Below are 56674 nucleotides of genomic sequence, written 5' to 3'. Positions count from 1 at the left end.
GATACGCTTCAGCGTTTCCTCATCGGCAAAGAAATTGCCGTCATGATGGGCGACGGGGCAGCGGATGATCTCACCTGGCGCATAGCCACGCGTGAATGCGGTGTTGGCGTTGCTCACTTCGAGCTTCACTTCACGGCAGACGAATTTCAGCGACGCATTGCGCATCAGCGCGCCGGGCAGGAGGCCGGCTTCGAGTAATATCTGAAAGCCGTTGCAGACGCCCATGATCATAACGCCTTTTTCCGCCTTCTCGCGAACCGCCTGCATGACCGGCATGCGGGCCGCAATGGCGCCGCAACGTAAGTAGTCGCCATAGGAGAAGCCGCCGGGAATGACGATGAGATCGACATCGGGAATTTCCGTGTCGGTCTGCCAGACGGTTTCAGGCGCGTTGCCGGAAATCTTGGTAAGTGCCGCGATCATGTCGCGGTCGCGGTTGAGGCCGGGGAGAAGGACGACAGCTGATTTCATGGGTGCGGTTCAAACCTTGCTTTGCTTTTGGCTGACAGGGATTTTTTCTGCTTCTCGATATGTTCGCGGCCTTCAGCCAACTGCCTGTTGGTTTCTTTCGCTGTAGCTACCAGATCATGCACGGAATGCACGAGAGAATCCATCCGACGATCGAGTTCGAGCAGTTCTTGCAAAAGCCATTCCCGATCGACCCCGGCCATGCATTTTCTCCAAGCTGCAACCTCTACGCGATCTCCACACTATAATCTTCAATCACGGTGTTGGCGAGAAGCTTGTCGCACATCGCCTTGATGCGGGCTTCGGCCTCGTTTTTGTCCTTCGTGTCGAGTTCGACATCGAAGACCTTGCCCTGGCGCACGGAATTGACGCCTTCGAAACCGAGGCTGTCGAGAGCGCCGACGATGGCCTTGCCCTGCGGGTCGAGAACGCCGTTCTTCAATGTAACGGTGACGCGTGCCTTGATCACTGTCTTATCCTGCTGGAATTCTGCTTCGATTTTGAAATTGCAGGCCCTGAATGCATTACGCATTCGGGGCCTGATGTCTTACTTGACGAGAACCGGTCCCACAGGGCGGGGCGTTTCGTTCTCGTTCATGATGCCGAGACGGCGCGCCACTTCCTGATAGGCCTCGACGAGGCCGCCCATGTCGCGGCGGAAGCGATCCTTGTCCAGCTTGTCATTGGTCTGGATGTCCCAGAGCCGGGCCGAGTCGGGCGAAATCTCGTCGGCGACGACGATGCGCATCGTGTCGGCTTCCCAGAGACGTCCGCACTCGATCTTGAAATCGACGAGCTGGATGCCGACGCCAAGGAACAGGCCGGAGAGGAAATCATTGACGCGGATGGCAAGCGCCATGATGTCGTCGATCTCCTGGGGGCTTGCCCAGCCGAAGGCGGTGATGTGCTCTTCGGAGACCATCGGATCGTCGAGCGCATCGGCCTTGTAGTAGAACTCGATGATCGAGCGCGGCAGGACCGTGCCTTCCTCGATACCGAGACGCTTGGCGAGCGAGCCGGCGGCGACATTGCGCACGACGACCTCGAGCGGAATGATCTCGACTTCCTTGATCAGCTGCTCACGCATGTTGAGGCGGCGGATGAAGTGAGTCGGGATGCCGATGCGGTTGAGCTGCGTGAAGATATGCTCGGAAATACGGTTGTTGAGCACGCCTTTCCCGTCGACTACCTCATGCTTCTTCTTGTTGAAGGCCGTGGCATCGTCCTTGAAGAACTGAATTAAAGTCCCAGGCTCAGGCCCCTCGTAAAGGATCTTGGCCTTGCCCTCGTAAATACGGCGGCGACGGTTCATGGATTTTCCCAGATGTCTGACCTATCGGAGCGGTCGTGCGACCGCGGTGTTTGCGCGCTACCTATAGCAAATGGCCGCTTTTCACAATCATGCTTTACGCCGCTCCTCTCGTTTTTCGTAGGAAACTCCTGAGCAGCCCCATGAGTCGTCTATGAGGCAATTCCGATTGATCTTGCGCGCCTCTTTTGATTTAGACAAGGCGACACCATATCGAACTCGGATTCGAAAACAGAAAACCAGCGCTTGGAGTTAAATGATGACCGGGATGGACGATCGCAAGGATGCCTTCGAAAAGAAATTCGCCCATGACGCAGAATTGAAGTTCAAGGCGGAGGCGCGTCGCAACAAGCTCCTGGGCCTTTGGGCTGCGGAAAAACTGGGCAAAACGGGTGATGAAGCCGACGCCTATGCCAAGGACGTCATCAGGGCCGACTTCGAGGAAGCGGGCGACGAGGACGTGTTTCGCAAGATCCGCGCGGATTTCGACGCAGCCGGCGTCGCGCAGTCCGATCATCAGATCCGCCGCACCATGGATGAACTTCTCCTGGAGGCGGTTCGCCAGATCCAGGAAGGCTGAGTTTCCGCCGGATGCCGTAGACTTTCAGGAAAGCCGCCCTTCACGGGCGGTTTTTTTGGGCTTGCACGATGGGGCGCATACTGCGCTATGGATTTCGAGCCGTTCTGCACCGCCGAAAAAATGGAGATGGCGAGGCATGGATTCCTGTGACAAGCACAGGAATGACGGGAGTTTGGCTGTTGTTGGCTAATTTGTCAGCCTTTTAGTCTCCTGAACGGTTTTCATGAGGGCGAAATCGTCACCACCTCCGTCATTCCTGTGCCCGGGCCTGTGCTTGTCACAGGAATCCATGTCTCGGCGATGCCGCGGTCGCTGCGGTGAAATGCCGTGCTGAAACCGGTTCCGGTTTTCGGGCCGATGCGCTAGGTTCTCCCGGCCTCACACATTTCTCCAGGATTCCGCGCTATGTCTCTTGCTTCCCGTCTTCGCTCAGGTGAAACGCTTTTGTCCGCCTGGTCGGCCCTGCCGGAGCCGTTGACCATCGAGGCGGTGGCGCGGACGGCATTCGATGCCGTCACGCTCGACATGCAGCATGGCGGCCATGACGAGCAAAGCGTGCTGCGCGGCCTCGGCCTCATCCTGGCGCTCGGCAAGCCGCCGGTGGTGCGCATACCGGTCGGGCGCTTCGATATGGCGAGCCGCGCGCTCGATTTCGGTGCCGAGGCCGTTATCGCGCCGATGATCAACAGCGTCGAGGATGCGCAGCGTTTCGCGGCTTCGATGAAATATCCGCCGGTCGGCGAACGATCCTGGGGGCCATTGCGGGCCAATATCGGCTATGGCGAGCGCGGATCGAACGATTATCTGACCAATGCCAACCGCGAGACGCTCGCCTTTGCGATGATCGAGACGCGGGCGGCATTCGAGGCCGTGGACGGCATATTGGCGGTACGCGGCATCGACGGGGTTTTCGTCGGGCCGAGCGACTTTTCGATCGCCTGGAGCAATGGCCGCGAATCCAACCCCGGTTCCGAGGCGCTGGTCGAGCCATTGACGGAAATCGCCCGCAAGGCAACCGCTGCAGGCAAGCTTGCCGGCATTTACGCGCTCGATCCCGCATTCGCGCGACGCTACGCCCCGCTCGGCTTCCGTTTCATCACGGTCTCGCACGACACGAGCTATATCCAGATGGGCGCGCGGGCGCTTGTCGACGCGATCAAGGCCTAAAGCTGCGACAGGAATTTGGCGAAGACCATCGAGCCTTCCGGCCACGGGCCGTGACCGGACTCGGCGTTGATATGACCGGATTCGCCCGCATCGACGAGCAATGATCCCCAGGCCGCGGCGATGTCGTCGGCCACTTCATAGCGGCAGAAGGGATCGTTGCGGCTGGCGATGGTGATCGACGGGAAAGGCAGGGGGTCGCGCGGATAAGGGCCGAACGTCATCAGATGACGGGGCCTCACGCTCGGATCGGCGACATCGGGCGGCGCGACGAAGAAGGCGCCCTTCACCTTGTCCTTGATCTCGGGCAGCGCATGGATCGCGGTCGCCACCCCCAGCGAATGGGCGACGAGGACGATGGGACGCGTCGCCTGGCTGGCCGTCTTGATGAGTTCTGCAACCCAGTCCTCGCGCACCGGTTTCGACCACTCCGCCTGCTCGACGCGCCTGGCGGTCGACAGATTCGATTGCCATCGGGTCTGCCAATGGTCGGGGCCGGAATTGGTATAACCCGGGATGATGAGGATATCGGCGTCTTTGACTTTCATCGCCCTGATTTAGATGGCCGGCTGCTGCTCTTCAAGACGCTTGTCGAAGCATTCGCCAAAGCACTCGCCAAAGCACTCGCTTGCAATCGGTGAACAGGTTGTTCGCAGAATCGCGCCTTGTGCGATGCGGCGAGTGTGGCGATCTTATGCTGCAACAGACGGAGACAGAGATGAGTGATGTACCTTTTGCGGTGACAACGCCGATCCGCGTTGCCAAGGTGGGATTGAAGGCGAAGGACGCGGAAGGCCTCGCCGCCTATTACCAGGATATCGTGGGCTTAAGGGAAATGGCGCGGCGCGGCAGCGCCATCATTCTTGGTGCGGGCGACCGGGAACTCATCGAGATCGAACAGTTTTCCGCAGCCAGGCCCGACGATCCGCGCAGCGCCGGCCTTTACCATACGGCTTTCCTTTTGCCGTCGCGCGGCGACCTGGCGCGCTGGTCGCGGCAGGCCATCGACCGGCATCTGCCGATCGCCGGTGCTTCCGACCATCGTGTCAGCGAGGCGATCTACCTGACCGACCCGGAAGGAAACGGCATCGAGATCTATGCCGACCGGCCGCGCGATAGCTGGCAGTGGGAAGGTTCGAAGGTCGCCATGACCACCGAGCAACTGGATGTCGGTGGCCTCTTGCGCGAACTGGAACAGGACAAACGCATGTGGGACGGCGCACCTGTCAATACCGTCATCGGCCATGTGCATCTGCGTGTCGGAGACGCCGCCGAGGCTGAAAGCTGGTGGCATCGGGAGGTCGGCTTCGACACGATGCAGACTTATGGTGACAAGGCGGTGTTTCTATCGTCCGGCGGCTATCACCATCACATTGCCGCCAATTCCTGGCAAAGCCCCCGCGCCGGCAAGCGCGACAGGGATCGCACCGGGCTTGCGTGGGTCGAGCTTGAGGATACGGGTGCCAAGAAAAGCCGTAGCCTTGAGGATCCGTGGGGGAATGTCGTCAATATCGTTGCGGCCTGAAACGGAAAAAGCCCCATGCGTTCAATGGCATGGGGCCTTTGGTTCCAAATTTGATTCTGGACGTCCCAGTCGTTTCTGGTCTGTCAGAATTGGCGGTATCCTCTCCGGCCGTCATTCTCGGGCTTGTCCCGAGAATCTACAACGGCATGATCTGTTAGAACCGGCAATTTCTGTTCTTTTCATTGTCGCAGATTCTCGGGACAAGCCCGAGAATGACGGCGGACGAGGAGCGTTATCCTGCCGGCGTTCAAGGCCTACTTCCCGAACACCCGCCGGAAAATCGTGTCGACATGCTTGGTGTGATAGCCGAGATCAAACTTCTCGCGGAGCTGTGCTTCCGGGAGCGCGGCGCGGACATCCTGGTCGGCGAGCAGTTCCTCGAGGAAATCCTTGCCCTGCTCCCACACCTTCATGGCATTGCGCTGGACGAGGCGATAGGCATCCTCGCGGCTCACGCCTGCCTGCGTCAGGGCGAGCAGGACGCGCTGCGAATGGATGAGGCCGCGGAACTTGTTCATGTTCTTCAGCATGTTGTCGGGATAGATCACCAGCTTCTCGATCACGCCGGCGAGACGGTTGAGCGCGAAGTCGAGGGTGATGGTCGTGTCCGGTCCGATGGCGCGTTCGACGCTCGAATGCGAGATGTCGCGCTCGTGCCAGAGAGCGACATTCTCCATTGCCGGGGTGACCGACATGCGCACCAGGCGGGCAAGGCCGGTCAGGTTTTCGGTCAGGACCGGGTTGCGCTTGTGCGGCATGGCCGACGAGCCCTTCTGGCCCGGCGAGAAGAATTCTTCCGCCTCCAGCACCTCGGTGCGCTGCATGTGGCGGATTTCGATGGCGACGTTTTCGATCGACGAGGCGATGACGCCGAGCGTGGCGAAGAACATGGCGTGACGGTCGCGCGGAATGATTTGCGTGGAAACCGGCTCCGGCTCCAGGCCGAGCTTGGCGCAGACATGTTCCTCGACGCGCGGATCGATATTGGCGAAGGTGCCGACCGCGCCGGATATGGCGCCGGTGGCGATCTCGGCGCGCGCGGCGATAAGGCGGGCGCGGTTGCGCTCCATCTCGGCATAGAAGCGCGCAAAGGTGAGACCCATCGTGGTTGGCTCGGCATGGATGCCGTGGCTGCGGCCGATGCGCACCGTGTCCTTGTGCTCGAAAGCGCGTGTCTTGAGCGCGGCAAGCACACGGTCGAGATCGGCGATGAGGATGTCGGCGGCGCGGACGAGTTGGACGTTGAACGTCGTGTCGAGCACGTCGGACGAGGTCATGCCTTGATGCACGAAGCGCGCATCCGGCCCGACGAATTCGGCCAGATGGGTCAGGAAGGCGATGACGTCATGCTTGGTCTCGCGCTCGATCTCGTCGATGCGGTCGATATTGAATATCGCGTTGCCGCCTTTTTCCCATATCGTCTTCGCCGCCTGCCGGGGAATGACGCCGAGCTCGGCAAGCGCATCGCAGGCATGGGCCTCGATCTCGAACCAGATGCGGAATTTCGTTTCGGGGGACCAGATGGCGACCATTTCCGGCCGCGAATAGCGCGGGATCATATGTTCATCCTGTTGACGCAGCCCGGGTGAGAGGCTGACGGGCGATGTTGGAAACTGATGCTGGCGGTCTACAGAGATGTTGTGGTTTTCGCAACAGTGTTGCGTTTATCGCGCTGCAACTTCCCCTCTCTTGCAAATTCTAAGGACTTGGGAAGGCCCAAGTCCAAGAATTTGCTTTCTCTCCCGCAAGGGGAGAGATAGCGGCACGAACGCTTTTGCCAATCGCCAACGTCTGCGATTGGCAGGAAAGATGGGGCAGCTTCTATCTCTCCCCTTGCGGGAGAGAAAGCGATTTCAACATCTTAGCCCGAACGGAGCGAAGCGAAGTGGAGGCTAAGTGTTAGAAATTGCAAGAGAGGGGGACGTTTCGCAACATCACCGTTCCTTCTTCCCCAGTGCCGCCTTGCGGATGGCGTTGATATTGGCGCGGTAGCTCTCGATGGCGCCGCCCTTGTAGATGGCGGAGCCGGCGACAACGGCGTTGGCGCCGGCCTTGACGACTTCGCCAGCCGTTTCAGCAGTGATGCCGCCATCCACTTCGATGTCGATGGGGCGATCACCGACCATCGCCTTGAGGCGGCGGATCTTTTCCAGCGTCGCGGGGATGAATTTCTGCCCGCCGAAGCCCGGATTGACGGTCATCACGAGGATCAGGTCGATATCGTCGAGCACATATTCGATGGCCGATTCAGGCGTTGCCGGGTTGAGGGCGACGCCGGCCTTCTTGCCGAGTGCGCGGATCGTCTGCAGCGAGCGGTGCAGATGCGGGCCCGCCTCGGCGTGGATGGTGATGATGTCGGAGCCCGCCTTGGCGAAGGCTTCGAGATAGGGATCGCAGGGCGCGATCATCAGATGCGTGTCGAAAACAGCCGTGGTGAGCGGCCTTATCGCCTTCACCACCTCCGGGCCGAAGGTGATGTTGGGCACGAAATGCCCGTCCATGACGTCGATATGGATCCAGTCCGCGCCTGCATCGAGGACATCGCGGACTTCCTGGCCGAGCTTCGAGAAATCGGAAGCCAGGATGGAAGGGGAAATGACGAGCGGACGGGGCATGGCGGTCTCCCAGATAATTCAAGCGCGGTTAGCACGGGGAGGCGACGGGTGGAAGCCTTATTCCCGGCTTTTCCAGACGGGGAACGGATCGTGCGCAGCGGGTTCTGCCGCATGGACGCCGCGCGCGATGGCGCGGGCCATGGTCGAGGCGGCGGCTGCACAGAGATCGACGAAATCACCCGGTTGCGGCACCGTGCCGCTTGTCCCCGTTGCCAGAGCGAAGACCAGATCGCCATCGAAGGGCGTGTGTGAGGGCCAGATGGCGCGGGCAAAGCCGTCATGGGCGGCAACGGCCAAGCGTTTTGCCTGCGCCTTGGTCAAAACGGCGTCGGTGGCGATGACGGCGATGGTGGTGTTTTCAACGGGAGCGGCATCGCGGAATTTGAGCGCGACGTCAACCGCATCCGCGGGCAGGGGATGCGGCAGGCCGAGACCGCCGAATTCGGCGTCGATCTCGAAGGGTGCGGCCCAGAAATGGCGGCTTTTGCCGAGCGTTACCGAGCCGATGGCGTTGACGGCGGCAAGCGCGCCGATGGTCATGCCGTTTTCGAGAATGATCGAGGCGGAGCCGAGCCCGCCTTTCAACCCGCTGACGAGCGCGCCGGTGCCGGCGCCCGCCGTGCCGATGGCAAAATCCTGCGCGGCGTTCTGGACGGCTTCATAGCCGAGTTCGCGATAGGGCGGATAGCGGCCCCAATCCTTGGCCCCGCCATTCCTCAGGTCGAAGAGAATGGCTGCGGGCACGATGGGAATATGATGCCCGCCGACTTCGAAGCCGATGCCGCGTTCACGCAATGCCGCCTGCACGCCGGACGCCGCATCGAGGCCGAAGGCCGAACCGCCCGACAGGACCAGCGCATTGACCGTCTCGACGGTATTCTGCGGCTCCAGGAGATCGGTCTCGCGGGTGCCGGGCGCGCCACCCAGAACCTGCACGGCGGCGGTGGCGGGCCTGTCGCAGAGGATGGCGGTAACGCCGCTCTTTATGCGCGCGTCCCCGGCATTGCCGACACGCAGGCCACCCACATCGGTCAGGAGATTGCGTGGTCCCTGCCTGAGCGCCATCACTTGGCCTCGGGTACGAAATGGCTGCCGTCATAGCGCAGCAGCCGGTAGGGATTATCGCTCCGCTCGCCCTTTTCATCGAAGCTTATGGCGCCGAGCGCGGTGTCGAATGTCCTGCTGCTGCGCAACACGGTGAGCACCGGCTGCTTTTCGGCCTCGGCCGCCGTTACGGCCTGCATGGCGATCTGCAGCATTGCATATCCCGGTACGGCATAGCCTTCGGCCGGTTTTCCGGTAGAGTGGATCGCCGCCACGGCGGGGGCTGCCGAGGGAAGCGTTTCGGCCTCGGGCGTGGCGATCATCAGCGTGCCTGGTGCGAGATCGGTGGCGCCAGGTGCGGCCATCAGCGCTTCGTCGCCGGCGATCTCAAGCGGATAATCGAGCTCGGCGGCAGCGCTGGCGACCGCCGCCGCGTCATCGCGCTCGCCGCCGATGAAAACCTGCGTGGCGCCGGCGCGGCGCAGCCGTGAGACCAGCGCGCTCTGGTTTTCAAGACCTGGCCGATAGGTATCGGTAAAGACCGGCTTCAGTCCTTTCTCCTCCAGGGCGATGCGCACGCCCAGCGCCAGTTCGCGGCCGCGGATCGTGCCATCGTCGATGATGGCGAACGGCTTGTCGCGCCACAACCGGCCAAGGATTTCACCAGCCGCGGCGGCTTCCCTGTGGCTCGGCGGAATGAGACGAAACACCGGCAGAGGTTCCTTCGCCCGCCTTTCGGTGAGGCCACGCTCGCGGATGCCCGGCGTGAGCACCGGTATGTTCTTTTCGGCAAGGAGCGGCAGGGCTGCCTCCAGTGCTTCGATGCAGAGAAAGCCGGTGGCGATCCGGACCCCTGCCTTGATGAATGTCTCTGCGGCGGCGGCCCCGCCCTCCGCCGAACATTTGTCATCAACGATGATGGGAGTGGCCGCTTTCCCGGCAGGCGCCATCGTCGTCGCGATATGCGCGCCATCGGTCAATTGGTGTCCCAAAAGCGCGAATGAGCCGGAGAGCGGTGCCGCGACGCCGATGCGCATATCGGCTGACGCAGCGGAACTCGCCGCCGGAAACGACAAAGCGAGGCTCATAAACATCGTTTGGAGAAGCGATAATAGCTTCATTCAGCTTTGTCGGTCCCTGAAAATGACTATGTAAGCGGGGTAGCGGTTTCCGTTCGACTGTGCAATGCCGCTCTAACCATTCAGTATCTATTCGGCGTCGGGATGCATGTACAAACGGCCGCAAACGCTTATGTTCGGGGCAGCAATGAACATATATGCCCAAACACTATGCCCAAACACCATGAAAGTGAAAACGTGCTTTACGTGAAGGACAATACGCAGAAGACGCCTGTTATCGATCCGCTTTCCTATCGCAACGCCATGAGTCATTTCGCCGGCGCCGTGCATGTGGCGACGACGGACGGGCCAGCCGGGCGGCGCGGCGTAACGATCTCGGCCACCTGCTCGGTTTCCGACGATCCGGCCACGGTGCTGATCTGTCTTCTGCGCGAGCATGAACAAAACAGGCTTTTCATCGAAAACGGCGTCTTTGCGCTCAACACGCTGGCCTCACGGCATCGGCCGCTCTCGGAAGCATTTTCGGGGCGGCTGGCGCTGTCGCAGGATGAACGCTTCGCGCTCGGCGAATGGGAAACACTGCAGACGGGGTCGCCGGTTCTTTCCGATGCGCTCGCTATCTTCGACTGCCGCATCGTAAGCTGGCAGGACCACGCAACGCATCATGTGCTGTTCGGTGAGGTTGCCGATCTCAGGATGGGCGAGCAGGATCAGGCGCTGGTTTATTTGAACCGGCGTTATCACGGGCTGGATTTGTGAGCGGTACCAGGGAAAAGTGGGCGCCGTTGAGATGCATCGCATCGGAGGCTTTCACTTTCAGACGGAAGCAGTGACTCCCGTCATATCAATACGGCATTTTCATTTTTACCCAAGCCGCGATGGCGGCGTTGAGGCAGGGTTCCTGTGCTTGTCACAGGAAACCATGCCTCGCCCTTTCCACCGCACCGGCGGTACAGGCTTGTCTTCGCCCGCTTTCGGGGAGAGGGTGAGGGGCACGGTTCCATTATATGCGATAGCACTGGACTGGGGAGACGGATGAGGATTGGATCGAAGGCTTCATTTCTGGCAGCGCTATGCCTCCTGATCCTGCCGGTCGCCGCCGCGCATGCGGAGCTCGCTCCCTATAAGGATGATTATTTCGCCTATCCCGGCATTCTGAAGACGGCCGATAATGGCGATTATCTCGTCATCGACTATTCCGAGATGCGCGACATAAACGGACGCGATGCGACGCCGGAGCGGCGTGTCAAAGACGCCTATGTCTCGCTCAAGCCCCGGCGCTCGCAAAAGGATCTGACCGTCACGACGCCAGCCGGACCGGTGAAGACGCTCGCCGTGGGCAACATTGCGGGCAATGCCTCCGTCATCGTCATCTATCTGCACGGGCAGGGCGGCAACCGGCTTCAGGGCATGAACGACTATACGTTCGGCGGTAATTTCAACCGGCTGAAAAATCTGATGGTGCGCAATGGCGGGCTCTATCTCTCGCCCGATTTCAGCGATTTCTCTGATAGAGGAGAGGCGGAGATCGCCGGATTGATCGCGGCGGCGAAAGCATCATCACCGCATGCGCCGCTCATCGTGGCCTGTGGCTCGGCGGGTGGGACGCTGTGCTGGCGTCTCGCCAGCGACCCCCGGACGGCGCAGACCCTTTCCGGCCTCGTCATTCTCGGTTCGCTATGGGACCAGGATTTCCTGTCTTCGCCTGCCTTCAAGCGGCGTATTCCCGTGTTCTTCGGCCATGGCAGCCGCGATCCGGTCTTCCCGGTCGAAAAGCAGGAGGCTTTCTACCGCGCCATTGCCAAGGCCGCGCCCGGTTATCCCGTCCGCTTCCACAGGTTCGAGACGGGAAACCACGGGACGCCGATCCGCATGACCGACTGGCGCGGCGCGATCAACTGGATGCTCGCTGCGAAGCCGAAATAGGGCCGAAACTGGCTGAAACAGGCCGAAATAGGTTGTGGAGTGATTCGAAATTCTGTTGCTGTGGCGTCCGTGCCACTCGACAATTGGGCAAAACCGAATAGTTTCCGGGCTATATCAGTTCCCATCGCTTATGAGGTTTACGCCATGCGCGCTTGCGTCCAGACCGGGACACGTATTCTCCTGTTAACAATGCTGGCACCGCTTGCAGCCTGTGCGATTACTTCGGGAGAGCCTTCTTCCCGGCCGTCGATCAATCCGTTGCCGCGGATTCTGCCGCAGTCGATGCGCTCGCAGGTGGATCCGGAGCTTGCCCGTCCCTGCATCTCGGCTGCGGCCGATAAATATTTCCTGCCGGAAAGCGTCATCTCGGCGGTCGATTCGCGCCCTGCCGGCGCTAATACGGCGGTCGTGCTGAGGGTCGATCTGCGCGATGCGCTTTGCACGGTCAGCTCGAGCGGAACCGTGCGTTCGGTTGTCGATACATCGCCGAAGAGCGCCGACCAGGCGGCGGCAGACGAAGCGGCCCGCAAGCGCGAGGCGGCGGAGTCGGCCAAACCGGCTGCGAAAAGGAAGAAAAAGAGCAGCTAGAACGGTTCCTGTTTTGATGGAATCGTCGACCCTTACACCATTCTGCACCGCCGGAACTGTGGAGATGGCGAGGCATGGATTCCTGTGACGAGCACAGGAATGACGGAGATGGGGAGTTTCGTTCCTATAAGCTATCGTTCTGCGGGTTGAAAACGCCCGCGATTGGTTGACAATAGTCATTCCTGTGCCCGGGCCTGTGCTTGTCACAATTGCCATGCCTCAGCGATGCCGCGGCCGCTACGGCGGAAATCATCGTTTCCATCCGAAAGTAAACGCTCGCTTTCAGGACGACGGGCGACCTTCGCCATACCAGCGCGGCGTATAGACCCATTCGCTTCCGTCGTTCCTCTCGAAGCGCTGTGTCGTCGACGAGCCGATGATGACGACGGTGCGCATGTCGACCTGATCGGGCGTTAGTTCGCCCAGGCTCGTGACCAAAACCTTTTCCGCCGGCCTGCCGACATCGCGGCCGAGCACGACGGGTGTTTGCGGCTGGCGATGCCTGCGGATGATGTCGAGCGCCTGGCCGAGCTGCCAGGGGCGGGCTTTGGAAATCGGATTGTAGAATGCCATGGCGAGATCGGCGCGCGCCGCATGGTCGAGCCGCTGCTCGATGACGGCCCAGGGCTTCAGATTGTCGGAAAGCGACAGGATGCAGAAATCATGGCCGAGCGGCGCGCCGATGCGGGCTGCCGCGGCCATTGCCGCCGAGATGCCGGGAAGGATCACCAGTTCGACGCCATGCCAGGCGGGATCGTCGGACAGATGCAGCGCTTCCAGGATCGCCGCCGCCATGGCGAAGATGCCGGGATCGCCCGACGAAACCATGGCGACCGACCGGCCGGTCGCCGCCAATGCGAAAGCATGGCGGGCGCGCTGCATCTCCTCGCGGTTGTCGGTCATGTGCCGCACCTGATCCGGCCTGAAGGGGCCTGCCATGCGCACATAGGTCTCGTAGCCCAGGATATCCTCGGCGCGCTGCAACTCCTGCCGGACGGCGGGCGCCATCAGGGCGGAATCGCCCGGGCCGAGACCGACAACGGCAAGCCGTCCACGCTTGCGGCCGGCCTGGACCAGATCGGCTGGGGTTTCGGCGACGGCGAGGGCGAGGCCGGAATGGGTAATGAGCTTTACCGGTTTCTCCACGGCAAGGCGGGCGAGCGCCTCGGTGGAACCAGCGTCTTTCACGAAGCGCAGCGGCGCATTGAATTTTGCGGCGGCGGCATGGATTTGCGGTGTTGCGATATCCCTCTCAAGGGCCAGAAAAAGGGCAATTGCATCGCGAGAAATGCCTGATTTGTCCAAAATGATATCGATGTCATTGAAAATGGCATCGTTGTCATTGGCCATTTTTTGCCCGGGAATCGCGATCGCAATGGCAATATTGCGCGGATGGTAGAGAAGTTCGCCCGCTTTCGGCTGGCGATTTTCCGGGGTGATGGTGATCGTCAGCCTGCCTGCGGGATCGATCGGCAGGCGCGTATCCGACAGCCAGGGTGCCGTGCCCGAAAGCCTTACCTTCTCGCCTGCCAGAAGATCGGCGATGAATTTTTTGCCGGCCTGGGGATTGGCGAGCGTATAGCCCGCCGGCGGGTGCAGCAGATTGGTGCCGAAGCGCAATTCCCCCGTCGTGGTGATGGCGGGGGCGACGTCGAGTGCGGCGGCGATGCGCCGCGCCAGATCATTGACGCCGCTCAAACCGCCCAGAAGCGGCACTACGGCGCTGCCGTCTTCCGCGACGGCCAGAACAGGCGGTTCCGCCCGTTTGTCCTCCAGGAGCCTTGCCAGCGCCCGTATGACGATACCGGCGGCGCAGATGGCGATGATCGGCCGCCCGGCTTCGTAGAGTTCGCGCAGTGTGCCGCCGAAATCCGAAAACGGGATATCCGCCGTTTCGACACGCGTCTGAAGCCCGAAAATATCCGCTTCGCCCAAGGCGGTTCTGATCCGCTCGGCGGTTTCAAGGCTGTTTTCGCCGAGCATCAGAATAGCGGGGCGGGCGATCTCTTCGCTGTGCATCAGCCTTTCCACTTCTGGCCGGGCACGAGAATCAGCGAGAAATAGGGCGATTTCTCAGGGTCTACCTCGGTCAGCGGCAGGATTCGCTGCGCGGCCATGGTGGCCCGCTCGACATAGAGCGCGCGGTCCATCAGGCCCAGTTCTTCCAGAACGCCGCGCACCTTACCGAAATTTTGGCCAAGCTTCATGATCACGGCGGCCTGCGTATCGGCAAGCCGCCGCTTCAACTCGCCGGCGTCCAGAACGCCCGAGAGGATGGTCAGCGTCTGATTGCGATAGGCGACAGGCGCGCCGAGGACGCTGGCTGCGCCGAGAAACGAACAGACGCCGGGCACCACTTCGGTTTCATAGCGATGCGCCAGCCGGTCGTGGATATACATGAAGGAGCCGTAGAAAAGCGGATCGCCTTCCGCGATCACTGCCACATCGCGGCCGCTATCCAGATGAGCGGCAAGCGTGCCGGTGATTTCGGCATAGAAATCGCTGACGATCGCTTCGTAATTCATATGTGCCGGCAGCTTCTCCGTCGTCACGGGGTAAACCAGCGGCACCAGAATCTGCTCTGGCGAAAGATATTCCTCGACGATAGAAAGCGCGTTGCCCTTCTTGCCCTTGGCTGCGTGGTAGGCAACCACGGGCGCGGCCTTGAGGCGTTTCAGCGCCTTCAATGTGATGAGTTCGGGGTCGCCGGGACCGACGCCCAGGCCGAAAAGCCGTCCGGGAGCGACCATCATTCGCGCTCCGTGGCCAATGCATTGACCGCAGCCGCAGCCATGGCGCTGCCGCCACGCCGCCCGCGAACGACGACAAAGGGAACGCCACGGCTGTTTTCGGCCAGCGCATCCTTCGATTCCGCAGCACCTACGAATCCGACGGGAAAACCGAGGATCAATGCCGGTTTCGGCGCGCCTTCATCGAGCATTTCGAGCAGCCGGAACAGCGCCGTCGGCGCATTGCCGATGGCGACGACGCTGCCAGCCAGATGCGGTCGCCACAGTTCGAGCGCTGCGGCGGAGCGGGTGTTGCCGAGCTCTTTCGCCAGTTGCGGCACGGAAGCGTCGGAAAGCGTGCAGATCACTTCGTTATTGGCGGGCAGGCGCGCGCGGGTGACGCCCTCGGCCACCATGCGGGCGTCGCAGAGGATCGGCGCACCGGCTGCGAGCGCCTTCCGGCCTGCTTCGCCGGCATCTTGCGAAAAGGCGAGATCGCCGATCACGTCCACCATGCCGCTGGCATGGGCGACACGCACGGCAAGCTTCTCCAAATCCGCCGGAATGCGGTCCAGATCCGCTTCGGCGCGGATGATGGAGAAGGAACGGTCATAGATCTGCTGGCCGTCTTTGATATAGTCAAGCATTGGGCGCTCCCCGCTCGTTCGTATAGAAATGGCTGATGCCGGCCTGCAAATGGCGATTTCCTGTGCTCCGGTGCTCGCAAATCACCATTTTCGGCTCGGCCTGATCCATTTCCAAAACGAACTCTTTATATCAGGAAGACGATACGCGTCCGTTGAGCAGGCGCGCCGCTTCCTCGATTGTGATGTTCGCCGCCAATAGCCTTCCGAAGCGCGATGGTCCAGCCGTGGCGCGCAAAAAGAGATCGTAACGTCCAGGTTCCACGGCGACGAGCGTGGCCGGGGCCGGGCGGATGGAGGCGCAGGATTTGGCGCAACCGGTCAGGTGAACCGGCACCGCTTCGGCGTTTTTCAGCAATTGCGCCAGTTTTACGCCATCGGTTTGCGTGTCGGCGAGCGCTGCGGCGCAGCCATTCGAGCCGGAACAGGCGATCATCGAGGCGAGGGGTTCGGCAGGATCGCTGGCGAGGCCGATGGCGTTCATGCGCTCAAGGATATCGTCGGCGCGGTTGGCGGTGAGGTCAGGCAGAAGCACGCTTTGCCATGGCGTCAGGCGGATATGCCCGTCATTGACTTGCACCGCGAGGTCGGCCAGCGCCCGCAAGTCCTGTGGCATGAGCCGTCCGAGAGGTGTGGCCGCACCGGCATAGGCGAGGCCTTGCTGTCGCTGTTGATGAACGCCCAGATGCGCGAAGGGGTGTGGCGCGGGACGGCGCCAAGCGAACGCCTGTTCTATTGGGAAGGGAAGGCGGGAGCGGAGCCTTTCGAGAATGTCTGATGCCGGCATTTCAGTGAGAAGATGCTTCATGCGAACGACACCGGGGCGCTCTGTGCTCAATTCCAGGAAAAGATCGAGCAGACCGGTGACGAGCGCGGCGGTATTTTCGGCTGCGACCATGCCGAGGGCGGGCGCGTCGTCTGCCTCAACCGGGGGGCAGGAGGCAAGGCCGAAGGCGAAGTGTTTGCCATTCTGCGTTGCGGCAAGCCAGATATCGCTGGTGTGCCGGGCAACAGCACAGGCCTCGCCGCCGTCGAGAAGGATTGAGAATTTCGGCGATAGCGCGTGATAGGCCGGCGTCGTCTGCAGCGTTTCCAGCAGGCTTTCGGCAAGCGGAATGATGTCGAAGGCCAGGGCATCATCGATGCCGGCGGCCGGATTGACCATCACATTGCGGATGTCGTCGCCTTCAGGGACGAGCGGGCCGAGGCCGGCTTGGGTGAGCGCCAGAATCACATGATCGGCATCGTTTTCGCCGATGCCGCGCAATTGCAGATTGGCGCGATTGGTGATCTCGATGATGCCGTTGCCATATCTGTCCGCGACATCGGCGACCGCGCGCGCCTGCCGCGCGACAAGCCGGCCGCAAGAGAGCTTGACGCGGCAGATGCGGCCGTCGCGGGCCGGCGTCATGCGGAAAAGACCGGGGCAGGCGGACCGCCTTTCCACACTGTCCGCTTTGATAGGCGCGATATTTCGCACGGTGCTTTTCTTCATTCGAAATTCCGTTAAGGCCAGTTGCGGTTCACCGCATTGATATCAAGCAAAGACGCATCCCCTCTCTTGCGATTTCTAACACTTAGCTTCCGCTTCGCTCCAGCTAAGATGTTGAAATCGCTTTCTCCCCCGCGAGGGGGGGAGATATGCAGGCATCATCGCTTGTGCTAATTGCCGACACCGATGATGGGCAAAAGCGCTTATGCCGGCTCTATCTCTCCCCCTGTGGGAGAGAAAGCGATTTCTTGGGTTTAGCGGAGCTAAGCCCATAGAAATTGCAAGAGAGGGGGCCAAAACCACAGACTTATCCTCAATCTCAATATTGGATGCACGGACTATAGTGCTTTATACGCCGCCCTGCTTGCCCTCGCCACAGGCAAACCGTATCAACATGACAACTTTAGCCGCATGATCTTATCCAAAAAGTCTGCAACTTTTCGGGATCATGCTCTATCCGAAACAGAACAACGGGCAAGGTCTGGAAGCGACATGACGCCATGGCTGACGATTATCGGCATCGGGGAAGATGGCGTGGAGGGTTTGGGCCGCGCCGCGCGTGAAGCTCTCGCCGGCGCCAAGATTATCTTCGGCGGCAGGCGACATCTCGATTTTCTCGATGACAGCGTGAAGGGGACGCGGATTTCGTGGCCGTCGCCGTTTTCCGCGGCTTGCGACATGATCCTGTCGCATCGCGGCGAGGCGGTCGTGGTGCTGGCGAGCGGCGATCCGATGTTCTACGGCATGGGCGCGACGCTGGCGCGGCATATTCCGGTGCAAGAGATGCATATCCTGCCGTTTCCATCGTCGTTCTCGCTTGCGGCGGCGCGGATGGCCTGGGCTTTGCAGGATGTGACGCTTTTGAGCGTGCATGGCAGGCCGTTGGAGATCGTTCATGCCCATATCCAGTCCGGCAACCGGCTGTTGATCCTCAGCAATGACGGGGGAACGCCGGGCGAGGTGGCGCGGGTTCTGGAGGCGCGCGGGTTTGGCATGAGCCGGATCACTGTTCTCGAACATCTGGGCGGCCCGCGGGAACGCCGGATTGATGGCATCGCGAGTGGCTGGCCGTATGAACGCGCCGCCGATCTCAACGTTCTCGCAGTCGAATGTCGAGGAGGGGCGGAGGCCACGGCCTATCCGCTTCTGGCGGGATTGCCCGATGCCGCCTTCGAGAATGACGGCCAGTTGACCAAGCGCGACGTGCGGGCCGCAACGCTTGCCCGGCTGGCGCCTTTGCCGCGCGCGCTGCTTTGGGATGTGGGGGCCGGTTGCGGCTCCATCGGTATTGAATGGATGCGGGCGCACCCATCTTGCCGCGCCATCGCCATCGAGGCGCATGAGGGCAGGCAAGCGATGATCGAGCGTAACCGGCTGGCGCTCGGCGTGCCCGGTCTGGAGCTTGTGAGCGGCGAAGCGCCTGCCGCGTTGCAAGGCCTCGAAGCGCCGGATGCGGTCTTCATCGGCGGCGGATTTACCGATGAAGGCGTGGCGGAGGCCTGTTGGCAAAGCCTCAAGCCCGGCGGACGCTTCGTCGCCAATGCGGTGACGATCGAGAGCGAAATGCTGCTGGTTCAATGGCAGAGACGAATTGGGGGCGAACTGACGCGGCTTGCCGTGAGCCACGCCGCGCCGCTGGGCGGGTTCGAGGTTTGGCGGCAGGCTTTGAGCGTGACGATGCTCTCGGCGGTGAAGCCGGTGAGGTAGACGAGACAGAAATTTAGTGGGAGGGGGAATATGTCGCTAATTCAAAATGAACGTACGAAACTATTGGCGAACAATCTGGATCGATTATCGACTGCGTTCATTGCCGTCGGTGTGCTTGGCAACACGTTCAATTTCACGCCCGGCACCAGCATGATTTTACCCGCTATAAATATCACCGCTTGGATTTTTCCGGCAGTTGGACTACATTTAATAGCAAGATTTGTCCTCGGGAGACTACGGTCATGACCGCTCAGATATTCATGTGGTGGGTTTTTCCGATCCTTGTTGGTGTAGCTTGCTTCGGCTGGCTTGGATATCAGAAATATTTTAACAGCCATTCCGACCGTTAAAATATGACCGGTACACAGCTATTTGCCTTTGTGATCCTGCCACTCGTTATCGTCGCCCTTGGTTGGGTGATTGTATTTTGGACCGAATACCAGAATGAGCGCGCTGGCATCAAAAATTCCGGTCGTTGAGAGCAGATGGCCGGGGCCCAGATTTTTTATCTGTTCATTTTGCCGGTTCTGATAGCCGCAGGTGGCTATGGTGCTGTCCGTTGGCAACAGCACCTGAACAAGTGCGCTGACGCCAAGCATTCGCGCCGGTAATTTCCCATAGGCAGTCGCATTTCAATGGCCATTTCGATGTGACCTGCATACGCAGAAATCCTGGCTAAAATTGTCCGCTTTTAAAACATGACTTGCGAAGTCATGTTACTTTCGGCTAGTCCTTTGCTACCGATCCAATCGGTTCCATCGGATATCTCCGGGAGTTCAGAAATGCAGCATAGCCGTTTGAGCGCGACCGCGCGCGTCACGCTTTCGAAGCCCGATATCATCATGAGCAGGCTTCTCGAACATTTCGCGGAATATGCCGACATTTCCTCGGCTGAGCGAAGGGGTGAGATCGCGCTGTCCTATGGGCGCGCGATGATCGAGGCTGATGATGAGAGCCTGACCTTCCATGCCGAAGGCGAGGACGATACCGGGCTTGCCTATATGAAGCACTCCATGGCCGAGCATGTTCTGGAATTTGCCGATGGTGAGACGCCGAGGATCGTCTGGATCGGCGATGGCGCTGCCGGCGCGCCGCTGCCTTATTTCCGCGAGATGCGCGTCGTCTCGGCCCGCAATGTGACGCCGCATATGCGGCGCGTGCGGCTTAGGGGGCGGAATCTCGAGCGTTTCGCGCGGGGTGGGCTGCATATCCGCCTGTTTTTCCCGCCGAAGGGCGTGACCACGCCGCAATGGCCCGTCACCGGTGAAGACGGTCGGCCGCTCTGGCCGGATGGCGAGATGAAACTTACCAACCGTGTCTATACGATCCGCAATATCGACGTCGAGATGGGTGAGGTCGATATCGATATCGTCATTCACGAGGGCGACGAGACGCCCGGGTCCTCCTTTGCATTGAATGCAGGAGAGGGCGATCCGGTGGGGATGACCGGGCCCGGCGGCGGCAGCGTTGGCGAGGCCGACTGGTATCTGCTGGCCGGCGACGAGACGGCGCTTCCCGCCATCGGCCGCATTCTGGAAAGCCTGCCGGCCCATGTGAAGGCCGTGGTGCGCATCGAGATTGAGAATGCCGCCGAGGAGCAGGATTTGCGCTCGGACGCCGATGTCGATCTCGTCTGGCTGCATCGCGACGGCCGGGAAGCGGGAACGACAACGCTTCTCGAAGATGCGGTTCGCGCGGTGGAATTTCCGGCTGAGGGAACGCGTGCATTCGCCTGGGCGGGTTGCGAATTCGCGGCTTTCCGCGCCATCCGCAGCTATCTGCGCAAGGAACGCAAGCTCGACCGGCAGGATCATCTTGTCGTCGCCTATTGGCGGCGCGGGTTCGATGGCGACAATGCAAGGCGTGACAAAGACGACGGCAATTGATATCGGGGGCGATATCAATCGATGTCTGGTGGTTCTCGCCGGATAAACCCAGGTTCTGACTTATGCTCCGCCGGTTTTTCTCCTATTACAGGCCCTATAAGGGCCTGTTCCTGCTCGATTTCGGCTGCGCGGTGCTGTCGGGGCTTCTGGAACTCGGCTTTCCCATGGCGATCAAGGTGTTTATCGACCATCTCCTGCCGGGGCAGGATTGGGTGTTGATCCTGCTCGCCTCAGCCGGGCTTCTCGTGGTCTATCTCGTCAATACCGGGCTGATGGCGGTCGTGACCTATTGGGGGCATATGCTCGGCATCAACATCGAGACGGAGATGCGCCGCAAGCTGTTCGATCATCTGCAGAAGCTCTCCTTCCGCTTCTACGACAACAACAAGACCGGGCATCTGATCGGCCGCGTCACCAAGGATCTGGAGGAGGTGGGCGAGGTCGCGCATCATGGGCCGGAAGATCTCGTCATCGCCATCATGACCTTCCTCGGCGCCTTCGTGCTGATGTTCACGATCAATGTGCATCTGGCGCTGATCACCGTCGCCGTCGTGCCGCTGGTGGCGTGGGTGACCAGCCGTTATGGCGGGCGCATGACGCAGAACTGGCAGGCGCTTTATGGCCGCGTCGGCGATTTCAACGTGCGCATCGAGGAGAATGTCGGTGGTATGCGCGTCGTCCAGGCGTTCGCCAATGAGGAATATGAGCGCAAGCTCTTCGCGCGCGACAACAGCCGCTATCGTGAGACCAAGCTCGATGCCTACCGCATCATGGCGGCGAGCACGTCGCTCAGCTACATGTCGATGCGGCTGACACAGCTCATCGTCATGCTGGCGGGGACATGGTTCGTGCTGCATGGGCAATTGACCAATGGCGGGTTCATCAGCTTCCTGCTGCTGGTAACCGTGTTCATCCGCCCGGTCGAGAAGATCAATTCGGTCATCGAGACCTATCCGAAGGGGATTGCCGGGTTCCGCCGCTATACCGAGCTTCTGGATACCGAGCCTGATATCGTCGATGCGCCGGATGCGGTTGCGGTGTCGGGTCTCAGCGGTGAAATCCGCTATCGCGGCGCCAGTTTCGGCTATAGCGCCGAGCGGCAGGTGTTGCGCGATATCGATCTGGAAATCCGCGCGGGCGAGACGGTGGCTTTCGTCGGCCCATCTGGGGCCGGCAAGACCACGCTCTGCTCGCTGCTGCCACGCTTCTATGAGATCGAGGCGGGCGAGATCACCATTGACGGCGTGGATATCCGCAAGATGACGCTCGCCTCGCTGCGCAGCCAGATCGGCATCGTGCAGCAGGACGTGTTCCTGTTCGGCGGCTCGATCCGGGAAAACATCGCCTATGGCCGGCTCGATGCGAGCGACCGGGAGATCGAGGCCGCAGCGCGGCGCGCAAGGCTCGATACGATGATCGCGAGCCTGCCCGAGGGCTACGACACCATCATCGGCGAGCGCGGCGTGAAACTGTCGGGCGGCCAGAAGCAGCGTCTGGCGATTGCGCGCATGTTCCTGAAGAACCCGCCGATCCTCATTCTCGACGAGGCGACATCGGCGCTCGACACCGAAACCGAACGCGCCATCCAGCAATCGCTTGCCGAGCTTTCCGCAGGACGCACAACGCTGGTTATTGCGCATCGGCTGGCGACGATCAGGAATGCCGACCGGATCGTCGTGGTGGATGAGACCGGCGTGGCGGAGCAGGGGCGGCATCGTGACCTGATTGCCGCAGATGGGGTTTATCGGCGGCTGCATGATGCGCAGTTCGAGTTGACGGGGAGCTGATTGAAGGGCTGTGTTGGAGCGTCCTACCTTCGTTGATCCGTCAGAATCGCACTCGAGATAATTTCGAATAGACGATCCGCGCGTGGCGCAAGCGAAGGCTGGTCGCCGATCCATGATAGCGCGCCCACCAGTGCGAACAGGTCCGCGCCATCCATGTCGGAACGCGCCACACCTGCGGTCTGAGCGCGGACGAGGAGCCGCGTACCGGCTGCTTTCATGGTGACGCATGAGGCATGAAGCGCGGAATTTTCATCCGCGATTGCAGCCACCATCAAGGCGATGGCGCCGCTGTAATTATGCGCCATCGCGACGGTTTCACGCAGCCACGTCACAAGGGCGTCACCGGGCGCGCCCGGTGTTTCGAGTTCGCTGGCCCTTTCCGTCAACTCGTTGAATTTTGTGCGGAGCAAGGCTTCAAGCAGCGCCTCCCTGGTCGGAAAGTGGCGGTACAGCGTGCCGAGGCCCACGCCTGCCTTGCGAGCAATGTCACGCAACGACGCGTCGGCGCCTTGCTCGGTCACGACGGCGCGCGCCACGGCGAGTAGTTGGTCGTAGTTCTTTTTCGCGTCGGCTCGCATCATCTCACCTTGACAAACGGAGCATCGCTCCGAATATTAGAGCGGAGCACTGCTCCGAATTAATAGCACATCCGCCGCAAAGGAAAAGCGATGTCGAGTGAAACAATGAAAGCAATCCGGATTCACGAATTTGGTGGGCCAGAAGTTCTGCGCTACGAGGATGCGCCGAAGCCTGAACTGAAGTCGGGAGAGGTGCTGGTTCGCGTTCACGCCATTGGGATCAATCCTCCCGACTGGTATTTGCGCGATGGCTTTAAAGCGCTTGCTCCGGAATGGCGTCCGCAGGGGAATTTCCCGATCATTCTGGGGACCGATGTATCAGGCGTTGTCGAGGCTGTTGCCGAAGATGTGCAAGGCTTTTCCGTCGGAGACGAAGTTTACTCGATGGTGCGTTTTTTCAGCGTCGGGGAAAGCAAGGCATACGCTGAGTATGTCAGCGTGCCGGCGTCCGACCTTGCGCTGAAGCCGGCGGGCATTGACCATTTGCAGGCCGCAGCGGCGCCGATGGCACTGCTCACGGCATGGCAGTTCCTTGTCGAGCTTGGGCACGAACAGCCAAATCCACTTCAAGCGGAACTGCATCGGCCGGTGCCGCTTGATGGCAAGACGGTGCTTATCAATGGTGCGGCAGGCGGCGTTGGGCACTTGGCGGTGCAACTGGCGAAGTGGAAGGGCGCGCATGTCATTGCGGTCGCTTCGGGCAAGCATGAGGCGTTTCTTCGTGATCTCGGCGCGGACGAGTTCATCGATTACACGAAGACACCTCCCGAGGACGTCGCGCATGACGTTGATCTCGTCCTCGACACGCTGGGTGGTCCGACCACCGGTCGCTTCTTGCGCACGCTCAAGCGTGGCGGGGCGTTGTTCCCGGTGTTCATCGGCTTTTCCGACGCAGAGGAAGCGTTGAGGCTGGGCATAACGGTTTCGATGACCCAGGTGCGTTCAAATGGCTCACAGCTCGCAGAAATCGGACGCTTGCTCGATGCCGGGACGGTTCGCGTCGCCATAGACAGCACGTTTCCGCTTAGCGATGCGCAAAAAGCGCACGAGCGCGCCGCTAGCGGACACATCCAGGGCAAGATCGTGCTCAGAGTCGGCGCAAGCTTTTGATTTTACGCGCTCTTGCGTCGGAACCCTTCGCTCGCGTGCATCAAATTCTCCGTATAGGCTTGGCTGACCTTGCCGCTCGCAAGATCAGCCGCATCGAGATGTTCGACGATATTGCCGTTCTGCATGACGACCAGCCGTTCGCACATATGGGTGATGACGGCGAGGTCGTGGCTGACCATGACGAAGGTCAGCTTGCGGTCGCGGCGGATCTGTTCGAGCAGATTGAGCACTTCGGCCTGAACCGAGGCGTCGAGCGCCGATGTCGGCTCGTCGAGGAGCAGGATCGAGGGTTCGACGATCAGCGCGCGGGCGATGGCGATGCGCTGGCGCTGGCCGCCGGAGAGCTGGTGCGGATAGCGGAAGCGGAAGCCGGAACCGAGCCCTACCTCGTCGAGCGCCCGGACGATGCGCTGTTCTCCGTCGCTGAAGCCGTGAATGGCGAGCGGTTCGAGCAGCAGGCGGTCGACGGTCTGGCGCGGGTGAAGCGAGCCGTAGGGGTCCTGGAACACCATCTGCACGGTGCGGTAGAAGGTTTTTCCGCGCGGAGTGGTGACGGGCTTGCCGTCTATGAGGATTTCGCCTGATGTGATCGGGGCAAGGCCTGCGACGGCGCGCAGCAGCGTCGATTTGCCGGAACCGGATTCACCGACCAGCCCGAAGGATTCCGCCCGCGCCACGTCGATACTGACGCCTTTCAGTGCGCGGAAATGGTCGTAGACGACTTCGAGGTTGTTGATCGAGAGCGCGGGAGATGCGGCGTTGGTCATAGCGACCACTCCGCCTGGCGCTGCAGGGTGGGCAGGGGATGACGGTCGGCGCCGATCTTCGGCATGCAGTCGAGCAGGCCTTGCGTATAGGGATGTTTGGCATTGGCGAGGTCGCTTGCCGCGATCTCCTCGACGATGCGGCCGGCATACATGACGATGACACGATCGCAGAAGGAGGAGACGAGGCGCAGATCGTGCGAAATGAAGATCAGCCCCATGCCGCGCTCGGCGACGAGGTTGTCGAGGATGCCCAGCACTTCGAGTTGCACTGTGACGTCGAGGGCGGAGGTCGGCTCGTCGGCGATGAGCAGTTCCGGCCCGGCGATCAGCATCATGGCGATCATGGCGCGCTGGCCCATGCCGCCGGAGACTTCGTGCGGATAAAGATCGAAGACGCGCTCGGGATCGCGGATCTGCACGGCCTCCAGCATTTCCAGCGTGCGCGACCGCGCCTCGTTGCGGCCGACATTTTCATGGGTGCGGAGCGTCTCGACGATCTGACGGCCGATGCTCATGACGGGGTTGAGCGAATATTTCGGATCCTGCAACACCATGGCGATGCGGCTGCCGCGCAGCGCCCGGCGTTCCCGCGCCGATATCTTCAGAAGATCGATGCCGTCGAATTCGAGGCGCTTTGCGGTCACCTGCGCATGCGGCGGCGTCAGCCCCATGATGGCGCGGCCGGTCTGCGACTTGCCGGAGCCGCTTTCGCCGACGATACCGAGCCGTTCACGCCCGAGCGAGAAGGAAATATCGCGCACTGCCTCGATCGTTCCGGTGCGGGTGGGGAAACGCACGTGCAAGTCTTCGACGTCGAGAAGCGTGCTCATTGGTTGCTGCCTCTGGGGTCGAGCGCATCGCGCAGGCCGTCGCCGAGAAGATTGAAGCCGAGGCTGACGATGAGGATCGCCAGGCCGGGCATGGCGGCGACCCACCACTGGTCGAGAATGAAACGACGGCCGGAGGCGATCATCGCGCCCCATTCCGGCAATGGCGGCTGCGCTCCGAGGCCGAGGAAGCCGAGGCCGGCGGCGGTCAGGATGATGCCGGCCATGTCGAGTGTGACGCGCACGATGAGCGATGACAGGCAAAGCGGCATGATGTGACGGATGACGATGCGGGTGGGGGACGCGCCCATCAACTGCACGGCAGCGATATAGTCGGAATTGCGCACCGTCAGCGTTTCGGCCCGCGCGATGCGCGCATAGGGCGGCCATGAGGTGATGGCGATGGCGATGACGGCATTCTCGATCCCCGGTCCAAGCGCCGCGACGAAGGCGAGCGCCAGGATGAGTTTCGGAAAGGCCAGAAAGATATCGGTGATGCGCATCAGCACCGCATCGACCCATCCGCCCGCATAGCCGGCGACGGTTCCCACCAGAAGGCCGACGGGTGCGGCGATAATGGCGACGAGCAGGACGACATAGAGCGTCAGCCGTGAGCCATAGATCAGCCGCGAGAGAATATCGCGGCCCTGATCGTCGGTGCCGAGGAGATAGTCGCCGCTGGGCGGCAGAAGCCGCGTGGTGCGCAGATCGCCGAGGGTGGGTGAATAGGGCGCCAGCAGATTGGCGAAGGCGGCGACGAAGAGCAGCGCCAGGATGATGATCAGGCCGACGACGGCGAGCTTGTTGGCGCTGAAGCGCCGCCAGATCATGTAGAAGCGGCCGAGCCGCGCCTGCATGCGTGATTGCGGCCGGTCGGAGAGGAGCCAGTCGCGGCGGGTCTGCCGGGCTGTTGGGGTGAGTTCGCTCATCGTGCGCGCGTCCTGGGGTCGAGTGTCCGATAGAGAAGATCGGAGACGAGATTGAGGGCGATGAAGACCGAGCCGATGATGATGGTGCCGCCGAGAACAGCGTTCATATCGGCGTTCTGCAGCGAATTGGTGATGTATTGGCCGAGCCCTGGCCAGGCGAAGACGGTTTCGGTGAGAACCGAACCTTCGAGCAGTCCGGCATAGGAAAGCGCGATCACGGTTACCAGCGGCACGGCGGCGTTGCGTAGCGCATGCCGCCAGATGATGCGGCTCTCCGACAAACCCTTGGCGCGCGCGGCGACGATATATTCCTGTTCCAGCTCGTTCAGCATGAAGGAGCGGGTCATGCGGCTGATATAGGCAAGCGAATAATAGCCGAGCAGGCAGGCGGGCAGGACGATGTGGCTGAGAATGTCGCGCAGGGCGTCCCATTGGCGCTGCAGAACAGCGTCGATGATATAGAAACCGGTAATCGGGGTGAATGTGTATTCGAACACGACATCGATGCGTCCGGGCCCTGCCGTCCAGCCGAGGCGGGCATAGAAGATCAGAAGCGCGATCAGGCCGAGCCAGAAGATCGGCACGGAATAGCCGAAAAGGCCGATGATCCGCACCGTCTGGTCGATGAAGCTGCCACGCTTGACGGCGGCCAGAACGCCGAGCGGAACCCCGATCAGCGAGCCGATGAGCGTTCCGAGCGTGGCCAGTTCCATCGTCGCGGGAAAGACGCGGCGGATATCGGTCATGACCGGATTGCTGGTCAGAACGGATGTGCCGAAATCACCGTGGAGAACCTTCGAGACATAGATGAAGAATTGCGTGTAGAGCGGTTCGTTCAGGCCCAGTTCTTCGCGCGTTCGCGCGATGGCGCTGGCTGGGGCACGATCGCCAAGGATCGCCAGCACCGGATCGATGGGAATGACGCGGCCGATGAAGAAGGTCACGGCGAGAAGACCGAGATAGGTCGTGGCCACGATGACCAGGAATGTGCCGATCGAAAAGGCCAGCCTGGTGGCGCGGGCGCGTCCACGCCCGGCCATCGGCGTCATGTCAAGCGAAGCCACAGCTTATTTCTTCGAGACCGTGAAGACGTAGTTGGTATCGAAGGAGGGGCCGAGCTTGAAGTTCTCGACATTATCGCGGAGGCCCGCCACTTCGGTCTGCTGATAGACCAGGATGAAGGGCCCGTTCTCGAGAACTTTCTTCTGAAGGTCGTGATACATTTCCACACGCTTGGCGTTGTCGCGCTCGAGGACCGCGGCCTTGGTTTCCTTGGTCAATTCAGGGATGTCCCAGGCATTGCGCCAGGCAAGTGTCTTCGACGAGGCGTCATCGCTGTTGTCGGGGTTGGAGGAGAACGTCTCGGCGTTGCTGTGGGGATCCCAATAGTCGACGCCCCACTGGCCGTAGTAGATGTCATGATTGCGGGCGCGATATTTGGTCAGCGTCTGCTTGCCGTCGCCCTGGATGATCTCCAGCTTGATGCCAGCCTTGGCGAAGGTCTGCTGCACGGATTCAGCAATACCGGAATCGGGCTGAATGCTGCGTATATCGGCGGTAATGGAAAACCCGTCCTTGAGCCCGGCTTCTGCCAGGAGTTCCTTGGCCTTGTCGACATCGAGCTTATAAGGGGTCTCATCGAGTTCCCCGAGCATGCCTTTCGGCAGGAAGGTCTGATGGATCTCGCCCAGGCCCTTGATGAGGGTCTCACCGATCCCCTGATAATCGATCAGATATTTCAGTGCTTCGCGCACTTCCGGCTTCGCCAGCGTCTCGTTCTTCTGGTTCAGACTGAAATAATAGACCGTACCCTTCGGGGTGCTGGTCAGCGATATGCCTTCTTCCTTCGATACCGCGGTGATGTCGCCGGGATTGAGATTACGTGCGACGTCGATATCGCCCTTTTCGAGCAGCAGGCGCTGTGTCGCGCTTTCCTTGACATGACGGTAGATGACGCGGGCAAGCTTGGCCTTCTCGCCATAATAATTGTCGTTGCGTTCGAGAACGAGGATCTCATTGGCGCGCCAGTCGCGGATTTTCATCGGGCCCGAACCGGCATAATGCGTCTTCAGCCAGGCATTGCCGTAATCATTGTCGACGACGTTTTCCATGACCAGCTTCCTGTCGACGACGGAACCGACATTGGCCGTGAGGCAGTTGAGCACGAAACTTGGTGCATAGGGCTGATCGACGGTCAGCACGAAAGTGGAGGGATCGGTGGCCTTGACCATCTGGTCGACATTGTCCGGCGTCAGACCGAACTGGGTGAGAATGAAGGCCGGGCTCTTGTCGATCTTGACGGCGCGCTGGAACGAGAAGGCAACGTCCTCGGCGGTGAGCGGATTGCCCGAGGCAAATTTGAGATCGGGCTTGATCTTGAACGTATAGGTCAGGCCGTCGTCGGAAACGGTCCAGCTTTCGGCGATATCGTTGACGATCTTCGACGGATCATCGATGTCGAGGCGGACGAGCCGGTCATAGCCATTGCCCATGATCTCGCCGGCGCTGAGCTCGAAGGCTTCGCCAGGATCGAGCGTGATGATATCGTCAAACGCGAAAGCGATCACCAATGTGTCCTGCGGCGTTGCCGTCCAGGCCGGTCCCGTTGCCGCGATAACTGCAGAAATCGCCGCGCTGGCGGCAAGAATGCGAAATCGTCCGAAATTCATCATCATCGTTCCCTTATCTCAACATCGTTTGGCGCGCGTCAGCCGATGGGGCAGTCCTTCAGCCGCATGACCTTACCTGGAAGTCTGCAACTTTATCGGGATCATGCTTCATGCCATGCGGCGCGCAGCACCCTCAACCAGTTCCCGCAGCATATCTTCGCGAGTTCATCTTTACCATATCCGGCTCTGCGCAGGCCGACAATGAGGTTTTGCGTGCCTGCGGCATCGCCGATCTCCCTGGGGATGAGCGCGCCGTCGAAATCCGAGCCGAGCGCGACACAGTCGATGCCGACCCGCGAAACCATATGATCAATGTGGCGGACCATATCGTCGATCGGCGTGTCGGCATTTTCCCTTCCGTCGGCACGCAGCATGGTGACGGCGAAGTTCAGGCCGACGAGGCCCTTGCGCTCGCCGATCGCATCGAGCTGACGGTCGGTCAGGTTGCGGGCGACGGGGGTCAGCGCATGGGCGTTGGAATGGCTGGCGACCGGCGGCTGGTCGCTCAGTTTCACCACATCCCAGAAGCCTTTTTCGGTCATATGCGCCAGATCGATCAGGATGCCGAGCCTGTTGCAGGCCTTGACGAGTTCCCGGCCGGCCTCCGTCAATCCCGGCCCGGTATCGGGGCTCATGGGATAGGCGAAGGGCACGCCGTGGGCGAAAATATTGTTGCGGCTCCAGACGGGACCGAGCGAGCGCAGGCCGGCGGCATAGAACACCTCCAGCGTCGACAGATCCTTGTCGATCGCTTCGCATCCCTCCATGTGGAGCACGGCGGCAAAGCGGTTCCGGGCCTCAGCCTTGTCTATGTCAGCACCGGTCCGGCAAAGGCTCCAGCCGCCGGCCCGCTCGATCCTGTGGGCGATAGCGGCGAGCTCAAGCGCGATATCGAGGGAACGTGGGCGTTCGAGCGGCGCGGAGAGCGGTGTCTCATAATGCCCATTTGCATCGGGGGCTTTCAGGGCAAGGCCCTTTTCAGACGGGATATAGATGGCGCAGAGGCCGCCCATGACGCCGCCCTTGCGTGCGCGGGGCAGGTCGAGATGGCCATGATCGGTGCCGTCGATGAACTCGCGCGCGGGATCCGAACCTTTGCGGGCATTCTTCCACAATCTCAAAAGCACATCATTATGACCGTCGAAAACGGCTTGCATCGCATGATCCTCGGTTGATGGATTGGCAGGAAGCGGTGTTGCACGGGGAAACTAGACGACAAGCTGTCGTGAGTCGCCGCCTTCATACAAGAAAATTTGCCGGGGATGACGAATCTGGTGTAATTTTAAGGGGTAAACCTATGTCTTTGTCGTGCTTTTTCGAAATAACCCATCAAAATATATAATATATAGGCTCCATTTTATTGGGATTTCGCGATCCGGATTTCTGATGCACGATGGTCAAGCTGGCAATCCCACCCAGCCTTGAGGCCCGGAGCTCCCAAGCCCGCTAGCCCCGGAACCCGGGTCTCTTCTTTCTTTCCTCCTCCCCAGGAAAAAGCCGCCTTATACAGGCGGCTTTTTCTTTTCAAATCATGTGACCCGGAGAGGGGTGTCAGAACTTGTAGTTGACGCCCGCCTTGATCGCATGATTGCTGAGGTTTTCGCGCCGATTCCGACCTGCAACTTCCGTCTTCACATCGCCGAAACGCATGTAATCATATTCGGCCTTGACCGAGAGAGGGCCGGAGATCACCTGTTCGACGCCCGCGCCGACGAGAACGCCGCCTTCCCAATTGCTGCCCGAGGTGACGGTGCCTTTCGGCTTGAACTTCGTCGCGCCATAGCCGAGCGTGCCATAGACCAGCGTCTTGTCCATGGCGACGCCGGCGCGCGCCTTGGCGACGCCGCTCCATGATTGCTGCAGCGTTCCGCCGTTGCCGAGACGGTGTTCGGCTTCGGCGAAATTCGCCTCGATCTCGCCGCCATAGACGAATTTTCCGTTCTGGAAATTCTTACCCGCGACGACGCCGACAAGCGCGCCGGTGCGGTTGGAAAACGGGCTCGGGAATTGCGAGGATGACGCGCCGATCTGTGCGCCGACATAGTTGCCAGACCAATCATGAGCGGTATCGAACGAAACCGGATCGGCATAATAATCGTCGGTTCCCAGATCCGCGGCCGATGCGGCTGCGGGGGGAAGGGTGGCAACAAGCCCGGCGAGGGCGGCGAGATAAAGATTGCGCCTGAACATGATCGAACTCCGATATGCAATGCACCGGCATTCGAAAGGCTGCCGGTCTCATGGGTTTTGGCACGGCGGGAACGGCTGTCTGCGCGTGCCGGAAAGACTGTCCGCCCTTAACGGGGCGTCAGCTTTCATTTAGGCAAAATGCGCCGGAAATGCGTAAAATTCGATATTAATTGTTTGTTTTCGCTACTGAAATTCGGCTTATGCTTAACGATTGGTAAAGATCGTCAGTGCAGCGGCCAGAAATAAATCAGCGCCGGAATTGCCGTCAGTACGATGATGATCGACAAGGGCAGGCCGAGGCGCGGATAGTCGCTGAATTTATAGCCGCCGGGACCCATGACCAGCGTGTTGCACTGATGGCCGATGGGTGTGAGAAAATCGCAACCTGCGCCGATCGCGACAGCCATCAGGAAAGCTTCCGGCCTGAAGCCGAGGCCGGTGGCGAAACTGGTGGCGATCGGCGCCATGACCAGAACCGTCGCGGCATTGTTGAGGAAAGGCGTGACCGCCATGGCTGTGATGAGGATAAGGCCAAGCGCGCCATAAGGGGGCAATTGGTGGCCGAAGACGGTCAGCCAGTTTGCGATGACGTCGCTGGCTCCCGTCGTCCGCAGCGCATCGCTGACGGGAATGAGGGTGGCGAGCATGACGAGAATGGGACCATTGACTGCGCCATAGACGTCGCGGACGGGGATTGTCCGGAAAAGCACCATGGCGACGGCTGCCGCAAAGAAGGCGATGGGGACCGGCAGCATTCCCAGCGACGTCGTGCCCATGGCGAGGATGAGAATGATGAGCGGGATCAGCCCGCGGCGGAAACTGCCGAGCAGGATCGGGCGCTTGGCCAGCGGAAGGCAGCCGAACTCGCGCAGAATGTTCGGCAGGTTCGAATCCTTGCCCTGAAGCACGATGATATCGCCGAGGCGGAAGACGATTTCGCCAAGCCGCTCCTTGATGCGCTCGCCCTGGCGGCTGACCGCCAGAAGATTGACGTCATATCTGTCAAACAGCGCCAATTGCCTGGCCGAGAGGCCGATGAGCGGCGAGCCGTCGACGACGACCGCCTCGATGGCGTCGAGATCGGCCGAGCGCTCGTCGGCCGAAGGTTTGCGCTGGGCGGAAAGGACCAGTTTCCCCTGAGTGATGATCTGGTCGAGGGCTTTCGGATCGCCTTCGATGAGGAGAATGTCGTTTTCCCGCAGAACGGCGTCGGGAAGCGGCGGCATGTGGCGGTCGCCGCGCACGATCGAGGTCACCATCGCATCGCCTTCGGCGGATTTGACGAGATGGGCCACGGTCTTGCCGAGAGCCGAGGAATCCTTCGACACCGTCGCCTCGGATACGTAATTGTTGATCTCGATGGCTTCGTCCATGGAAGCCGTTTCGCGGGTCCTGACCGGAACGAGCCAGTAGAACAATATCAGGAAAACGACACCGACGGCGGCTAGCGTCGCGCCGACCGGCGTGAAATCGAACATGGTGAAGCTGTGCCCGGTCATCTCGCCGCGAATACGCGAGACGACGATGTTGGGCGAGGTTCCGATCTGGGTCATCAGGCCGCCGAGCAGCGAACCGAACGCCATCGGCATCAGGAATGTGGATGGCGAGACATTCGAGCGCTTGGCGAACTGAAAGGCGATGGGGATCATGATCGCCAGCGCGCCGATATTCTTGACGAATGCCGCGAGCACGGTGACGGTGATGACCAGGACGGCCAGTTGCCCCCTGACAGAGGTCAATCCCGGCGTCAGCCGCTGGACCACCGTTTCCATCAATCCGGATCTCGCAACGCCGGCGCTGACGATGAGCGCGCTTGCGACGATGATCACGATCTCATCGCTGAACCCCTTGAACGCCGCGTCGAAGGGCACCACCCCGACCGCGACGGCGACGAGAAGAGAACATGCCGCCACGATGTCATAACGGAAGCGTCCCCAGATGAACGCGGCCATCATCAGTGTAATGACTGCAACTGCCAGTGTCTGCTGGGCTGTCATGAGGCTGTCTTCACTCCGGCTGAAAGCACGTGATCCAAGGATATTTGGCCAAAGCTGTCTGGTTCCGTTGTTCCGGTTAAAATACCGGAAGGGAAACTTCAGGTGCCGGAAAGCTGTCAGTCTGGCCCATACGCTTGCAACTCACCAATTTGTAATTCACTGAAATGGTTTTGCACATCTTTAACAATTCGCGAGCCATCCCAACGGGATGCGACTCGTCCCCCAAATCGAGGGATATCACCCGGCTCACCGCAAAGAAAGCCGCATCAAAGAAGCACCAACGGGGCGGAGAGGCGGGACTTGTCTTCACCGCATCTTACCACGTGTCCTGCTGCAACCAAGCTTGATGACAGAGATTGATATATGGCAAGCTATGACCTTCATGAGGAGGCCGTAAGGGTTGAAGATCGTTTTTGGTTCGTGGCCGATCCGCTTTTTCGCGGGCGTTCCATTCCATAATTTTCTCGCGCTCGTGGACGAGGCGGGAGAGCCCTTGCGTGAACTCAATGGCGGCGCCCGCAAAGCTGACGGCACTTATAATTACCAGGCGCTCTACGGATCATTGGCGGTGGTCGAAACCAATTACTCCAGGCGCGATCCGCTCTACTTTCCGGAGTTCACCATTCGCCCGGCCTCGTACGCCTCCCTGCTATTTCAGGGAGGCGCGCAAGAAACCGAGGAGCGCTGGTCCGCGGCGCTCGCGGCCGCACTGGCGATCGAGCGTTCGGGACTGCGCTATTCGCTGCTTCGCAGGAACAGCAATTCCGTTGCCGCAGCGCTTGTGCAGGCGATGGGGCTGGCACTGCCGAAAGCCGCCTGCGGCCTCATTCGCGCGCCGGGCGGGCGAAACATCTTGCTGTCGGCCGCATCGCACCCGACGTGAATGCGCTTGCATTAGATAGTGTGCTTTCAGGCAGAAACGGTGTGTTCAGGCGTTTTTAGAGTGGTTCCTGTTTTGATGGAATTGCGAGGCGCCCCCCTCTGTCCTGCCAGTGGTTCTATTCAAAAATGAACCGCTCACATCTAGAGCTTCAGGGTACGGAGGCGCAGGGCGTTGGCGATCACCGATACGGATGACAAGCTCATGGCTGCCGCCGCGATCATCGGCGAGAGCAGGGTGCCGAAGATGGGGTAAAGCACGCCTGCCGCGATGGGTATGCCCAGCACATTGTAGATAAAGGCGAAGAACAGGTTCTGCTTGATGTTGCGGATCGTCGCTTCCGCCAGATGGCGGGCACGGACGATGCCATTGAGATCGCCCTTGACCAGCGTGATCCCGGCGCTTTGCATGGCGACATCGGCGCCGGTTCCCATGGCGATACCGACATAGGCTGCCGCCAGAGCCGGAGCATCGTTGACGCCGTCACCGGCCATCGCAACCTTCGCGCCCTTTGCCTGCAATTGGTCGACGAGCGCCTTCTTGCCTTCCGGCAGGACGCCGGCGCGGACCTCATCGATGTCGAGCTTCGCCGCGACGGCCCTTGCCGTGCGTTCCTCGTCGCCGGTCGCCATGATGATCTTCAGGCCGCGCGCGTGCAACTGGCTGATTGCCGCCGCAGCACTTTCCTTGATCGGATCGGCGACGGCGACGAGACCGGCGATCTTGCCATCGACGGCGACGTACATCGCCGTCTTTCCGGCCGAGCGCAGTGCGTCGGCCTGCCCCTTGAAGGAGGCCGCGTCGAGGCCGAGTTGCTGCATCATCGCCGCGTTGCCGAGCGCTACCGCCTTGCCGGAGATCTGACCGCGGACACCCTTGCCGGTGATTGCATCGAAATCTTTTGTGTCCTGCAGCTTGAGCCGACGCGCGCTGGCGCCCTCGACGATTGCTTCGGCCAGCGGATGTTCCGATCCCCGTTCGAGGCTGGCCGCGAGCGAAAGCAGTTCATCTTCCTTAAAACCGGGTGCTGCAATGACATCGGTGAGCTTTGGCCGGCCTTCGGTCAGCGTGCCCGTCTTGTCGATGATGATGGTGTCGACCTTGGCGAAACGTTCCAGCGCCTCGGCGTCCTTGGTGAGAACGCCTGCCTGCGCCCCGCGTCCGGTGGCGGTCATCACCGACATCGGCGTCGCAAGGCCAAGGGCGCAGGGGCAGGCGATGATCAGCACCGAGACAGCAGAGACGATCGCATAGATCATGCTGGGTGCGGGTCCGAATATCGCCCAGACGATGAAGGCGACGATGGCGACGAGCACGACCGTCGGCACGAAATAAAATGCGACGGCGTCGGCCAGTCCCTGGATGGGGGCGCGTGAACGCTGCGCCTTGGCCACCATCTCGACGATCTGCGCCAGCATGGTTTCGGCGCCGATCTTTTCGGTGCGGATGATGAGGGAGCCATTCTTGTTGAGCGTACCGCCGGTGACGTGATCGCCTTCCACCTTCTCGACCGGGACGGGTTCGCCCGTGATCATCGATTCATCGATCGACGTGCGGCCTTCGAGCACGATGCCATCGACGGGAACGGCGTCCCCCGGACGGACACGGAGACGATCGCCCGTCTGCACCTCATCGAGCGGGACATCGGTTTCCGATCCGTCTTCGGCGATGCGGCGCGCGGTCTTCGGCGCCAGGTCGAGCAATGCGCGGATCGCCGAGCCCGTGCGTTCGCGCGCCTTGAGTTCCAAGACCTGTCCGAGGAAGATGAGCGCGACGATGACCGCCGCCGCCTCGAAATAGACGGGAACCGAGCCGGCATGTCCGCGGAAGGAATGCGGGAACATATCGGGGAAGAGCGTGGCCACGACGCTATAGCCATAGGCGGTTCCAACGCCGATCGATATCAGCGTCCACATGTTCGGGCTGCGGTTGACGATCGAATCCCAGCCGCGCTTGAAGAAGGGCAGGGCGGCCCATAGCACGACGGGTGTGGCCAGGATGAGTTCCAGCCAGGCCGTCGGGCGCTCGCCGATCCAGGCGCGGACGGGCAGGCCGAACATCGGACCCATGGTCAAAACGAGAAGCGGGATGGAACAGACGGCGCTCACCCATAGACGGCGGGTGAAATCGATCAACTCAGGGTTCGGACCCTCGTCACCCGAGGGAACGCCCATGGGCTCGAGCGCCATGCCGCAGATCGGGCAGGAGCCGGGCTTGTCCTGGACGATCTCCGGGTGCATGGGGCAGGTGTAGAGGGCGCCCGGCTTGGCGGGCTCCTGCGGCCTTGGTTCGCCGCTTGCGTAACGCGCCGGATCCGCCTCGAATTTCTTCTGGCAGCCGGCGGAGCAGAAATGAAAGATATTACCTTCATATTCGGCGGTCGGCTTTCCCGCGGTCGGATCGACACTCATCCCGCAGACGGGATCGCGGGCTAGCGGCTGATCCGGGTGCGCGGCCATTTCGTGCCCATGATCGTGATGCTTGTGATCTTGCCCGTGCCCATGATTATGACCGTGAGCCATGATTTATCCCTTCCGTTTGCTTCGTCTCGAGCAAGATAAGGTTTCCTATCGTGGGAAGGTCAAGGGGCGGGGCAAAGGACGTCCCCTCTCTTGCGATTTCTAACACTTAGCCTCCGCTTCGCTCCAGCTAAGATGTTGAAATCGCTTTCTCCCCCGCAAGGGAGGGAGATAATGCCCGCATAGGTCTCTTGCCAATTACCAGCGTCTGCAATTGGCAGAAACGCTGGTAGCGCTGACACATCCTCAATCTCAACATAGTTCATCCGGTGATGCTGAAGGTCTGGGGCATCTCGCCGGGATCGGCCTTCTCGGTGACGACGCTGGAAACGGATGCGCCCGGCGGTCCCTGCCGGAGCCGGTCCAGCATCGTCGAAACCGCCGCTTCCGGCCCGGCGATCAGGGCTTTCACCGAGCCGTCATCCTCATTGCGCACCCAGCCGGTCAGGCCGAGTTTGATGGCCTCGGCACGTGTCCAAACGCGGAAGCTCACGCCCTGGACCCTTCCGGTGATGCGCACCAGCACTGCCGTATAATCGCGATCCAACCTTTCCTCCTTCTGATATCACAGGGTCAGGCCGGCGAGGCCCATGAACATGCGGAACAGCCCGGCCACCACGGCGAGCGCCGCCACGCTTAGCCCCCATATGAGCACCAGCCAACCGACGCGGCGCAACCACAGGAATTTTGCGGTCGGGCTTTCCGGCATCAGTGATAACCCTCGCCGGCTTTGACCTTGCCGCGGAAGACATAATAGGACCACGCGGTGTAGGCGAGAATGAAGGGGATGATGAACAGTGCGCCCACCAGGGCGAAGCCCAGGCTTTGCGGCGGACCGGCGGCATCCCAGATGGAGATCGAGGGCGGGATGATGTTCGGCCAGAGGCTGATGGCAAGGCCGGTATAGCCGAGGAACAGCAGCAGCAGCGTCAACACGAAGGGTGAGGCGTGCGGCTCGCCGCGCAGCACGCGGAGCATCAGGTACGCCACGACCAGCACCAGCACGGGGACGGGCGCGAAGTAGAACATGTTGGGCAGGGAGAACCAGCGGGCGGCGACGCCGGGGTGGATGAGCGGCGTCCATATGCTGACGATGCCGATCATGATGAGCAGGGCGAGCGTGCCGGGCCATGCGAATGCCCGCATCTGCTGCTGCAGCGCTCCCTCGGTCTTCATGATCAGCCAGGTGCAGCCGAGAAGCGCATAGGCGACGACGAGGGCGGCACCGGTGAAGATGCTGAACGGGGTTATCCAGGCGAGCGCACCTTCGTGATAGCCGCCGTCGACGACCGTAAAGCCGTTGATGAAGGATCCGAGGATCATGCCTTGCGAGAAGGTCGCGATATAGGAACCCCAGGCAAAGGCCTTGTCCCAGAACGGCTTGTGGGATTCATCCGATTTGAAGCGGAACTCGAAGGCGACGCCTCGCCAGATCAGGCCGGCGAGCATCGTCACCAGCGGCAGGTAAAGCGCGCTGAGGACAACCGAATAGGCCAGCGGAAACGCTGCCAGCAGGCCCGCGCCGCCCATGGCGAGCCATGTTTCGTTGCCGTCCCATACGGGCGCCACGGTATTGACCATCGTGTCGCGGTCTGTGCGGTCACGCACGAAGGGAAAGATGATGCCGATCCCGAGATCGAAACCGTCCATGATGACGTACATCATCAGGCCGAAGGCGATGATGATGGCCCAGATCAGCGGAAGATCGATACCCATGATATTTAATCCTCACGTTTTCCAGGAGCCGGATCGATATTGTCGGGGACGGCGGAGAGCGGCCGCGCCGCCCGCTCCGTCTGCCCATGTTCCCTGGCATCCTCGAATTTGTCGGGGCCTTTCGCCACCAGCTTCAGCATGTAGCTGACGCCCGTTCCGAAGACGACGAAATACATCACGATGAACAGGCCGAGCGTGGTGGACATGGCCAGCGCCGAATGGTCGGAGACGGCATCCTTGGTGCGCATGACGCCGTAGACCACCCAGGGCTGGCGTCCGATTTCGGTGGTGTACCATCCCGCCAGGATCGCGATGAGGCCAGCAGGCCCCATGGCGAGCGCGAAACGCAGGAACGGCTTCGACTTATACAATCTCCCCCTATACCGCAGCCAAAGGCTGGTGAGGCCGAGGAGGAGCATGAGAAATCCAAGCCCGACCATGATGCGGAAGGTCCAGAACACGATGGTCGCATTCGGCCGGTCCTCCTTGGCGAATTCCTTCAGGCCGGGGATCGTGCCGCCCCATTGATGCGTGAGGATGAGGCTGCCGATATCGGGGATCTGCACGGCATAGCGGGTCGTCTCGGCCTCCATGTCGGGCAGGCCGAACAGGATGAGCGGGAGGGATTCGCCCGGCTTGTTCTCCCAATGGCCTTCCACCGCGGCGATCTTGGCCGGCTGGTGCTTCAGCGTATTCAGCCCATGGGCGTCGCCGATGGCGATCTGGATGGGCGCGACGATGGCGACCATCCACATGGCCATCGACAGCATGGTGCGGGTCGCCCGCGTATTGTCGCCGCGCAAGAGATGCCACGCGCCGGAGGCGCCGACGAAAAGCGCGGTGGCGAGATAGGCGGCGACCGTCATATGCGCCAGCCTGAAAGGGAACGACGGATTGAAGATGACGGCCAGCCAGTCGACGGGAACCACCCTTCCGTCGATGATCTCGAAACCCTGCGGCGTCTGCATCCAACTGTTGGAAGCCAGGATCCAGAAGGCGGAGATCAATGTTCCGCCTGCCACCATGATCGTGGCGAACCAGTGCAGGCCCGGGCCGACCTTGTTCCAGCCGAACAGCATGACGCCGAGAAAGCCCGCCTCGAGGAAAAACGCGGTCAACACCTCATAGGCGAGCAGGGGACCGGTGATGCCGCCGGCAAACGACGAGAAATAACTCCAATTGGTGCCGAACTGATAGGCCATGACCAGGCCGGAGACGACGCCCATGGCGAAGTTGATGGCGAAGACCTTTATCCAGAAATGGTAGAGATCGCGATAGACGCTGTCGCGCTTCCAGAGCCACAAGCCTTCGAGGACGACGAGATAGCTGGCAAGCCCGATGGTGATCGCCGGGAAGATGATGTGGAACGAGATGGTGAAACCGAACTGGATACGCGCCAGTTCCAGCGCCGTCAGGCCGAACATGCCGATTGCCCTTCCACTCGGTTAGAAAGCAGGGTGGCGATCATAAGGCTTGTCGACATGAAAAGCTCCAAGAATTGGCCGGTCTTGATGAAATCGAGATCTGGCGGTGCATTTCCGGAGATTGCCCGTACGGAATCGACGGAACGGACGGATATTCCATAAGAATGCCCATCTTGAACGGGTACGTCGAGAAGAAATGCACTGTTGGGAAGAATAGCGCTGTTATCGCTGGTTGCGGCCTCAGCTTCCAAGAGTGATTGTCGTAACGTTCTTCAATGCTATAATGCATTCCATGATAGCGACGACTTCAATGATGACTGTTGCAACCATGCTCCTGGATGGGGGAGCAGGGTCGGCGTTGCATTAGTCACGCTTCTTGAGCCCTGTGTACCCTGCCAAGGTCGAGCAGGGGTTCAGGGATCCCCGCTCTCCCTGGTTAAACTGGAGAGCGAAAATGACATCCGATAGTGATCCTTCGAACCGAAACATCCGGCCCAATGCGGGCGCTGGTGGCCTTACCATACGCGCAACGCGTGTCGAGGACTGCGAAGCCCTGGCTGCGCTTGTCAATCTACCCGGATTTCGAGCGGGTACCTTGCGGTTGCCGTTCCAAACCATCGAAGGAACCCGGAAATGGTTGGAAAATCAAAGCGCGGATACACTCAACATCGTCGCGGTGCTCGAAGGCCGCCTCGTCGGGCATGCAGGTCTCAACCGGCACAGGGGGCGCCGTTCTCACTGCGCTGGAATCGGCATGGGCGTCCATGATGATCACCGGGGCGAGGGGATTGGAACGGCTCTGCTGGGGGCGCTCGTTGACGCAGCCGACAATTGGCTGGCACTCAAGCGCCTTGAGCTCACCGTTTATGTCGACAACGAGCCAGCGATTCGTCTTTACGAGAGGTTCGGGTTTCAGCGGGAGGGCATAAACCGGGCCTTCGCATTCAGAGCCGGCTGCTATGTCGATGCGCTCAGCATGGCCCGGCTTAATGCATAAAAACCATACGTTTTAGGCTACGGGAGGACAGACCAGCTGCCCTCCGCACACAGACAATAGATATTCAGCTGCAGCCGCTGGTCGCGCCGCAGGTGTCGCATTTCAGGCAGGTGCCGTTGCGCACCATGGTGAAATTCTGGCACTCCGAGCAGCTGTCGCCGGTATAGCCCTGCATCATCGATTTCATCCGACGGTCGGCCTCGATCTTCTTGGCCTCATTCTGGGCATCGGTCTTGGCACTCGCCGCCTCGGCAGCGGCCTGGTCGGAGAAGAGCGCCGTCGCGTCTTCGGGACCGTCTTCGGCAAAGCCCGCCGGGCGTTCCTCATAATCGCGTTTGAAGGCGGTGGCGCCGTCGGTCACAAGACCGATGGCCGGGCGGTTGCCGGGCGCGGCACTTGCTGCGGGAGCTGATTTCAGCGCCGTCACATTAGAGGCTTTCGGAGGGGAAGCCTTCGCCGGGGAGGCGGCTGCCGACCCCTTGGGCTCGGAGCTGCCCGAAACCAGCGTCGGCTTGTAGCCGCGTGTCCAGCCGGTCGAAAGCAGATTGGTCTTGCCTTCCTGAATGCCCTTGCCGAGTGCGGTATTGGAGAAATCGCTGGTGTCGACATGGGCGAGATCGTGACGGCCGAGATAGGAAACGGCGAGCTCGCGGAACACATAGTCGAGGATCGACGTGGCGTTCTTGATCGCGTCATTGCCCTGGACGATGCCGGCGGGCTCGAACTTGGTGAAGGTGAAGGCCTCCACATATTCCTCCAGCGGCACGCCATATTGCAGCCCAATCGAAATCGCGATGGCGAAATTGTTCATCATCGCACGGAAGGCTGCTCCTTCCTTGTGCATGTCGATGAAGATCTCGCCGAGGCGGCCGTCGCCGAATTCGCCGGTATGGACGTAGACTTTATGACCGCCGACCACGGCCTTCTGGGTATAGCCCTGGCGGCGATTGGGCAGCTTCTCGCGCTCGCGCACCACCTTCTCGACGATTCTTTCGACGATCTTCTCGGTGATCTGCACCGCACGGGCGGACGCCGGCGATTCGATCAGCGTCTCGATCGCATCGTCCTCGTCATCCTCATCATCGGCGATGAGGGAGGAATTGAGCGGCTGCGAGAGCTTGGAGCCGTCGCGGTAAAGCGCATTGGCCTTGAGCGCCAGCTTCCAGGACAGCATGTAGGCGCTCTTGCAATCCTCGACGGTGGCTTCGTTCGGCATGTTGATCGTCTTGGAGATCGCGCCGGAGATGAAGGGCTGGGCGGCCGCCATCATGCGGATATGGCTTTCGACCGAGAGATAGCGCTTGCCGACCTTGCCGCACGGATTGGCGCAATCGAAGACCGGGTAGTGCTCTTCCTTCAGGAAGGGGGCAGCCTCGAGGGTCATGGCGCCGCAGACATGGATATTGGCGGCTTCGATGTCCTTCTTCGCAAAACCGAGGGCCGGCAGAAGCTCGAAGGAGAAATCGTCGAGCTGTTCCTGGGTGAAGCCGAAGGTTTCCTTCAGCCAGTCGGCGCCGAGCGTCCACTGGTTGAAGACGAATTTGATGTCGAAGGCGGATTTCAGCGCGCCGTTCAGCGCCTCGATCTTCTCATCGGTGAAGCCTTTGGCCTTGAGCGAGCCGGGATTGACCGCCGGCGCCTGGTTGAGATTGCCGTGGCCGACGGCATAGGCCTCGATCTCGGCGATCTGGCTTTCAGTGTAGCCGAGCGTGCGCAGGGCCTCCGGCACGGCGCGGTTGATGATCTTGAAATAGCCGCCGCCGGCAAGCTTCTTGAACTTCACCAGGGCGAAATCGGGCTCGATGCCGGTGGTGTCGCAATCCATCACCAGGCCGATCGTGCCGGTGGGCGCGATGACGGTCGTCTGGGCATTGCGGTAGCCGTGCTTCTGGCCGAGCTCCAGCGCCTTGTCCCAGGCAGCTTTCGCATGTTCGATCAGCGTCTGATCGGGGCAATCCCCGGCCTTCAGGGGAACGGGATTGACGGCGAGCCCCTCATAGCCCTGGCCTTCGCCATGGGCGGCGCGGCGATGGTTGCGGATGACGCGCAGCATGTTGGCTTCGTTCGGCTTATAGCCGGGGAAGGTGCCGAGCTCATTGGCCATTTCGGCCGAGGTGGCATAGGAAATGCCGGTCATGATCGCCGTCAGCGAACCGCCGATGGCGCGGCCTTCATCGGAATCATAGGGGATGCCGGAGGTCATGAGCAGGCCGCCGATATTGGCGTAGCCGAGGCCCAGCGTGCGGTATTCATAGGAGAGCTTGGCGATTTCCTTCGACGGGAACTGCGCCATCATCACCGAGACTTCGAGAACGATGGTCCACAGGCGGACGGTGTGCTCATAGGCCTCGACGTCGAACTTGCCGTCCTTGCCGCGATAGGTCAGGAGGTTGATCGAGGCGAGATTGCAGGCCGTATCGTCGAGGAACATGTATTCCGAGCACGGGTTCGATGCGCGGATCGGGCCGGCGGCGGGGCAGGTGTGCCAGTCGTTCATCGTCGTGTTGAAATGCAGGCCCGGATCGGCGGACGCCCAGGCGGCATAGCCGATCTTCTCCCAGAGATCGCGCGCCTTCAACGTCTTGAGAACCCTGCCGTCCTTGCGGGCGGTCAGGTTCCAGTTGCCGTCATTTTCGACGGCGCGCAGGAATTCATCCTTCAGCGAGACGGAATTGTTCGAATTCTGGCCGGAAACGGTGAGATAGGCTTCCGAATCCCAATCCGTGTCGTAGGTCTTGAACTGGATATCGGTATAGCCCTGCCTGGCGAACTGGATGACGCGCTTGACGTAGTTTTCCGGGACCTGGTTCTTCTTGGCTGCCTTGATCTCGCGCTTCAGCGCCGGGTTCTTCGCCGGTTCATAGCAATCGCCATTGTCGGCTTCGCAGTTGACGCAGGCCTTCATGATGGCGGCCAGATGCTGCTTGACGATCTTCGAGCCGGTGACGAGGGCTGCGACCTTCTGCTCTTCCTTCACCTTCCAGTCGATATATTCCTCGATGTCGGGATGGTCGATGTCGACCACGACCATCTTGGCGGCGCGGCGCGTGGTGCCGCCCGACTTGATGGCGCCCGCCGCGCGGTCGCCGATCTTGAGGAAGGACATCAGGCCCGACGATTTGCCGCCGCCGGAAAGCTTTTCGCCTTCGCCGCGCAGATAGGAGAAATTGGAGCCTGTGCCGGAGCCGTATTTGAACAGGCGCGCCTCGCGCACCCACAGATCCATGATGCCGCCCTCATTGACGAGGTCGTCGCCGACGGACTGGATGAAGCAGGCATGCGGCTGCGGATGCTCATAGGCCGATTTGGACTTGGTCAGCTTGCCGGTCTGCCAGTCGACATAGAAATGGCCCTGGCCCGGACCATCGATGCCATAGGCCCAATGCAGGCCGGTATTGAACCATTGCGGCGAATTCGGCGCGACGCGCTGGGTGGCGAGCATGTAGCAGAGCTCGTCCATGAAGGCGCGGGCGTCTTCCTCGGAATCGAAATAGCCGCCCTTCCAGCCCCAATAGGTCCAGGTGCCGGCCAGCCGGTCGAAGACCTGCCTTGCATCCATTTCCGAACCGTAGCGCTCGGATTCGGGGAGGGCGGAGAGCGCCTCCTCATCGGCAACCGAACGCCACAGCCATGACGGCACCGCGTTTTCCTCGACCTTCTTCAGCCTTGCGGGCACGCCGGCCTTGCGGAAATATTTCTGCGCCAGAATGTCGGCCGCGACCTGGCTGAACTGGGTCGGCACGTCGATACCCTCCAGGCGGAACACCACGGAACCGTCGGGATTCTTGATCTCGCTCGTCGCCTTACGGAATGCGATATCCGCATAGGCCGACTGATTGTCCTTCGTGAAACGACGTTCGATCTTCATTGGGGCCATCCATATCTTGTATTATATAGCGACTTCCCGCGTCTTTTGTATCCCTGACACGGGCCGGCCGCATGTCCGCCGTATCCGGCTTCGCGTTTCGAAACCGGCTCTCCCTTACCGCGGCCGCCCTCCGGTCTCTCGAGACCTTCTTCGGGGAGCCGCGTGGGTCCATCTGCTGACACCTGATGATTATGATCCCGCAAACGGGATTCTCACATTATCTGGTGCTAATTATCGATGCAAACACTAAATGTTGTGTTAACGCATCATTCCCGCTTTTTGGGTCAGCGATCCTCGCATATCGCTGTCCCCACAAATCCGGCACAAAAAAACCTGACCGCAATTTGCGTGCGGGTACACGCATATTCCGTCAAAACAGGCTCTGATATCGGATGAAAAGCCGGCGCTCAAACGCCCGGCCACGCCACAAACAAAACGATAAGATCATAAAATGTGACTCGGACCAAAGCGTCAAGGGTTGGTTTGTTTCAAATTTATGACCTCAACATCTTGTGTGTCGGTTATGTGGATAACGGGGAGAAAGGACGGTCGGCAACAGCCATGACTTGCTATTATAGAGAGCCCGCATTTGCCGGAAATCGGAGGTTTGAAGGAGAGGTTCGGCCCGCATCGGCTCTGGCTATTTCCTGCCTGAACATGTTTTTAAGTATTTTCAAATATGCATGTCCGCAATGGCTGGAACATGCGCATGGAAATGAAGCTGAGAGCGGGTGAGATCGCCAAGAACGTCATCATCTGGTTCGCCTGCATCCTCGCCGGGGTGGAGTTGCTCGTCTATCTCTACTACGCGCCGATGGGCGCACAGCGATTGCGGTTCGAATTTCTCATTTCCGGCCTGATCACCGCGGCGGTTTCGCTCCCTGCCATCATCTACGGCATGATTTTGCGCGAGCGGCTGACCGTGGCGAACGCCACCATGTCGGAGTTGCTGCAAAGCGACGGGATGAGCGGCCTTCTCAATCGCAGCGCCTTCATGCAGCGCCTTGCGGCCTTCATGAAGGATGCCGAGCGCAGTGTCGGTGTCTTCGCCTATATCGACGCCGATCATTTCAAGGTCATCAACGACCGTTTCGGCCATGGGGTTGGGGATGCCGCCATTGGTCTGATCGGGGACTGTATCCGCCAGAATTCACGGGCAAGCGACCTGATGGGACGGCTCGCCGGACAGGAGTTCGGGGTATTTCTGGAAGGAGCGAACCTCAAGCAGGCGGTGATCATCGCGGAAAGGCTGCGGGCACAGGTTTCGCAAGCATCGCCGGAACTGGGGATCAAGGGGCTTCAGCTGTCGGTTTCGATCGGGCTTGCCGTCCATAAGCCTGGACAAAGCATCGAAGTCCTGATGAGCCAGGCAGACCGCAACCTCGATCTCGCCAAACAGGGCGGGCGCAATGTGGTGGTGGCCGATCTCCAGCGCTATACGGCCTGATTCCAGCATGGAAACACCGAGTTTTGGATCATTCTGTGCCGTTGTCGTGGCGTGGAAGGATCCGTCATTGCTTCGGTGTGAAATTCACATCAAGGGTGCAAGGCGCTGCAGGGAGAAGACGATACCGGCCTATTCGGCGGCCATGTTCTGTGCAGCACCGAATGTGCGCAGGATGGATTTGAGCTCGGGTTCATCGACCCGCTCGGCGGCTTCTTCAGGTGTCACCCATTCGTCCTCCCGCTCGCCGCGTTCGGGGAATTTCTTTTCCTGATGCGAGAAGCGGACGGAAAAAACATCGACCGTAAAGGCGCTGTTGGCCTCAGGCGGAAGGTCGGTCTTTTCGTAGGCGTAGCTGCCGAGAGGCCGGGTGGCGACGGCGCCGCGCACGCCCGCTTCCTCATATGCCTCGCGAAGCGCTGCCTGCGAAAGCGTTCTGCCGACCTGCGGCCAGCCCTTGGGAAGAACCCAGCGGCCCGTGCGCCGGCTGGTGATCAGCAGCACTTCCAGCCTGCCGTCGTGATAACGATAGACGAGGGCCGCAACCTGGCGCAAACGGCCAGATGAGGTTTCCATCCGCTTATCGGTAGCAACGATATGAGCCAGGTTCAGTTTCACAGCAGTTCTTTCCCAAACATCCCTTCACAAGATGGGTCGATTCGTTAAAATAACAACGCGGGAATGGGGAAAATGCCAAGAATTCGCCGAAAAATCTTGACTTTGCGGCAATCTGCACAGGTTTTTGTTTAAAAAACCGTTTGCGGATGCTTAGCCACGATGCCCTTTTGAAATAGGCTCCTGATAGCTGAAGCCCATGTCCCAGGGGAAATAGATCCAGGTGTCCTGCGAAACCTCGGTGATGAAGGTATCGACCATCGGACGGCCGAGCGGCTTGGCGTAGACGGTGGCGAAATGTGCCCTCGGCATCATCTCGCGCACCATGGCGGCGGTCTTGCCGGTATCGGTGAGGTCGTCGACGATCAGAACGCCTTCCCCTTCATTTTCCAGAAGGCTTGCGCCGACGCCTTTCAGGATCTGAAGTTTCCCCTGTTCGGTATAGTCATGATAGGAGGCGATGCAGACGGTCTCGATGAGACGGATGCCCAATTCCCGGCAGATAATGGCGGCCGGCACCAGCCCTCCACGCGTGATGGCGACCATGGCGCGCCATTCGTGCTGCATTCCGGCGATACGCCATGCGAGCGCGCGCGCGTCACGGTGAAACTGGTCCCAGGAAACGGGGAAGGCTTTATCGGGCATGGACATCGACGCGCTCCAGACGCAAACTTGCTAGATCATCTACAGCATCCTTGTGCGCCGGGAAGGGCGCACGGCGCTGTATTGCGGAAAACCGCTGGGGTGCGTGGTGTTAACCGGAAAAATCCGACGGTGGCAAGCGTCCGCTGCTCGAATAGTGTCGAGATGAGGGATGTGTCTGCGATGCCGGCTCCTCTATGCGAAGTCCGCTCAGCGCTCAAGCGACAAACCTCAACACAATCTAAGTGTTCTGCACCGCCGGAACTGTGGAGATGACGAGGCATGGATTCCTGTGACAAGCACAGGAATGACGGCGGTTTGGTTATTGGCGGTCAATTGCAGGCGTTTCCGCCGCAGAACGGTTGCTTATAGAGGCGAAGACGTTTTATTTCCGTCATTCCTGTGCTTGTCACAGGAATCCATGCCTCAGCGATGCCGCTGTTGCTACGGTTGGAATAGGGTGTTTACCACCGTCAAGATTGAGGAATGCCTGAACGCATCGTTTCCGCCTGAAAGTGAACTTCTCTAGATAACTTTTTGTTTTGTTTGTTTCTTTTGCACATTTGCGTCCAATTTCATCGGACACAGATGTTAGAAACAAACCACTAGCGCGAAAGCAGCGTCAGCCCCGGCATGTCGGTGAGGATCGCCCTGGTCACGCCGCCGAAGACCAGTTCGCGCAGCCGCGAATGGCTATAGGCGCCCATGACGAGAAGATCGATCCCATTGGCCAATATGTGCTGGCGGATCGTCTCCTGGGCTGAAAGCCCCTGCGAGGCCAAATGCTTGATGGCGACCTTGACGCCATGACGGTCAAGCGCCTCGGCAAGGGCCGTGCCGGCCATTTCGCTCTCCTGTTCGCTCGTTTCCGGCGGGTCGACCCAGACGATTTCGACGGATTTGGCGGCGATGAGCAAGGGCAGGGCGTCAAAGGCGGCGCGGGCGGCCTCACGCTTGCCGTTGAAGGCGACGACGATCTTCGAAATATCCGACGGTGCGGAAAAGGCATAGGGCACGAGAATAACCGGACGCCCGCTGTCGAAGATGAGCGCATCGGTCGTGTCGCTCGACGAATCCGGATCGTCGGGATCGGGCTGGCCGGCGATGATGAGATCGGCGCGGAATGCGCTTTGCAGGATGCCGTCGGCGCCGGCGCCGGTATCCGAGCGCACGATACGGAACTCATGCGGCAGATCCTGCTGCGCCATCTCGGCATTGAACAGGCCCTTGAGTTTCGCCGCATTCTCCTTGTGGCGCGCCTCATGCGCCTCGAACACCGTCGCATCGACGAAGCCGTTCGGGTCGGCATAGACGACGGGAGAGGGGGTCGCATAGATGCCGATGATATGCGCCCGGTCGGTCTTCGCCGCGACCAGCGCCGCAGTGGCGGTGATCCGCTTCAATTCGGCCGTGCTGCGCACGTATGCAATGAGGGTCCGGTATGCCATATCGAGCCTCCTGTCAGTTCCTGCGTGATCCATCCACAGGCAGGGATATCATTATATCCGCCATGGGCCTATGGCACTGTGCATTCCATTGCTGCTTGGATAATATCCCCTTTCTCTTCGAAACCGGTCTTGTTCCAGCGCAAACCCGGATGGAAAATGCTCGGCTTTTTCTTGGAGTTTTCGGAATTTCAAGCAGCCTGCTGCGCCTTGAGCCGCTCGACCATGGCCTCCACGGCGGCGGTTGCTGCCGCGAGCTTTTCCTCGTCGCGGCCGCGCACGACCAGTTCGGTCGAAAATTTCCCTTCCTCATAACGGGGGTAGGAGCCGATGATGGTGTCGGGGTGGGCTTCCTGGATAGCGCCAAGCGGCGCGCCGATCACGCCTTCGCCGAAGGGGCATGTCACCGTGCGCGACAGGAGCTTTTGGCCGGTGCGCAGCGTCGGCACGACATTATCGAGCATGGCCTGGAAGATCGAGGGAACGCCGGCCATGACATAGACATTGCCGATGGCGAAGCCTGGCGCGACGGAGATGGGATTGTCGATATGGGTCGAGCCGCGCGGCATGCGCGCCATGCGCTTGCGTGATTCGGTGAATTCGATGCCGCGTCCGGCATAATTGGCGGCCAGAAGCTGCAGCGCCTTTTCGTCATGCTCGCAAGGCACGCCGAACGCCTTGGCGACCGCGTCGGCGGTGATGTCGTCATGGGTCGGGCCGATGCCGCCGGAGGTGAAGACATAATCATGGGCGCCGCGCAGCGCATTCAGCGCCTCGACGATGCGGTCCTCCTCGTCGGGGACGATGCGGACTTCTTTGAGATCGACGCCGATGGCGGTCATGATATCGGCGAGATGGCCGATATTCCTGTCCTTGGTGCGCCCCGACAGGAGTTCATCGCCGATGGCCAGCATCGCCGCCGTTACAAGCTTTTCCGTTGGCTTTTCCGTTGGCTTTTCCAATTGTCCGTCCGACATGAAGCTTTTCTCCGTTGAGCTATCTGTCTAGCAATTAATCCCGTGGGGGCGGGACGGCAAGCCCGTGATGCTGCCGTTGCCGGGGATGTGTAGACACACCCTGGGGATGTGTAACACCCCGGGGATGTGTGGGGACACACCCTGGGAATGTGCAAGCACACCCCGGACTGTGAACAGTGCGTCGCCTATCGGAACGGTTCCATTTCTGCCCAATGTGATCAAATAAGAAGCGCCGGGTCGGCAGACGGAGCAGCTGGCGGAACGATCCGCCGTGACGATTCATCCGAAATGGAGACTGAAATGGCGAAAGTTCTGGTTCTTTATTATTCATCCTGGGGCCATATGGAAGCGATGGCGAAAGCCGCAGCCGAAGGGGCACGCGAGGCGGGCGCGGATGTGACGATCAAGCGCGTGCCCGAGATCGTGCCAGAAGAGGTGGCGAAAAAGGCGGGCTACAAGCTCGACCAGGAGGCGCCTGTGGCCACGCCGCTGGAACTGGCGGATTATGACGGATTTGTCTTCGGCCTGTCGACGCGATACGGCATGATGGCGGCGCAGATGAAGAATTTCCTCGACCAGACGGGGCCGCTCTGGGCCGAGGGCAAGCTCATCGACAAGGCTGCGACCGTGATGGCCTCGACGGCGACGCAGCATGGCGGCGCGGAGATGGCGCTGGCTTCCGCGCAACTGGCGCTGCAGCATCACGGCATGATCATCGTGCCCTTGTCTTATGCTTACCAGGACCAGATGGGCAATGATGTGGTGCGCGGCGGCGCGCCCTATGGCATGACCACGACCACCAATAGCGACGGCTCACGCTTTCCCTCGAAGCAGGAGCTGGAGGGCGCGAAATTCCAGGGCAGGCGGCTCGCCGAGATCACCATCAAGCTGCACGGCTGAAGCTTTTCGTCTCGCGATTGAACCGCTGGCGGCAGAGTTGGGCATAGGCCAGAGAAGACGGGGCCAGAGAAGACGGGGCCAGGGAAGATGGTGCGGACGGCGGGGATCGAACCCGCATGGCCTAAGGCCGAGGGATTTTAAGCTGGCCAAAATCGCCTATCCTTTGTGTATCCGGGGGTATCCGATTTCCCGATAACCGTCTGTCAGTGCTTGCTTTTTTCGGCTATCGATCCAATCCATACCTAACCGGACATACGCCACGGCTGGCTTTCCAGGTGCACCTATTTTGCGCCTGAAATCCAGCCTCAACGGAGGTTAGGAATGGCCAAAATCAAGCTCACCAAAACTGCGGTTGACGCCGCAACCCCACAGGAACGCGATTACGAACTCCGCGATACGATCATACCCGGCTTTCTTGTAAAGGTTACGCCGACTGGGCGGAAAGTCTTCATGATTGCCTATGTCTCCAACATTGGCCAGCGCCGGAAGCCGGCGATTGGCCGTTACGGAGAGATCACCGTCGAACAGGCGCGAGGGATCGCTCAGGACTGGCTCGCCGAGGTGCGGCGCGGTGCCGATCCCAGCGCCGAACGGATGGCGATGCGTCAGGCCTCGACGGTCGAGGAACTCTTCGACCGCTTCATCACGGACTATTCCGAAAGCCAGAACAAACCTTCGACGGTCAAGTCGAACCGAGGCCTCGGCAAGTGCCACATCCTCCCCGTGCTTGGACACATGAAGGTGCCGGAGGTGACGCGTGCGGACATAGCGAGGCTGATGAAAAGGATGTCAAAGTCGCCGATAAGCGCGAACCGCGCCCTCTCGGTCGTTCGAAAGATGTTCAATATGGCAGAGGTTTGGGGGATGCGGCCTGACGGCTCCAATCCCTGCCGCCATGTTCCGAAATATCCCGAGCGCGGCAAGACCCGTCTCATCACCGACGCGGAAATGCGCAAACTCTTCGAGTATCTCGCCCGCGCCGAAGCAGAGGGGCTGGAACATCCCTTCATCATTCTGGCGATTCGCCTCCAGTTCGAATTCGCCGCGCGGATGTCCGAGATCATCGAGCTTGAATGGTCCTGGGTCGATTTCGACAGTCGTCGGGTCGTCTGGCCAGACAGCAAGACCGGCGGCATGTCGAAGCCGATGAGTGCCGAGGCGCTGCGCCTGTTCGAGAACGCGCCGCTGCTGGAAAATTCGCCCTTCGTCTGTCCCTCGGTCTTCGACCCGAAGAAGCCGATGCCCTCCTTCACCTACTATGAGGGCTGGAAGCGCATCCTGAAGCGTGCCGGACTCCCCCATGTAGGCACGCACGGCATCCGCCATCGTGTTGCAACCGACATCGCCAACTCCGGTGTGCCGGTGAAGGTTGGCATGGCGCTCACCGCCCACAAGACGGTGACGATGTTTATGCGCTACGTCCATGTCGAAGATGATCCGATCCGGGCGGCAGCGGAAACGGTGACGCAGCGCCGGATGAGCGTCATCGGCATGGAGCATCTGCCGCCCGCACCCCCTCCGGAAATGCCGATCGAGCCTGCGCCTGCGGCGCTCGGCCAGAATGGCAAACCACTAGGCTACGAGGACGGGAAATATACCTCGCGAACACGTCTCGGAAACTACCGGCCCTTCCGTCACCGCAGCGGCGAGAATCGGGCCGTGCCTCCCGACAGCAAACGAGCCGGAGCGAAGGAGGAGAGCCATGCGTGAGAAAGCGAAAACCCAACGCCGCTGGCCGACGCATGACATCCTGCGCCGTGCCCAGTTCGTTGAGGATGCCGGTCCAATCCGCTTCGTTGATACTGAAGCCGCAGCGCGATATCTCGCGCTGTCTGCCCACACGCTCGAATGCTACCGCTCCCGTGGTGGCGGCCCCGCTTACTACAAGTTCGGCAAGTGGGTCCGCTACGCGGTGGACGACCTCGACGCCTGGGCTGCAAGCTGCCGTCGATCTACGGCAGCCTCGCCTGAGGCGCCGCGCGTCTTTCCTCTTGACCGAACATAGCTTGGAGGCTATATGACTTGGGAAGTCATTTTGCATGCCGCCTTCGAGGATGAGCTTCGGACCTTTGAACCATCCGTTCAGGACGCCTTAGTGGTCGTCGCCAAGCTGGTCGCCGATTTCGGGCCGCAGCTTGGTCGCCCACACGTCGATACACTCAAGGGTTCGAAGCACGCCAATATGAAGGAGCTGCGTTTTGAAGCGGCCGATGGCGAATGGCGAGCAGCCTTCGCATTCGATCCTGAGAGGCGGGCAATCGTACTGGTAGCAGGCGATAAGTCAGGTGGGAGCCAGAAGCGCTTCTACAGGCAGCTGATCGCCAAAGCGGATTTCCGGTTCTCCGAGCATGTGGAGAGCCTGAAATCAGGAAACAGGGAGATCTGAAATGGCCCGAACCCTGAATGATTTTATCGCTGAGTTGCCACTCGAACGCCAAGCGGAGATCGAGGCACGCTACCAGGAACTGAAGCAGGAAGTCGAAAGCTTGCGGGAATTGCGCCAGATCGCCGGCAAGGCACAGGAGGACATCGCCACGGCCCTCAACATCAAGCAGCCGTCCGTCTCCAAGATTGAGAAGCAGGCGGATATGTATTTGTCCACCTTGCGCGGCTATGTCGAAGCCATCGGTGGCGAATTGGAGCTCACGGTGAAGCTGCCATCCCGGCCTGTGCTGCATCTGCGCAGTCTTGGTGACATAGAGATTGGGCAGAAAGGATCTGCGGTTGCGCGGCGCGGCAAACGCTCCGCTGTGGCTAAACGTGTATGACCACGACGCGCGGACCGAACAAGGCACAGGAATCTTGTGGCCTCTCCAGGTTTGGCAGCGTCATTATGTGGTTGCGTCTTAAGAGAGTGAGAGGGCGGCGCGTAAAGCGCCGTCGCTCGGCGCCTGTTTCAACCAGGGAGTGCCCTCAACTTGAATTTCGTGAATCACTACTTTCGACCCCATTTCGGCCATCGACGCTTCGTTCCAGCGATGACCGCTTCTGGCCTAAGCCGACATTCGGTCGCTGACGTCGATGCCAGATTGAGGTTGCGGTTTCACGCGCCCCGTCTCGGCTCGTAGCGCAGCGCCACAGCGCCTGAGCTGAGCTCCTTACGGTCGACGAGCTTCAACTCGACATACCTGGAGAGACCGGCGAACAAGGTGGGCCCATGACCGGCAATTCTGGGCTGCATCACGAACTCGTACTCATCGATCAGGCCCAGCTCCGCAAGTGCCAACGGGAGCTGCACGCCGCCGGTGAGCAGCGCCTTGCCCGGTTGCTGCTTGAGCGCCCGGACGGCCTCGCCCAGATCTCCACGCACCAACTCCGAGTTCCACTCGACCCGGTCGAGCGTGCTCGAAACGACGTACTTCTTCATCGCGTCGATGGTGCGGGCGAAAGGCTCTGTCCAATCAGGTGGCGTCGAAGTCCGCGTTGCCAGACGCCACGCCCCTTCCATCATTCCGTAGGTGACGCGACCAAAGAGCAAGGCATCGGCACGGTCGAGGCTCTCGGTGGCGTGGCGATGTGTTGCACGCAGTTGCTCCTGCTGCAGTGCTTCGTCCGACGGGATGGCGTTGTGGTGGACGCACCCGTCGAGCGTCACGTTGATGGAATAAAGAAGGGATCGCATCACGGTTGTTGCTCCTTTGTCAACCGTGCCGCGACGGCCCGGTCGAAGCGTTGCAGCTGGCTGGTGAACCCGATAATGGCGCCGCGGGTCATTTCGGGATCGGGATGACGATCAGCCGTCAGGACCATTCGGACCTGCCCGGCCTCTGCGTGGATTTCGACCAACATGTCGTAGGGATACGGCTCGACGCCGGGGACAAAGTCCATTTCGAAGCGAATGCGCAGCCTACGGTGGCGCTCAATCTCCAGAAACCGACCGCTTACCCGCACCGACCGCGGTCTCTCAAGGTTCGCCAGATATGCGACCTGCTCTGCGCCTACCGCGGTCATCACGTGATCGAAGGCGCCACCAACCCGCAGATCAAGGGTCGACACCTCGAAGCGCATTCCTTCGGGTGCAAACCACTCCTCAAGCCCCTCCTTGGTGGTCCACAGCGCCCAAACGTCCTCGACCGGCGCGTCGTAGACCCGATCGAAACTTATTGTATCCACACCCGGCCCGCTGGCTTGCCCTATCACTTCTTCCCCTCGGGTTGCCGCAACTCCTGCCGTCGCGCCAGGGCGGCGTCGAAGCGATCAAGCCGACCCTCCCAAAGCTTGCCATAGCTGCGGACCCAGTCGTCGATTGCCTGGAACGGCTCGGGTCGAAGCGAATAGAGGCGCCGCGCTCCATCTGGCCTCATCGTGACGAAACCAGCCTCGCCCAGTATCCGCAGGTGCCGCGAAACACCAGACTGGTCGATATCCACGGCACGAACCAAGTCACCCACGGCCTGTTCGCCGCCGGCCAACGCCTCGACGATACGAAACCGCGATGGGTCGGCCAACATTTGGAAAATAATTTGTTGCATCAAAATGCATATGTATTCCGGTGCATACTCTATGTCAAGCCGTGAACAGCAACCCGGCCTGGTTCAGGCCACCGCTCATGCCTTGAAACGATCAGTGTTGGTGTCCAGACCTTGAGGTCCGCTTCTGGCGCCAAGCTGCCACTGGAGGCTGAATAGCTGCCAGTCCGCTACCCTGAAGGTTTTTCGATGCGGGCCTTAGCGCGACGTCGCCGCTGGCGTTGGCGGCCCGCGTTGACAAACCTTGGAAGGAGGAAGCCGCGGGGGTCTGGGCGGGACCTATGGGGAAAGCGCGCGGGTGCGGACGTCTGTTGTGGAGTTCGATGCTGGCGGCAGAAGCAAACGGGCCGATCTGAGGGCGTGCGATGACATGTTCGAAAGCAGGTCTGACGGCCTTCTTCCTGTCGCGTTCGACGGTCTTGCGGTGTTCAGCGTTATGTGGCGCAAACCGATGCCATCCCGGAGCGACGTGTCTTTCCGGGTCAGCTTTGGCTGTTGTGACGGCTGCCTCGTCATGCTGCCTGCTCCCTTGGTGTGGCACGGGATCTCGGCTTCTGGCCGCGTCGGAAGATCTCGATGATGCGCATCGGGCGGCCGCAGGCTGGGCATGGCTCGCGCAGCGTGAGCGGTACGATCGCGGCACTTGGCGGATCATTCTCTTTGGCCGTTTCCGTAGTGAGCACTGTGCGGATTTTTGCGATTGCGGCCTTGCGGCCTGCGCTGGCTAGAAATCCGTAATGACGGATGCGGTGAAAACCATCGGGCAGCACATGGATCAGGAAGCGGCGGATGAACTCGCCGGTGGCCAGCCGCATGACCTTTTGACGGTCTCGATTCTTGATCCGGTAATCCTTCCAGCGGAAGGTGACCATCTCGGCATCGGCGCTGATCAGGCGGTTGTTGGAGATGGCCACGCGATGCGTGTAGCGGCTGAGATAGGCCAGCACGGCCTCGGGGCCGCCGAAGGGGGGCTTGGCGTAGATGACCCATTCGGATTTACGCAAGGGGGCAAGCCAGGCAGCGAAAGCATCCGCCTCTGCGAGCCCGGCCAGATCACCGAAGAAGACCAGATCGCGTGCGCGATGCAACGCCAGCAGCCCTTCGATGAACACCCGTCGAAACAGCCGCGACAGGACCCGCACGGGCAGAAAGAACCCCGGACGGCAGG

54 protein-coding genes and 1 pseudogene (1 of these 55 cut by a window edge) are annotated in these 56674 nt (G+C 60.6%); 18 read left to right on the top strand and 37 right to left on the bottom strand.

All coding sequences use genetic code 11. From position 1 onward, the window contains the following. From purQ to purC, 4 genes are all read right to left on the bottom strand, one after another. On the bottom strand, window positions 1-471 hold the 5' portion of the coding sequence (gene purQ, locus C5748_RS23580) for a phosphoribosylformylglycinamidine synthase subunit PurQ (protein ID WP_105744913.1). It extends 198 nt beyond the left edge of the window; 471 of the gene's 669 nt are visible here — the first part of the coding sequence; the start codon lies at window positions 469-471; the stop codon falls past the left edge of the window. Then, window positions 468-671: a hypothetical protein gene (locus tag C5748_RS23575; protein ID WP_105744911.1), complete on the bottom strand. Its 204-nt coding sequence runs from the start codon at window positions 669-671 to the stop codon at window positions 468-470. The genes purQ and C5748_RS23575 overlap by 4 nt, the downstream gene beginning before the upstream one ends. Before the next feature lie 23 nt (window positions 672-694). Then, window positions 695-937 carry a phosphoribosylformylglycinamidine synthase subunit PurS gene (gene purS, locus C5748_RS23570; RefSeq protein ID WP_105744952.1) on the bottom strand — a complete coding sequence of 81 codons (243 nt, stop codon included), beginning with the start codon at window positions 935-937 and terminating at the stop codon, window positions 695-697. A gap of 78 nt (window positions 938-1015) precedes the next feature. Next, window positions 1016-1780 (bottom strand): phosphoribosylaminoimidazolesuccinocarboxamide synthase, encoded by a 765-nt coding sequence (gene purC / locus C5748_RS23565; RefSeq protein WP_105744909.1) that lies wholly within the window; start codon window positions 1778-1780, stop codon window positions 1016-1018. 256 nt (window positions 1781-2036) lie between these two features. Here purC and C5748_RS23560 point away from each other — a divergent pair, with 256 nt between their 5' ends. Together C5748_RS23560 and C5748_RS23555 are read left to right on the top strand one after the other, a co-directional pair. Continuing rightward, window positions 2037-2357, top strand: coding sequence for a DUF1476 domain-containing protein (locus tag C5748_RS23560; RefSeq protein ID WP_105744950.1), 321 nt, complete (start codon window positions 2037-2039; stop codon window positions 2355-2357). A gap of 405 nt (window positions 2358-2762) precedes the next feature. Further along, complete coding sequence (locus C5748_RS23555) at window positions 2763-3524, top strand: HpcH/HpaI aldolase family protein (protein ID WP_105744907.1); 762 nt, start codon at window positions 2763-2765, stop codon at window positions 3522-3524. On the opposite strand, the gene C5748_RS23550 is transcribed toward C5748_RS23555, so the two are convergent. Further along, complete coding sequence (locus C5748_RS23550) at window positions 3521-4069, bottom strand: RBBP9/YdeN family alpha/beta hydrolase (protein ID WP_105744905.1); 549 nt, start codon at window positions 4067-4069, stop codon at window positions 3521-3523. The genes C5748_RS23555 and C5748_RS23550 overlap by 4 nt on opposite strands. A 179-nt stretch (window positions 4070-4248) precedes the next feature. Between C5748_RS23550 and C5748_RS23545 the strand changes: the two are divergent. After that, window positions 4249-5046 (top strand): annotated as a pseudogene (locus tag C5748_RS23545) (VOC family protein); the annotation flags it as partial. 254 nt (window positions 5047-5300) lie between these two features. Here C5748_RS23545 and purB read toward each other — a convergent pair. The 4 genes from purB to C5748_RS23525 all read right to left on the bottom strand — a co-directional run bounded on the left by purB (window position 5301) and on the right by C5748_RS23525 (window position 9799). After that, complete coding sequence (gene purB, locus C5748_RS23540) at window positions 5301-6605, bottom strand: adenylosuccinate lyase (protein ID WP_105744902.1); 1305 nt, start codon at window positions 6603-6605, stop codon at window positions 5301-5303. Window positions 6606-6980: 375 nt separating this feature from the next. After that, window positions 6981-7661 (bottom strand): ribulose-phosphate 3-epimerase, encoded by a 681-nt coding sequence (rpe, locus tag C5748_RS23535; RefSeq protein ID WP_105744900.1) that lies wholly within the window; start codon window positions 7659-7661, stop codon window positions 6981-6983. Window positions 7662-7718: 57 nt separating this feature from the next. Beyond that, window positions 7719-8726: a P1 family peptidase gene (locus C5748_RS23530; protein ID WP_105744898.1), complete on the bottom strand. Its 1008-nt coding sequence runs from the start codon at window positions 8724-8726 to the stop codon at window positions 7719-7721. Beyond that, a complete protein-coding gene (locus tag C5748_RS23525; protein ID WP_425350297.1) occupies window positions 8726-9799 on the bottom strand; it encodes an ABC transporter substrate-binding protein in 1074 nt (357 codons plus the stop codon). Before C5748_RS23525 ends, C5748_RS23530 begins: the two co-directional genes overlap by 1 nt. A 195-nt stretch (window positions 9800-9994) precedes the next feature. Here C5748_RS23525 and C5748_RS23520 point away from each other — a divergent pair, with 195 nt between their 5' ends. From C5748_RS23520 to C5748_RS23510, 3 genes are all read left to right on the top strand, one after another. Continuing rightward, entirely contained in the window at window positions 9995-10543 is a 549-nt protein-coding gene (locus C5748_RS23520) for a flavin reductase family protein (protein ID WP_105744895.1), read from the top strand. 264 nt (window positions 10544-10807) lie between these two features. Next, a complete protein-coding gene (locus C5748_RS23515; protein ID WP_425350296.1) occupies window positions 10808-11710 on the top strand; it encodes an alpha/beta hydrolase in 903 nt (300 codons plus the stop codon). Window positions 11711-11854: 144 nt separating this feature from the next. Continuing rightward, window positions 11855-12298: a hypothetical protein gene (locus C5748_RS23510; protein WP_105744891.1), complete on the top strand. Its 444-nt coding sequence runs from the start codon at window positions 11855-11857 to the stop codon at window positions 12296-12298. A gap of 282 nt (window positions 12299-12580) precedes the next feature. Here C5748_RS23510 and cobJ read toward each other — a convergent pair whose 3' ends face one another. The 4 genes from cobJ to cobG form a co-directional block, all read right to left on the bottom strand. Beyond that, window positions 12581-14317, bottom strand: a complete 1737-nt coding sequence (gene cobJ / locus C5748_RS23505; protein ID WP_105744889.1) for a precorrin-3B C(17)-methyltransferase — start codon at window positions 14315-14317, stop codon at window positions 12581-12583. Beyond that, the gene (locus tag C5748_RS23500; protein ID WP_105744887.1) at window positions 14317-15048 is read right to left on the bottom strand and encodes a precorrin-2 C(20)-methyltransferase; all 732 of its coding nucleotides are present in this window, start codon (window positions 15046-15048) and stop codon (window positions 14317-14319) included. The genes cobJ and C5748_RS23500 overlap by 1 nt, the downstream gene beginning before the upstream one ends. Continuing rightward, on the bottom strand, window positions 15048-15674 hold the full coding sequence (locus C5748_RS23495) for a precorrin-8X methylmutase (protein ID WP_105744885.1): 627 nt from the start codon (window positions 15672-15674) through the stop codon (window positions 15048-15050). Before C5748_RS23495 ends, C5748_RS23500 begins: the two co-directional genes overlap by 1 nt. A 130-nt stretch (window positions 15675-15804) precedes the next feature. Further along, window positions 15805-17166, bottom strand: coding sequence for a precorrin-3B synthase (cobG, locus tag C5748_RS23490; protein ID WP_105744883.1), 1362 nt, complete (start codon window positions 17164-17166; stop codon window positions 15805-15807). A gap of 489 nt (window positions 17167-17655) precedes the next feature. Here cobG and cbiE point away from each other — a divergent pair, with 489 nt between their 5' ends. Continuing rightward, window positions 17656-18870, top strand: coding sequence for a precorrin-6y C5,15-methyltransferase (decarboxylating) subunit CbiE (gene cbiE, locus C5748_RS23485; protein ID WP_105744881.1), 1215 nt, complete (start codon window positions 17656-17658; stop codon window positions 18868-18870). A 368-nt stretch (window positions 18871-19238) separates the two neighbouring features. On the opposite strand, the gene C5748_RS28325 is transcribed toward cbiE, so the two are convergent. Continuing rightward, entirely contained in the window at window positions 19239-19469 is a 231-nt protein-coding gene (locus C5748_RS28325) for a hypothetical protein (protein WP_158259920.1), read from the bottom strand. Between the two features lie 183 nt (window positions 19470-19652). Between C5748_RS28325 and C5748_RS23475 the strand changes: the two genes are divergently transcribed. Both C5748_RS23475 and C5748_RS23470 read left to right on the top strand, forming a co-directional pair. After that, complete coding sequence (locus C5748_RS23475; protein WP_105744879.1) at window positions 19653-20756, top strand: siderophore-interacting protein; 1104 nt, start codon at window positions 19653-19655, stop codon at window positions 20754-20756. A gap of 62 nt (window positions 20757-20818) precedes the next feature. After that, entirely contained in the window at window positions 20819-22543 is a 1725-nt protein-coding gene (locus C5748_RS23470; protein WP_105744877.1) for an ABC transporter ATP-binding protein, read from the top strand. 23 nt (window positions 22544-22566) lie between these two features. Here C5748_RS23470 and C5748_RS23465 read toward each other — a convergent pair whose 3' ends face one another. After that, on the bottom strand, window positions 22567-23124 hold the full coding sequence (locus C5748_RS23465) for a TetR/AcrR family transcriptional regulator (protein WP_105744875.1): 558 nt from the start codon (window positions 23122-23124) through the stop codon (window positions 22567-22569). A gap of 87 nt (window positions 23125-23211) precedes the next feature. On the opposite strand from C5748_RS23465, the gene C5748_RS23460 reads away from it, so the two are divergent. Continuing rightward, window positions 23212-24231, top strand: a complete 1020-nt coding sequence (locus C5748_RS23460) for an NADP-dependent oxidoreductase (protein WP_105744873.1) — start codon at window positions 23212-23214, stop codon at window positions 24229-24231. Between the two features lie 2 nt (window positions 24232-24233). Here C5748_RS23460 and C5748_RS23455 read toward each other — a convergent pair whose 3' ends face one another. The 8 genes from C5748_RS23455 to C5748_RS23420 all read right to left on the bottom strand — a co-directional run bounded on the left by C5748_RS23455 (window position 24234) and on the right by C5748_RS23420 (window position 33610). Then, window positions 24234-24998, bottom strand: a complete 765-nt coding sequence (locus C5748_RS23455; protein WP_105744871.1) for an ABC transporter ATP-binding protein — start codon at window positions 24996-24998, stop codon at window positions 24234-24236. Then, window positions 24995-25828, bottom strand: a complete 834-nt coding sequence (locus C5748_RS23450; protein ID WP_105744869.1) for an ABC transporter ATP-binding protein — start codon at window positions 25826-25828, stop codon at window positions 24995-24997. The genes C5748_RS23455 and C5748_RS23450 overlap by 4 nt, the downstream gene beginning before the upstream one ends. After that, a complete protein-coding gene (gene nikC, locus C5748_RS23445) occupies window positions 25825-26754 on the bottom strand; it encodes a nickel transporter permease (RefSeq protein WP_105744867.1) in 930 nt (309 codons plus the stop codon). Before nikC ends, C5748_RS23450 begins: the two co-directional genes overlap by 4 nt. Next, the gene (locus C5748_RS23440; protein ID WP_199194884.1) at window positions 26751-27794 is read right to left on the bottom strand and encodes an ABC transporter permease; all 1044 of its coding nucleotides are present in this window, start codon (window positions 27792-27794) and stop codon (window positions 26751-26753) included. The genes nikC and C5748_RS23440 overlap by 4 nt, the downstream gene beginning before the upstream one ends. A gap of 27 nt (window positions 27795-27821) precedes the next feature. Beyond that, window positions 27822-29426: an ABC transporter substrate-binding protein gene (locus C5748_RS23435; RefSeq protein ID WP_199194883.1), complete on the bottom strand. Its 1605-nt coding sequence runs from the start codon at window positions 29424-29426 to the stop codon at window positions 27822-27824. Between the two features lie 98 nt (window positions 29427-29524). Further along, a complete protein-coding gene (locus tag C5748_RS23430) occupies window positions 29525-30580 on the bottom strand; it encodes a dipeptidase (RefSeq protein ID WP_105744864.1) in 1056 nt (351 codons plus the stop codon). A 394-nt stretch (window positions 30581-30974) separates the two neighbouring features. Further along, complete coding sequence (locus C5748_RS23425) at window positions 30975-31613, bottom strand: outer membrane protein (protein WP_105744862.1); 639 nt, start codon at window positions 31611-31613, stop codon at window positions 30975-30977. Between the two features lie 224 nt (window positions 31614-31837). Beyond that, entirely contained in the window at window positions 31838-33610 is a 1773-nt protein-coding gene (locus C5748_RS23420; protein WP_105744860.1) for an SLC13 family permease, read from the bottom strand. A gap of 400 nt (window positions 33611-34010) precedes the next feature. Between C5748_RS23420 and C5748_RS23415 the strand changes: the two genes are divergently transcribed. Further along, window positions 34011-34493, top strand: a complete 483-nt coding sequence (locus tag C5748_RS23415) for a hypothetical protein (RefSeq protein ID WP_105744858.1) — start codon at window positions 34011-34013, stop codon at window positions 34491-34493. A 140-nt stretch (window positions 34494-34633) separates the two neighbouring features. Here C5748_RS23415 and C5748_RS23410 read toward each other — a convergent pair whose 3' ends face one another. From C5748_RS23410 to C5748_RS23390, 5 genes are all read right to left on the bottom strand, one after another. After that, window positions 34634-37012 carry a heavy metal translocating P-type ATPase gene (locus C5748_RS23410; protein ID WP_105744856.1) on the bottom strand — a complete coding sequence of 793 codons (2379 nt, stop codon included), beginning with the start codon at window positions 37010-37012 and terminating at the stop codon, window positions 34634-34636. Window positions 37013-37271: 259 nt separating this feature from the next. Further along, window positions 37272-37556, bottom strand: coding sequence for an acylphosphatase (locus tag C5748_RS23405; RefSeq protein WP_105744854.1), 285 nt, complete (start codon window positions 37554-37556; stop codon window positions 37272-37274). An 18-nt stretch (window positions 37557-37574) separates the two neighbouring features. Then, a complete protein-coding gene (locus C5748_RS23400) occupies window positions 37575-37718 on the bottom strand; it encodes a DUF2474 domain-containing protein (RefSeq protein WP_105744852.1) in 144 nt (47 codons plus the stop codon). After that, window positions 37718-38725, bottom strand: coding sequence for a cytochrome d ubiquinol oxidase subunit II (cydB, locus tag C5748_RS23395; RefSeq protein ID WP_105744850.1), 1008 nt, complete (start codon window positions 38723-38725; stop codon window positions 37718-37720). Before cydB ends, C5748_RS23400 begins: the two co-directional genes overlap by 1 nt. 5 nt (window positions 38726-38730) lie before the next feature. Next, the gene (locus tag C5748_RS23390) at window positions 38731-40149 is read right to left on the bottom strand and encodes a cytochrome ubiquinol oxidase subunit I (RefSeq protein WP_105744848.1); all 1419 of its coding nucleotides are present in this window, start codon (window positions 40147-40149) and stop codon (window positions 38731-38733) included. 454 nt (window positions 40150-40603) lie between these two features. Between C5748_RS23390 and C5748_RS23380 the strand changes: the two genes are divergently transcribed. After that, window positions 40604-41146 (top strand): GNAT family N-acetyltransferase, encoded by a 543-nt coding sequence (locus C5748_RS23380; protein WP_105744844.1) that lies wholly within the window; start codon window positions 40604-40606, stop codon window positions 41144-41146. Between the two features lie 64 nt (window positions 41147-41210). Here C5748_RS23380 and C5748_RS23375 read toward each other — a convergent pair whose 3' ends face one another. Then, complete coding sequence (locus C5748_RS23375; protein WP_105744842.1) at window positions 41211-45014, bottom strand: vitamin B12-dependent ribonucleotide reductase; 3804 nt, start codon at window positions 45012-45014, stop codon at window positions 41211-41213. A 709-nt stretch (window positions 45015-45723) separates the two neighbouring features. Here C5748_RS23375 and C5748_RS23370 point away from each other — a divergent pair. Beyond that, entirely contained in the window at window positions 45724-46461 is a 738-nt protein-coding gene (locus tag C5748_RS23370; protein WP_158259919.1) for a GGDEF domain-containing protein, read from the top strand. A gap of 129 nt (window positions 46462-46590) precedes the next feature. Here the strand turns inward: C5748_RS23370 and C5748_RS23365 are convergent, their stop codons facing one another. The 4 genes from C5748_RS23365 to C5748_RS23350 all read right to left on the bottom strand — a co-directional run bounded on the left by C5748_RS23365 (window position 46591) and on the right by C5748_RS23350 (window position 50137). Continuing rightward, entirely contained in the window at window positions 46591-47076 is a 486-nt protein-coding gene (locus tag C5748_RS23365) for an NUDIX hydrolase (protein WP_425350294.1), read from the bottom strand. Between the two features lie 150 nt (window positions 47077-47226). Beyond that, window positions 47227-47724 (bottom strand): xanthine phosphoribosyltransferase, encoded by a 498-nt coding sequence (gene gpt, locus C5748_RS23360; RefSeq protein WP_105744838.1) that lies wholly within the window; start codon window positions 47722-47724, stop codon window positions 47227-47229. A 596-nt stretch (window positions 47725-48320) separates the two neighbouring features. After that, complete coding sequence (locus C5748_RS23355) at window positions 48321-49163, bottom strand: universal stress protein (protein ID WP_105744836.1); 843 nt, start codon at window positions 49161-49163, stop codon at window positions 48321-48323. A 188-nt stretch (window positions 49164-49351) separates the two neighbouring features. After that, window positions 49352-50137 carry a competence/damage-inducible protein A gene (locus C5748_RS23350; protein ID WP_245581943.1) on the bottom strand — a complete coding sequence of 262 codons (786 nt, stop codon included), beginning with the start codon at window positions 50135-50137 and terminating at the stop codon, window positions 49352-49354. 300 nt (window positions 50138-50437) lie between these two features. Here C5748_RS23350 and wrbA point away from each other — a divergent pair, with 300 nt between their 5' ends. The 5 genes from wrbA to C5748_RS23325 all read left to right on the top strand — a co-directional run bounded on the left by wrbA (window position 50438) and on the right by C5748_RS23325 (window position 53805). Continuing rightward, window positions 50438-51037 carry an NAD(P)H:quinone oxidoreductase gene (gene wrbA / locus C5748_RS23345; RefSeq protein WP_105744835.1) on the top strand — a complete coding sequence of 200 codons (600 nt, stop codon included), beginning with the start codon at window positions 50438-50440 and terminating at the stop codon, window positions 51035-51037. A gap of 321 nt (window positions 51038-51358) precedes the next feature. After that, entirely contained in the window at window positions 51359-52747 is a 1389-nt protein-coding gene (locus C5748_RS23340; protein WP_105744833.1) for a tyrosine-type recombinase/integrase, read from the top strand. Beyond that, the gene (locus C5748_RS23335; RefSeq protein WP_105744831.1) at window positions 52740-53042 is read left to right on the top strand and encodes a helix-turn-helix domain-containing protein; all 303 of its coding nucleotides are present in this window, start codon (window positions 52740-52742) and stop codon (window positions 53040-53042) included. Before C5748_RS23340 ends, C5748_RS23335 begins: the two co-directional genes overlap by 8 nt. A 12-nt stretch (window positions 53043-53054) precedes the next feature. Then, complete coding sequence (locus tag C5748_RS23330; protein WP_105744829.1) at window positions 53055-53423, top strand: type II toxin-antitoxin system RelE/ParE family toxin; 369 nt, start codon at window positions 53055-53057, stop codon at window positions 53421-53423. Between the two features lies 1 nt (window position 53424). Beyond that, window positions 53425-53805, top strand: a complete 381-nt coding sequence (locus C5748_RS23325) for an XRE family transcriptional regulator (RefSeq protein WP_105744828.1) — start codon at window positions 53425-53427, stop codon at window positions 53803-53805. A gap of 275 nt (window positions 53806-54080) precedes the next feature. Here C5748_RS23325 and C5748_RS23320 read toward each other — a convergent pair whose 3' ends face one another. From C5748_RS23320 to C5748_RS23305, 4 genes are all read right to left on the bottom strand, one after another. Next, window positions 54081-54659, bottom strand: coding sequence for a dihydrofolate reductase family protein (locus C5748_RS23320; protein ID WP_105744826.1), 579 nt, complete (start codon window positions 54657-54659; stop codon window positions 54081-54083). Then, window positions 54659-55177, bottom strand: a complete 519-nt coding sequence (locus C5748_RS23315; RefSeq protein ID WP_245581942.1) for an SRPBCC family protein — start codon at window positions 55175-55177, stop codon at window positions 54659-54661. Before C5748_RS23315 ends, C5748_RS23320 begins: the two co-directional genes overlap by 1 nt. Next, window positions 55174-55509 (bottom strand): ArsR/SmtB family transcription factor, encoded by a 336-nt coding sequence (locus C5748_RS23310; protein WP_105744824.1) that lies wholly within the window; start codon window positions 55507-55509, stop codon window positions 55174-55176. The genes C5748_RS23315 and C5748_RS23310 overlap by 4 nt, the downstream gene beginning before the upstream one ends. 509 nt (window positions 55510-56018) lie before the next feature. Continuing rightward, a partial coding sequence (locus tag C5748_RS23305) for an IS91 family transposase (RefSeq protein WP_199194881.1) occupies window positions 56019-56674 on the bottom strand: 656 nt, incomplete at its 5' end.

Source organism: Phyllobacterium phragmitis, from assembly GCF_002980495.1.
Taxonomy (GTDB): Bacteria; Pseudomonadota; Alphaproteobacteria; order Rhizobiales; family Rhizobiaceae; genus Paramesorhizobium; species Paramesorhizobium phragmitis.
Note: the sequence above shows the minus strand (reverse complement) of the source record. Positions and strands in the feature narration are given on the sequence as shown.

Excerpts from the sequence above, each read along its gene's own strand:
- C5748_RS23430 (WP_105744864.1), bottom strand. The coding sequence starts at position 30,580 with ATGCAAGCCGTTTTCGACGGTCATAATGATGTGCTTTTGAGATTGTGG.
- C5748_RS23335 (WP_105744831.1), top strand. The coding sequence starts at position 52,740 with ATGCGTGAGAAAGCGAAAACCCAACGCCGCTGGCCGACGCATGACATC.
- C5748_RS23375 (WP_105744842.1), bottom strand. The coding sequence starts at position 45,014 with ATGAAGATCGAACGTCGTTTCACGAAGGACAATCAGTCGGCCTATGCG.
- cydB (WP_105744850.1), bottom strand. The coding sequence starts at position 38,725 with ATGGGTATCGATCTTCCGCTGATCTGGGCCATCATCATCGCCTTCGGC.
- C5748_RS23420 (WP_105744860.1), bottom strand. The coding sequence starts at position 33,610 with ATGACAGCCCAGCAGACACTGGCAGTTGCAGTCATTACACTGATGATG.
- C5748_RS23495 (WP_105744885.1), bottom strand. The coding sequence starts at position 15,674 with ATGCTTGACTATATCAAAGACGGCCAGCAGATCTATGACCGTTCCTTC.
- cbiE (WP_105744881.1), top strand. The coding sequence starts at position 17,656 with ATGACGCCATGGCTGACGATTATCGGCATCGGGGAAGATGGCGTGGAG.
- cobJ (WP_105744889.1), bottom strand. The coding sequence starts at position 14,317 with ATGCACAGCGAAGAGATCGCCCGCCCCGCTATTCTGATGCTCGGCGAA.
- C5748_RS23330 (WP_105744829.1), top strand. The coding sequence starts at position 53,055 with ATGACTTGGGAAGTCATTTTGCATGCCGCCTTCGAGGATGAGCTTCGG.
- C5748_RS23390 (WP_105744848.1), bottom strand. The coding sequence starts at position 40,149 with ATGTTCGGCCTGACGGCGCTGGAACTGGCGCGTATCCAGTTCGGTTTC.
- C5748_RS23370 (WP_158259919.1), top strand. The coding sequence starts at position 45,724 with ATGGAAATGAAGCTGAGAGCGGGTGAGATCGCCAAGAACGTCATCATC.
- rpe (WP_105744900.1), bottom strand. The coding sequence starts at position 7,661 with ATGCCCCGTCCGCTCGTCATTTCCCCTTCCATCCTGGCTTCCGATTTC.
- C5748_RS23320 (WP_105744826.1), bottom strand. The coding sequence starts at position 54,659 with ATGCGATCCCTTCTTTATTCCATCAACGTGACGCTCGACGGGTGCGTC.
- C5748_RS28325 (WP_158259920.1), bottom strand. The coding sequence starts at position 19,469 with ATGCTTGGCGTCAGCGCACTTGTTCAGGTGCTGTTGCCAACGGACAGC.
- C5748_RS23400 (WP_105744852.1), bottom strand. The coding sequence starts at position 37,718 with ATGCCGGAAAGCCCGACCGCAAAATTCCTGTGGTTGCGCCGCGTCGGT.
- C5748_RS23555 (WP_105744907.1), top strand. The coding sequence starts at position 2,763 with ATGTCTCTTGCTTCCCGTCTTCGCTCAGGTGAAACGCTTTTGTCCGCC.
- C5748_RS23425 (WP_105744862.1), bottom strand. The coding sequence starts at position 31,613 with ATGTTCAGGCGCAATCTTTATCTCGCCGCCCTCGCCGGGCTTGTTGCC.
- C5748_RS23470 (WP_105744877.1), top strand. The coding sequence starts at position 20,819 with ATGCTCCGCCGGTTTTTCTCCTATTACAGGCCCTATAAGGGCCTGTTC.
- C5748_RS23575 (WP_105744911.1), bottom strand. The coding sequence starts at position 671 with ATGGCCGGGGTCGATCGGGAATGGCTTTTGCAAGAACTGCTCGAACTC.
- C5748_RS23350 (WP_245581943.1), bottom strand. The coding sequence starts at position 50,137 with ATGTCGGACGGACAATTGGAAAAGCCAACGGAAAAGCCAACGGAAAAG.
- C5748_RS23455 (WP_105744871.1), bottom strand. The coding sequence starts at position 24,998 with ATGACCAACGCCGCATCTCCCGCGCTCTCGATCAACAACCTCGAAGTC.
- C5748_RS23325 (WP_105744828.1), top strand. The coding sequence starts at position 53,425 with ATGGCCCGAACCCTGAATGATTTTATCGCTGAGTTGCCACTCGAACGC.
- C5748_RS23465 (WP_105744875.1), bottom strand. The coding sequence starts at position 23,124 with ATGATGCGAGCCGACGCGAAAAAGAACTACGACCAACTACTCGCCGTG.
- purC (WP_105744909.1), bottom strand. The coding sequence starts at position 1,780 with ATGAACCGTCGCCGCCGTATTTACGAGGGCAAGGCCAAGATCCTTTAC.
- cobG (WP_105744883.1), bottom strand. The coding sequence starts at position 17,166 with ATGAAGAAAAGCACCGTGCGAAATATCGCGCCTATCAAAGCGGACAGT.
- C5748_RS23380 (WP_105744844.1), top strand. The coding sequence starts at position 40,604 with ATGACATCCGATAGTGATCCTTCGAACCGAAACATCCGGCCCAATGCG.
- C5748_RS23355 (WP_105744836.1), bottom strand. The coding sequence starts at position 49,163 with ATGGCATACCGGACCCTCATTGCATACGTGCGCAGCACGGCCGAATTG.
- C5748_RS23435 (WP_199194883.1), bottom strand. The coding sequence starts at position 29,426 with ATGATGAATTTCGGACGATTTCGCATTCTTGCCGCCAGCGCGGCGATT.
- C5748_RS23550 (WP_105744905.1), bottom strand. The coding sequence starts at position 4,069 with ATGAAAGTCAAAGACGCCGATATCCTCATCATCCCGGGTTATACCAAT.
- C5748_RS23475 (WP_105744879.1), top strand. The coding sequence starts at position 19,653 with ATGCAGCATAGCCGTTTGAGCGCGACCGCGCGCGTCACGCTTTCGAAG.
- purB (WP_105744902.1), bottom strand. The coding sequence starts at position 6,605 with ATGATCCCGCGCTATTCGCGGCCGGAAATGGTCGCCATCTGGTCCCCC.
- C5748_RS23460 (WP_105744873.1), top strand. The coding sequence starts at position 23,212 with ATGTCGAGTGAAACAATGAAAGCAATCCGGATTCACGAATTTGGTGGG.
- C5748_RS23510 (WP_105744891.1), top strand. The coding sequence starts at position 11,855 with ATGCGCGCTTGCGTCCAGACCGGGACACGTATTCTCCTGTTAACAATG.
- C5748_RS23340 (WP_105744833.1), top strand. The coding sequence starts at position 51,359 with ATGGCCAAAATCAAGCTCACCAAAACTGCGGTTGACGCCGCAACCCCA.
- gpt (WP_105744838.1), bottom strand. The coding sequence starts at position 47,724 with ATGTCCATGCCCGATAAAGCCTTCCCCGTTTCCTGGGACCAGTTTCAC.
- C5748_RS23530 (WP_105744898.1), bottom strand. The coding sequence starts at position 8,726 with ATGGCGCTCAGGCAGGGACCACGCAATCTCCTGACCGATGTGGGTGGC.
- C5748_RS23500 (WP_105744887.1), bottom strand. The coding sequence starts at position 15,048 with ATGGTCGCTCCCGGACGGCTTTTCGGCCTGGGCGTCGGTCCCGGCGAC.
- C5748_RS23450 (WP_105744869.1), bottom strand. The coding sequence starts at position 25,828 with ATGAGCACGCTTCTCGACGTCGAAGACTTGCACGTGCGTTTCCCCACC.
- C5748_RS23520 (WP_105744895.1), top strand. The coding sequence starts at position 9,995 with ATGCCCAAACACCATGAAAGTGAAAACGTGCTTTACGTGAAGGACAAT.
- nikC (WP_105744867.1), bottom strand. The coding sequence starts at position 26,754 with ATGAGCGAACTCACCCCAACAGCCCGGCAGACCCGCCGCGACTGGCTC.
- C5748_RS23440 (WP_199194884.1), bottom strand. The coding sequence starts at position 27,794 with ATGGCCGGGCGTGGACGCGCCCGCGCCACCAGGCTGGCCTTTTCGATC.
- wrbA (WP_105744835.1), top strand. The coding sequence starts at position 50,438 with ATGGCGAAAGTTCTGGTTCTTTATTATTCATCCTGGGGCCATATGGAA.
- C5748_RS23410 (WP_105744856.1), bottom strand. The coding sequence starts at position 37,012 with ATGGCTCACGGTCATAATCATGGGCACGGGCAAGATCACAAGCATCAC.
- C5748_RS23310 (WP_105744824.1), bottom strand. The coding sequence starts at position 55,509 with ATGCAACAAATTATTTTCCAAATGTTGGCCGACCCATCGCGGTTTCGT.
- C5748_RS23560 (WP_105744950.1), top strand. The coding sequence starts at position 2,037 with ATGACCGGGATGGACGATCGCAAGGATGCCTTCGAAAAGAAATTCGCC.
- C5748_RS23525 (WP_425350297.1), bottom strand. The coding sequence starts at position 9,799 with ATGTTTATGAGCCTCGCTTTGTCGTTTCCGGCGGCGAGTTCCGCTGCG.